The following is a 57,671-nucleotide window of genomic DNA, read 5'->3' as shown; positions in this document are numbered from 1 at the left end:
GTTTAACTAACTGTGGAACCAGTTCCGTTGCTTTGCCCTGTAGCACTTGGTCAAAATGACTATGTACTTCACTGACTTCTAAATTAACCTCAATGGACTCTGCCCCACTACTTTTGGCTTCCTCTACAAAGCCCGCAGCAGGGTAAACTGTGCCAGATGTACCAATGGCAATAAACAGGTCTGCTTCTGAAAGAGCATGATAGATTTTATCTAAGCCTATCGGCATTTCACCAAACCACACTATATGTGGACGCAAAGGTGATGGATACTGACAACAGGTACACAGGTCATCACTGTTTAAATCCTTTAGCCACTGAATCAGCTGATTAGAGCTAGGACAGCGTGCTTTTAGTAATTCACCGTGCATATGCAATACGTTTTTTGAACCTGCTTGCTCATGTAAATTATCAATGTTTTGTGTCACTAATAGAAACTCACCCTCAAATTTTTGCTCTAATTCTACTAAGGCATGGTGAGCAGCATTTGGTAGGTTGATACCTGAACAAAATTGCTTGCGGCGTTGATTATAAAAATCTAACACTAACTCTGGGTTGCGCTTATACCCTTCTGGTGTTGCTACATCTTCCAGTTTATATCTTTCCCATAATCCATCTTTAGTACGAAAAGTATCTATGCCCGACTCTGCAGAAATACCCGCTCCAGTTAATACCACAATTCTTTTATATTTACTCAAATCTTCGGTCCTAATTGTTTATGGGGGGTCAAAGCACATAAAGTAAGCACTCATATCACAGCACATTGTAATCTGAACAGCGTGACAAATGTGTGTCTGAACTCATGTAATATCATTCATACTAACTAGGCTAGGCAAATTTTAGGCAAAAAAAAAGCCGCAGAGCGACTTTTTCTAGATAGCTTAATGGCTAATCCTAGATTGATAACTAATGGCGAAAACGCTGATTAATTATTTGTTAGGTTTATCTGATAAGCTAGTTTCCACTAACTCTTTCAGTTTCTGACCCGCTTTAAAGGTAACAACTCTTCGAGCTTCAATCGGGATATCTTCTCCCGTTTTAGGGTTACGACCTGGTCGCTCGCCTTTGTCTTTTAGCTCAAAACCACCAAAGCCAGAAATTTTAACTGGCGAACCAGATTCAAGCGTTGATTTAATTTCTTCAAAGAAAGATTCTACAAACTCTTTTGCTTCTCGTTTGCTTAATCCAATTTCTTCCGATAAGTGTGCTGCTATTTCAGCTTTTGTCAGTGCCATAAATTAATCTCTCAAAGATGCATTAAACTCCGTAGAAACCGCTTCAACAATAGAACTAACGCTATCAGCAATCTCTTGTTCTTCCAAGGTACGTGAAGAGTCTTGTAATATTAAGCCTATTGCTAAGCTCTTTTTACCTTCTTCAACGCCTTGTCCTTGGTATACGTCAAACAAGTTTATGCTAACTAGCTCGGAACCGCCAATTTTTTCTATAAATTTTAGGACCTTACCTGCATTTACTTGCTCATCTACCACAAAAGCGAGATCTCGACTGTTCGCTGGGAACTTAGAAATATCACCCGCTTGAGGTAGCTGTCTAGTTAATATACTATCAACTTCTATTTCAAAAACAATAGCTTGCCCATTTAATGCAAAAGGTTTCTTCAAACTTGGGTGCAAACTACCAATATAACCCACATTTACACCGTTACGGTAGATACCTGCAGATTGACCTGGGTGCAATGCACTGTGTTTTTCAGCTTTAAACTCAAAACTAGCATCATCAACGGTTAAATCTAACACAGCTTCTAAATCTGCTTTAAGATCAAAGAAGTCTGCAGCACGAGTTTCCAGTGACCAATGTTCATCACTGACGTTACCAATAATCACACCTGATAACATTGCTTGTTGACGAATACCGTTTTCAGCTTGCTCATCTTTAATGAAACGTAAACCCGTTTCAAATAAACGAACGCGGTTTTGCTGACGTTTTTGGTTTTTAGAGACACTTTCTAATAGACCTGTCCATAAGCTAACACGCATTGCCGACATATCTTTAGAAATTGGGTGCGGTAAAATAAGCGCATCCGCTTCTGGGTGCAATTTAAGTTGCTTGTCTGGGTCAACAAAGCTGTAAGTGATCGCTTCTTGGTATTCACGGTTCACTAACACATCACGGATTTTAGATAATTTCAAACGTGATTCATTGTGAGCAGGCATAGTTAATGCAGCTTGTGGCGCAATATTTGGAATGTTGTTGTAACCAAATACACGTGCCACTTCTTCGATTAGGTCTTCTTCAATCTCCATATCAAAACGATAGCTTGGCGCGACTGCAGACCAACCTTCAGCAGTTTCAGTCACTTCACAACCTAACTGAGTCAAGATTTGCTGAACACGCTCTGCATCAATTGAAATACCGATTAAACGATCTAATTTACTACGACGTAATTCAATAGTTGCTTGTTTTGGTAAATTTGCTTCACTTACAGCCTCTGTGATTGGGCCAACTTGACCACCACAAATTTCAACTAATAACTGTGTTGCACGCTCCATCGCAGTGATTTGTAACAGTGGGTCAACGCCACGTTCATAACGATGAGAAGCATCTGTATGTAGACCGTAACTACGTGCTCGACCAGCGATCGCTAACGGAGCAAAGAAAGCGCTTTCTAAGAAGATATCTGTTGAACCTTCTTGTACACCAGAATCTTGACCGCCAAAAATACCCGCCATCGCTAACGCTTTTGATTGGTCTGCAATCACTAATGTATCTGTATTTAATTTAACTTCTTTACCGTCTAGTAATATCAGTTCTTCGTCTTGATTAGCTAGGCGCACTTCAATGCCACCTTCTAATTTAGATAAATCAAAAGCATGCATTGGATGACCTAACTCTAGTAATACATACTGAGTAATATCAACCACAGCATCAACACTGCGCACACCACAACGACGTAGTTTTTCAACCATCCATAATGGCGTTGTTGCATTTTGATTAATGCCTTTAATTACACGACCAAGGTAACGAGGGCAAGCTTCTGGTGCTTGTAAGTTGATAGCCACTTGGTCATCAATTGATACAGCTACGTTTTCCCAAGTTGGTTGGGTTGCTTCAATGCTATTTAACACTGCTACTTCACGCGCAAGACCGGCAATACCTAAACAATCAGCACGGTTTGCTGTTAAATCTACATCAATAATCACATCATCTAACTGTAAGTATTCACGAACACATTGGCCAATTGGCGCGTCTAAAGGTAGTTCAATGATACCTTCAGCACTTTCTGCCATGCCTAATTCAGACTCACTACACAACATACCAAAAGATGGCTGGCCACGTAGTTTGGCTTTTTTAATTTTAAAGTCACCCGGTAAAACAGCACCGACAACAGCCACGGCTACTTTTAGACCTAAACGACAGTTTTTAGCACCACAAACAATATCGATTAACTCTTCTTCACCGATATTGATTTTAGTCACTTGTAATTTGTCAGCATCAGGGTGTTGACCACATTCAACCACTTCACCAACTAATACTTTAGTAAACTCACCAGCAACAGGATCAACGTCGTCGACTTCAAGACCTGCCATAGTGATTTGATGTGTTAATTCATCACGTGTAATTTCTGGGTTAACCCACTCGCGTAACCAAGCTTCACTAAATTTCATTATTATTAACCCTTATTTGAATTGCTTGAGGAAACGAAGATCGTTTTCGAAGAATGAACGTAAATCATTAACGTTGTAACGTAGCATTGTTAAACGCTCAATACCCATACCGAAGGCAAAACCAGAGTATTTCTCAGGATCAACACCCATTGATTTTAATACGCTTGGGTGAACCATGCCGCAACCTAGTACTTCTAACCAACCGTTTTTACCTTTCACATCTACTTCCGCAGAAGGTTCTGTGAATGGGAAGTAGGATGGACGGAAACGAATCTCTAAATCTTCTTCGAAGAAGTTGTGTAAGAAGTCATGCAGAATACCTTTAAGCTGTGTAAAGCTTACGTTTTCTGCAATCATCAAGCCTTCAACTTGGTGGAACATTGGTGTATGTGTTTGGTCGTAATCATTACGGTAAACACGTCCAGGAGAGATAATACGTACTGGTGGCTTCTGTGCTTCCATAGTACGGATTTGCACACCTGAAGTTTGTGTACGAAGTACTAAATCAGGGTTGAAGTAGAAAGTATCGTGATCAGCACGTGCTGGGTGATGCGGTGGAATGTTTAATGCGTCAAAGTTATGGTAACCATCTTCAACTTCAGGACCATCTTTTACTTCAAAACCTAACTCACTAAAGAACTCAACGATACGATCAGTGGTACGAGTTACAGGGTGAACGTTACCTTGCTTAGTACCACGACCAGGTAGTGTTACGTCAATCGTTTCTGAGGCTAGTTTGGCATTTAAAATTGCCTCTTCCATGCCTTTTTTACGTTCAACTAATACCGCTTGAATCGCTTGTTTTGCCTTATTAATTAATTGACCTGCAGCTGGTTTCTCAGCAGGTGGTAATTTACCTAAGCCTTTCATTTGCTCAGTCATTAGGCCTTTTTTACCCAGATACTGTAAACGAATCTCTTCTAATTCATTAGTATCTGCGGCGTTTTCGATCTGTTGTTGCGCGTTCGCAACGATTTCATCTAGATGCTGCATTCAATTTACTCTACTTTATACAAGTGATAAAAAATATGGCTGTAATTTTACGCAGATCAAATAGATATGGCTAGTGCTGTGGTGTGTTTGCGGTAGATAAAAGGCTGGAAATGCATAATTATTTTGTGCATTTCCAGTGCCTAATAGGATGAGTGGTTCATGCACCTTATAAGACGGTCCAACTTTGCGAGGCTATAAGTGTGTCTTGAGAAAAAATTTGCCCAGTGAATTTATCACCTTGGTTAATTTTACCCACGCCTTTTGGTGTGCCTGTCATTAAAATATCGTGTTTTTCAAAGGACATAAACTCATTCACTGCCGTAACTATCTCAGCAGGTTTGTAGATCATCAATTGATAATTAGCCTGTTGAATCACTTGGTCATTAATGAATAACACTAAACTTAATGAATCTACTGGCTGCTCAAAACTGACAAACTCTGAAAATACCGCAGAGGCATCAAAGGCTTTAGCACGCTCCCAAGGTAAAGATTTACTTTTAAGCACACTTTGAACTTCTCGTTTGGTTAAGTCTAAACCAATGCCAACACCAACAAACTGGTTATTATCCATCAAGAAGGAGATTTCTGCTTCATAGTGAATCGCCTCCACGGCATGCGTTTTAATCTCAGTGCTGATCGCAGAGTTCGGTTTTACAAAAATCACCGGCTCAGTAGGCACTTCATTATTCAATTCAGCAATATGCTCAACATAATTACGGCCAATACAGACTACTTTTGAAGGGCTAATAGGTTGTCCATCGAATAACACTGTTTGCATGAAAACTCCTAGATTATTATCGGCTAATTAACGTTTTGCGTTTTTAAATAAGGTGAAGTAATTATTAGTGGTTGCTGCAGCTAGCTCTTCGAATGAAACGCCTTTTAAATCAGCAACAAACTCGGCTACGTTGTAGGTGTAAGCTGGTTCATTTTCCTCACCACGATGTGGTACAGGCGCTAAATAAGGTGAGTCAGTTTCTACTAATAATCGGTCTAGCGGTACAGCTTTAATCACTTCCTGTAACTCTTTAGCATTTTTGAAGGTAACAATACCAGACACTGAAATATAAAAGCCCATTTGCATCGCTTCCTGTGCCATCTCAATAGACTCTGTAAAGCAATGTAAAATACCTCCGACTTGTTCAGCACCCTCTTCTCGAAGAATATCTAAGGTATCTTCACGTGCACCACGAGTGTGAATAATCAGAGGTTTGTTAAGTTTTTTCGCCACGCGGATCTGCTTACGAAAAGCATCTATTTGCCACTCTTTAGTTTCTGGTGAGTAGAAGTAATCTAACCCTGTTTCACCAATGGCAATCACTTTTTCTGCACTTGCATATTCAAGCAATAAATCTTCATTCATCACCGCTTCTTTATACAAAGGATGCACACCACAGGTACTTGACACTTGATCGTAAGGTTTGATCATTTCAGCCATCGCAGGGTAATCTTCTAACGTAACACAAACGCTGAGTAGATGATTAATCCCTTTTGCTTGTGCCTTTTCAATCACATCGGCAATACCCGTGTGCTTTTTGGTGTAATCTAATCGGTCAAGGTGACAGTGAGAATCAACTAACATAGTGTGTTTCCTTAAATTCGTTCTTTATTTTAATCAACAAAGCGCTGATCAATAACTCTTTCTTTAATGCATTGTGCTCGGTTAATAAGCTGCGTGTTTTTAATATCTCTTGGCTTAACACACGCAAACTTTTAAAACTTAACTGTGCTTGCCAAAGTTGTAACTGTGGTAATGCAAAATAATAGATAGCATCTTGATTTAGTTGTTCAGTATTTAACTTCAACTTATGAATATCATGTAATAGATGAAAAAGCAGTAATAAATTTTGCTCTGCATCATTGGCTAATAACCGTGAAAAGCTAAATAACTGCTGTGGTTGATACAACATATTAAAGACACCTTCCACACATTGGCGACGTGTATCTAAACTTGCATCTTGTTGTAATGCCTTTAAATGGTTTAATAACGCTAATGGGCTATTTTGAAACCAACGTAACACGCCTAGGTCACTCACTTGATAACCCAATTCATATAACCAGTTAATTAAGGTTTGATCATCAGGGCTATGCAAATGAGTTTGCTGCAATCGGCTTAATAACGTTGGCATTAATTGATGATGGGTTCTTGCAAGCAAAATCAGATAGCTATCACCTTGCGGCTCTTCTAATGTTTTTAATAGGGCATTAGCCGCAGCCTCAGTAAGCTGCTCAGCACCTTTAATCAACACCACTTTATTGTTACCTAGCTGTGGGCGTTCATTAAGTTTTTCAGTCAATAAACGAACTTGGTCAATACCAATGGACTTATTTTTTTCAGCCACTAAAAAATGATAATCAAGATGATTATGTACGCTAAATAGTTTGCAAGAGTGACATTCAAAACAAGCATCATCATGCTGTTTGTTTGTACATAGCAAATATTGCGCTAACTGTTGCGCTAACTTGTATTTACCAATACCAGCACTGCCGGTAAACAATAAACCGTGGGCAAAACGTCCCTGCTGATAAGTCTGTTGCAGCTGCTGATAAAAAGGCGTTAACCAAGGCGTTGAAACCTGTTCAAAACTTGATTCAGCCATATCCGATGGAGTTTGCGTATTAGCCATTTATAAACTCGCTAACCAAATATCAAGTTGTCGGTGAATGGATTCCTTGACTTGATCAAAGCCCTGACTTGCATCGATACACACAGCATTTTTATCTTGCTCAGTAAGCTGCTGGAATACAGCGCGAGAACGGTTAAAGAAATCGATAGCTAACCGCTCAATACGATCTAACTCGCCACGGCCTCTTGCTCGGCTTAACCCAAGTTCCGGTTCAATATCTAAAAACAATGTAAAATCTGCTGTGAAATCACCTAACGCCACTTGCTTAATATCATTAATGAGTTGTAAATCGATACCACGACCACCACCTTGATACGCTAATGAAGACCAGTTATGACGGTCACCAATGACCACTTTATCCGCTGCTAAGGCGGGTTTAATTTTATGCTCAACTAGTTGTACGCGCGCCGCATACATGATTAATAACTCTGCTTTGTCATCCAGTTGCTCATCTGCCACATCCATTTTTACTATCTCGCGCATTTTCTCTGCGAGAGTAGTACCACCGGGTTCGCGGGTTAATTCGATATTTTGTTCAATAACACCTTGTAGTGCTAACCAATCTTGGATGTATTGAATGGCAGTGCTTTTACCTGCACCTTCTAATCCTTCAATAACAATAAATTTACCCGCTAGTTTTTGTATTGCTGACATTTTATTTTCCTCGGATATATTTATTAACGGCGTTGTTATGCTCTCTTAAATTTTTAGAGAAGTAAGAGGTACCATCACCTTTGCTGACAAAATACAGATACTTGGTGTCTGCAGGATGCAAAGCCGCATACAGGGCTTCTTCACTCGGCATTGCAATGGGTGTTGGTGGTAAACCGGTTATTGTATAAGTATTGTAAGGCGTTTTCTCTCTTAAATCTTTACTACGAATGCGCCCATCATAACGCTCTCCCATGCCATAAATAACCGTAGGATCCGTCTGTAAACGCATGCCTATTTTTAATCGGTTAACAAATACCGAGGCGATTTTATCTCTGTCGTTGGCTAAACCACTCTCTTTCTCGATGATTGACGCCATAATCAAAGCTTCATAAGGGGTTTTATAGGGAAGGTTTTTGTCTCTTTCAGCCCATAATTTCTCAACGATTACCTGTTGATGTAAGTACGCTTTTTTAATAATAGTAAAGGCACTCATATCAGCAGAGTAGTGATAGGTTTCAGGAAAGAGTAACCCTTCTAATTTAGATGAAGTACTGCCTAACTTAGCTAAAATCGCTTGTTCATCTTCTAAAATAGGTTTAATTCTTTCTGCTTTACTTAACGTTTTCAGCCAATCTTTATAGGTACTGCCTTCTACAAAGGTGACTTTAAACTGATAACCTCGTCCGCTGTTCAAAATGGTTAATATTTGCTGTAAAGATGCTGCTTCAGGTAGTTGGTAAGTACCTGATTTAAGATGTGTTAATTCGGGATGTAACTTAGCGACCACTTTCCACCAACGGTCTGAGTCTAATAAACCTTGCTCCATTAATTGTGGTGCTAATTGTGAAAAATAACTGCCATCTGCTAAGGTAAATAGCTGTGTTTCCGCAACACGTGGTGTATTTAAATAACTATCCACTTGCTGTTTTGCCCAACCAATCACACCTATTAGGATAACTATTAATAAGGCTGCTACTACACCTATTTTCTTGATCATAAAAACTAACTTCCTTGCTTAAGCAATGTTTGTAATTCTGTCACAGGCTTTAATTGCTCTGCTGAATAGTGTTTGTCTTGATATTGTTTGACCGCAACAACGCCCATAAGTGCATTGGTTAAACACAGGCAGGTTGCTTGGTTAATGTCTGCTAAGGTGATCTCTCTTTCAACGACTTTGATAGTTGCTAACTGTAGAATCCGCGCTCTCATTACCCCTGCGACACCACTATAATTAAGTATCGGAGTGATCCACTGCCCTGCTAAGTAAATAAACACATTAGCGCTACATGCTTCGACAACATGACCAAACTCATCACAGACTAAACCTTCTACGGCCTTTAATTTAAGTAACTCTTGTTTAATTAAAACTTGCTCTAAACGCGCTAATGATTTTAAGCCAGCAAGTTGTTTATTGCGCCCTAATTGGCTCTGACATTGCACAATCGCAATCCCATTTTTCTGCCAATCAAGGTATTGCTCAGGAAAAGCCGACAAGCTGATAACCCGCACTGTTTGTTCACAACCAGCAGCACTATAACCTCGACCACCACTGCCTCTGGTAAGCATCACTTTTAATACATGATGAGCATGTTCCGCCACTAATTGTGCAGTGTTGAATACTTCAGTTTGTAACAAGTCCCAATCCACCTCGGGAAAAAATAAACGTGCTGCGCCATCTTTAAGTCGTTGTAAATGCAATGACCAATCAATGAGTTCACCGTGTTCGATCTTGATGGTAGAAAATAATCCATCACCATAGGCTAAACCACGATCAGTTGCATCAATGCTTTGACTGACAATACCGTTAATTAACATGAAGTTACTCATCCAGTGTAAAGTTGAATAAAAGATTATACGCATAATCCTTTATTCACTAAATAGATGATTAGAAATAATAGCAATCATGCTAGATAGCAAAGCATTATTGATGCCTTCCAGTGATTAGTATAAACATGCTTACGAGCACAATTTTTGGACATAAAAAAACCCGAACTTACGTATCGGGTTTTTAAAAATCAACCACAAAAAATGGCTGATTATTAGTAATAGTACTAGATACGTTTAAAGATCAACGTACCGTTAGTGCCACCAAAACCAAATGAGTTTGATAATGCGTATTCAATATTCGAAGGTCGCGCTTTACCGTCTGTTACATAATCTAAATCACAACCTTCACTTGGGTTTTTAAGGTTAATTGTTGGTGGAGCAACTTGGTCTTTCAGTGCTAATACACTGAAGATAGCTTCGATTGCACCAGCAGCACCTAATAGGTGGCCAGTCATTGATTTAGTTGAGCTCATCATCACTGAATTTGCTGCTTCACCCCAAATGCTTTTCACTGCTTGTGTTTCAGCGATATCACCTGCAGGTGTAGACGTACCATGTGCATTGATATACTGAATATCAGCAGCCTCGATACCTGCATCACGGATAGCATTTTTCATTGATAATGCTGCACCTGCACCACTTTCTGGTGGTGACGTCATGTGGTAAGCATCGCCACTCATACCAAAACCAACCATTTCAGCGTAAATTTTTGCGCCACGTGCTTTAGCATGTTCATATTCTTCAATAATTAATACACCCGCACCATCACCTAGTACAAAACCGTCACGCGACTCATCCCATGGACGACTTGCAGTTTCTGGTGAATCGTTACGTGTAGAAAGTGCACGTGCAGCACCAAAGCCACCCATACCCATTTCAGTTGACGCTTTTTCTGCACCACCTACAAACATCACATCCGCATCACCATGTTGGATCATACGAGCGCCTAAACCGATGCTGTGTGTACCTGTAGTACAAGCAGTCGTTACGGCGATGTTTGGACCTTTTAGGCCTTTGTTAATTGAAACATGGCCAGAAATCATATTGATGATAGTTGCTGGTACAAAGAAAGGACTGATTTTGCGTGGTCCTGATTTGTTATAGTTATCTTTGTTTTGTTCGATGATACCTAAACCACCAATACCAGAACCGATTGCAACACCGATTCGCTCTGCATTTTCTTCTGTAATTTCTAAGCCAGAATCTTGTAATGCTTGTTCAGAAGCAGCTACACCGTATTGGATAAATAGATCCATTTTACGTGCTTCTTTCTTTGGCATGTACTCTTCGACGTTAAAGTCTTTAACTAAACCAGCGAATTTAGTAGAAAACTTTTCAGTATCAAAGTGTTCAATATTTGAAATACCACTTTGACCAGATTGAATAGCCTGCCATGATTGCTCAACCGTATTACCTACTGGTGAGATGATCCCTAAACCGGTTACTACAACGCGACGCTTTGACACTAGACTCTCCTAAAATAAAGCTATAAAAATAATAACTAAAAATTTTTTATACCAATGTATATTAAATCCATGTTGATAATATGACACAGAGAAAAAAATGGCTTAATTTGTGAGGTAAGTTAATGTAATCATGTCTCTTTTACAAACTTACAACAAAAGTAACTCATTTTTACCAGGTATATAGAACACGGGATTTTTACGATTGGTGTTTTAAAACACTTAGCTATTATTTACGATTAATTTATTAATGTTTAAATAGACAAAAGGCGGTCACAAGACCGCCTTTAGAGATTTCTGCACTTATAGTGAGAAATTAGCCGTTGTTAACAACGTAATCAATCGCAGATTGAACAGTAGTGATTTTCTCTGCTTCGTCATCTGGGATCTCTGTATCAAATTCTTCTTCTAGAGCCATTACAAGCTCAACTGTGTCTAGTGAATCAGCACCAAGATCGTCAACGAAAGAAGCTTCGTTTTTAACTTCGTCTAGTTGAACACCTAATTGCTCAACGATGATGTTCTTTACGCGTTCTTCGATATTGCTCATTTTTTATCTTCCTATGTAATTACGCATTTGCGTTAAGTTGCGGTAGTTTATTCTATCGCGTTTAATATTCAAGTATTCTATCACTGGTTAGACCAGTATTTTAAGATTTTAATCAATAAATTAATAGAATATCTATCTTTTTGAGTTAATTGCTTATTTGCTCAACAAAGTTAGGCAAAAAATTAAACCATGTACATGCCACCATTAACGTGAATTGTTTCACCATTAATGTATGCCGCACCTTCAGAGGCTAAAAATACAACAGTCGCAGCAATCTCTTTTGGATCACCTAAACGGCCAGCAGGTACGTTTGCTAAAGTAGCAGCACGTTGCTCTTCATTTAGTGCTTTAGTCATATCTGTTTCAATGAAACCTGGGGCTACTGTGTTAACAGTAATGCCACGGCTTGCAACTTCACGTGCTAATGATTTAGTAAAACCAATTACACCAGCTTTAGCTGCGGCGTAGTTAGCTTGACCAGCATTACCCATTGTACCAACTACAGAACCTACATTAATAATGCGACCAGCACGCTTTTTCATCATTGGACGAAGTGCAGCTTTACTCAATTTAAAGATAGGCGTTAAGTTAGTACCAATGATGTCATCCCACTCTGCATCTTTCATACGCATCAATAGGTTGTCACGTGTGATACCTGCGTTATTCACTAACACATCCACACTACCAAACTCTTTCTTAATGTCAGCAAATAATGCTTCAATAGACTCAGTTTCTGTGACGTTTAAGACAAAACCTTTACCTGCATCACCTAAGTATTCACTGATTGCAGCTGCGCCACTTTCACTTGTTGCAGTACCTAATACAGTTGCACCTAGTGCTACAAAACTTTCAGCAATTGCTCGGCCGATACCACGGCTTGCACCTGTTACTAAAACAACTTGATCTTGCATACTCATTATTATTCTCCTTTAACAGCAGCTAATGCAGCCGCTAAACTTGCTGTGTCATTAATTGCTTGTGCAGTAAAGCTCTTGTCAATACGACGAACTAAACCACTTAATACTTTACCTGGACCAGCTTCAACTTGTAAGTTGATACCTTGTTCAGCCATTTTAACAACGATATCTGTCCAACGAACTGGGCAATATAGTTGACGCACTAGCGCATCTTTAATCTTGTCTGCATCAGTTTCAATTGCTACATCAACATTATTAATCACTGAAACACTTGGTGTATTAAAAGTGATCTCTTGTAATGCAACGGCTAACTTATCTGCTGCAGGTTTCATTAATGCACAATGTGAAGGCACTGATACTGGTAATGGCAATGCACGTTTAGCGCCTGCTTCTTTACATAACGCACCAGCACGTTCCACGGCATCTTTGTTACCCGCGATAACCACTTGACCTGGTGAGTTGAAGTTTACTGGAGAAACCACTTCACCTTGCGCAGCTTGTTCACAAGCCGCTTTAATTTCTGCATCACCTAGACCAATAATGGCGAACATTGCGCCAACACCAGCAGGTACGGCTTGTTGCATTAACTGACCGCGTAGCTCAACCAATTTAATTGCATCTTTAAAGTCAATGACACCCGCACACACTAGTGCAGAGTATTCACCTAAGCTGTGTCCAGCAATCGTTGTTGGTTTTTCACCACCCACTTCAGCCCAAACACGCCAAATAGCAACAGAAGCTGCTAATAAAGCAGGTTGTGTTTTATCCGTTTGGTTTAATGATTCAACAGGTCCATCTTGGCATAACGCCCAAAGGTCGTAACCTAATACATCACTTGCTTCTTTGAATGTTTCAGCAACAACTGGGTAAGTTGCAGATAAATCAGCTAACATACCTAAGCTTTGTGAACCTTGGCCAGGAAAGGCAAATGTAAAGTTTGTCATGTTTAATTCCTAATATTTATTCTTACGATCTCATCACTGTATCGCTTGTCTATATAATTACTTTAAAGGGGCCAGTTGTTACATCACAACTAATGCACTTCCCCAAGTAAAACCACCACCAAATGCTTCTAATAGCACTAATTGGCCTGGTTTAATTTTTCCACTTCTTACCCCTTCGTCTAAGGCAAGTGGTACTGAAGCAGCTGACGTATTGCCATGTTTATCAAGTGTTAAAATCACTTGTTCCATAGACATACCTAATTTTTTAGCCGTTGCAGCAATAATTCGTTGATTGGCTTGATGAGGTACTAGCCAGTCTAATTTGTCTTTTTCAATGTTGTTAGCAGCTAAGGTATCCACTACCACTTGGCTTAATTTTTTCACCGCGACTTTAAACACTTCATTACCTGCCATTGATAGGTATGAGTTGGTTAATGTCTGACTGTTACCACGTTCAACATTTGGTAATTTTAGTAAATCACCAAAGCGACCATCGGCATTAATATGAGTAGATAAAATACCCGCCTCTTCAGTTGCTGTTAATACCACGGCACCAGCACCGTCACCGAACAAAATGATAGTACTACGATCTTCAGGATCACAAGTTGCTGCTAACGCATCTGCGCCAATCACTAACACATTTTTAGCACTGCCTGATTTAATAAAGTTATCAGCCACACTTAATGCATAAGTGAAACCAGCACATGCGGCTGATACGTCAAATGCAGGAATATCATAAATACCCAATAGATTCTGAACTTCACAAGCAGCAGAGGGGAAAGCATTATGATTACTTGTTGTAGCAACAACAATTAAATCTAAATCACTTGCAACTAAACCAGCAGCTTGTAAAGCTTGCTCGCCAGCTTTTGTGCCCATAAACGCGATCGTTTCTTGTTCACTTGCAATACGACGTTCTTTAATGCCAGTGCGTACCGTGATCCATTCATCACTAGTATCAACCATCTTCTCTAAATCTTGATTGGTGCGTACTGCTGTTGGTAAATAACTACCCGTACCTATAATTTTGCTATTCATTTAATAAACAATCTCGCTCTGCTAAGACAGATGCTAACCTTTCACTAATACTGGTTGGTATCTGCCATTGAATTTCTTTGATGGCTTGTTCTATTGCGCAACTAAATGCAGCAATATTTGCACTGCCGTGACTTTTGACCACTATGCCACGTAACCCGATCAAACTGGCACCATTATACAGATCTGGATGTAAATGTTTTAATTGGTTTTTTATCAATGGATTTAATAACTTACCAAGCAAACGACTATACCAGGTTGCATCCATGGCTTTTTTTAATTGTGCTATAAAAACGCGTCCCATCCCTTCATAGCTTTTTAATGCAATATTGCCACTAAATCCATCAGTTACGACAACATCCGCAGGGCTATCAAACAGCTCATTTGCTTCAATAAAGCCAATATAATTAATATAGTTAGTTTCATTAAGCAAAGTTGCACAATGTTTGATTTCATTGCTCCCTTTATTACTTTCTCGTCCTACATTTAATAGGGAAACAGAGGGAGAACTCACCTGTTCAACCTTTTCGCAAAGCACACTTCCCATTAATGCAAAGTTAAATAAAGTATCACAACCACACTGTAAATTTGCCCCTAAATCCATCAAATAACTGTGACCACCACGATTATTCGGTAATGCAGAGACCAAAGCAGGTCGTGAAATTCCCTCAAGCGTTTTTAACACATGCTTAGATAACAACATTAATGCGCCGGTATTTCCCGCACTAACACATGCATCGGCCTCACCATCAGCGACTAATTGCAGTGCAATTAACATTGATGAAGGCACACGATGACGTAACACTGAAACAGGATCATCTTCCATCGATATGGTTTCAGGTGCATGCACTAATTTAACGCGAGCGTGATCAAGTAAATGATATTTTTGTAAAAGGGGATTTATTTGCTGCTTATCACCGACAATAATGATGAATAAGTTGGTATGAAGTTGTAGGGATTGATAACTTGCAGGTAAAGAAATATGGGGGCCAAAATCACCCCCCATGGCATCAAGCGCAATAGTAAAGTTACGCAAAGTAATAACTTACTTTTCGATTACTTTTTTGCCTTTGTAGAAGCCGTCAGCAGTAACGTGATGACGACGGTGAGTTTCACCAGAAGTGCTGTCAACAGTTAAAGTAGGTGCACTTAGTGCATCATGTGAACGACGCATACCGCGTTTTGAAGGAGTCTTACGACTTTTTTGTACTGCCATTTTAAAAATTCCTGCTTGTTACTTGAGCTTTAGCTGAGCTAGAGCATCAAATGGGTTAGGACGTTCTTGTTCTTCTTCAATTTCGCCAAAGCTACTTTCGTAGTCACTGTAATGACAATCCTCAATTGCATGCATTGCAATCTGCGGAAGTGTTAATAACAGTTCGTCTTCAACTATTTGATGAAGATTTACCTCCCCATTTTCATCGTAATAAATGGGTTCATAAACGTCTGGTAAATTATTTTCCTGCTCTTCATTCAGAACAGGACAATACGTAAATTCAGCTTCACATTGATAAATCATAGGCTCATTGCACCGTTGACAAGTGAGTTCTACTGCGACGCTTGCTTTCCCATGAAATATTCTCAGCCTTTGCTGATCCACTTCAAAAGAAAAATGAACGTCGATATCAGAGTGAATACTGTTTGTTGATTCTCTTAATCTGCTTAATAAAGACTTTTCTAGGCTAGCATCTAGCACTAATCTATTATTAGCAGCGCGAACAGAATCAACGCTAATCGGTAGTTTAACCTTTTGCATGGTCGCGAATAATATAGATAGAGTTCAATATAGTCAAAGAAAAACCGCTATTTTTATTAAGTTTTTACTCAACTATCGCTTTATTCTTTCACAGTCCTTAAAATAAACTTATTTTTATACTTAACTAGGATTCAATATGCCACAAAAGCTAGTATTAGCATCAACTTCGCCGTTTCGCAAACAACTATTAGAAAAGCTACATGTAGAGTTTTCCACAGCTAACCCACAGGTTAACGAAGATGAATTGCCAGGTGAAACCGCTATTCAATTAGTAGAAAGACTGGCAATTGCTAAAGCACAAGCTGTCACAGCTGACTTTAGCGATGCATTAATCATTGGCTCTGACCAAGTCTGCCTAAATAATGGCAAGATTTTAGGTAAACCAGGCAATTTTGACAATGCCTTTAAACAATTAAAAGCAGCCAGTGGTCAACATGTTACCTTCTATACAGGTTTAGCCTTAGTGAACAGTGCAACGGGAGAAGTACAGTCTTTAGTTGAAGCTTATGATGTTTACTTCCGTGAACTATCGGATCAAATGATTACCAACTACCTAAACAAAGAAGAGCCTTATAATTGCGCAGGTAGTTTTAAAAGCGAAGGTTTTGGCATTAGCTTATTTAGTCGTTTTGAAGGTAAAGACCCAAATAGTTTAATTGGCCTACCACTTATTTCTCTTATTGAAATGTTGGATAAAGAAGGATTTTCAGTTCTTTAATCACAGCTATAGAAACGAAAATAGGGAAGTAAGATCACTTCCCTATTTATGTTTTAGTTGGTTTAATCCATTAACATAGAATCAACCTCATTATCCTGTTTCACTTCCACTTTGCCATTCATGAAAAGAGTCACCTGATTTTATTATGGATTTAACCACATACATGTTTTTATCTGCTTTATGAATCAAACTATCCGGTGAACAAAATTCACTTGGACCAGTCTGCGCATAACCAATACTCATGGACAGCTTATTCAAATTAGTATGTGCCTGCTCAGCTAACCTGACACCAAAGGTTTGTCGTACTTGCTCATGTACACAGTTCGGGAAAACAATACAAAATTCATCACCACCGTAACGAAAAGCGTGGTCTTCAACCCTGGTTAAATCTTTAATTGCCTGAGCAACCGCCAATAAAATTTCATTGCCCTTTTGATGCCCTTGTTTATCATTAATCTGTTTAAAGTCATTAATATCAATATACACTAAGGTAACTGGGTACGAGTGTCGTTGGGCAATTTTTAATGTATCGGCTAAGGTATCATTCAGCGCTTTTACATTAAGCAACCCAGTTAATGGATCTTTCCTAGCTTGCTCTTTTAAATAATTAAACACATATTCTCTTTTAGACTCGTAGACATATACCATTGACCAGATAGCCGCGAGTGTAAAACCTGCATTGCCCATTACAATCCAATGCATTTCATGGTTGTTAACCCAGACCATTTTTCCTAACACAAACAGCCCACCACTAACACTAACCAAGGTGATCATGGAACCCGCTTTAATGCCTAATAAAAGATAAGATAAAATAGGGAAAATAAATAACCAGGAAAATAGTCCAGCTTTAAAGGTAGTGATCATAATGCCGTAGATCACCAGAAAGTAAAACGTACACAAATAGATAAATGACCATCGTTGCAAGTATTGCGTACGTTTGGCAATTAAAAAAATCGCACACCAAAAAGCCCCAACAATCGCTTCAATCACAGCAAAAAGTTGAAAACCTGCAATCCAATTATTCACGGCAAAAAAGCTTACTGCAAAAATAGTAACTGCTAATAAAACGCGCAATGTAGTGCGACGATATCCATATTCTTCATTATCAACCATTAACTTTCCATTTTTAAGATTGTTTTATTCTTTAACTATTCAATGATTATTGTTTAGTTTGAGAATTTTTCCTGTTGTTCCCACTTTTAATATTGGAAAAACAATGTCAAAACACTTCACTTTGATAAGCGACTTACTTTATTTCCGTATAAAGTAAGCCTTAGCATTCTAAAACATGTGGTTAATTAGTAATAGTCATTTATCCAGTAGCGATAAGTTGCTCATGTAATTTAGATACCTGATCACGTAATTGCGCAGCTTTTTCAAACTCTAAATCCTTGGCAAAAGCAAACATCTGTTTTTCTAATTTCGCTATCTCTTTCAAGATGTCTTGTTCTGAACGAACCATACTATCTGCAGCATAAAGCGCATCTGTTTCAGCCACTTTATTCAACGGAGTGATAGTTGATTTTGGTTGAGGATTTTGCCCTAGTTGCATCACATCTGTTACCGACTTCGATAAACCTTTTGGTGAGATACCATTGTCTTTATTAAAGTTATCCTGGAGTTCTCTTCTATCTTCAGTGGTTTTAATCGCTTTTTTCATTGAATCAGTGATGCGATCTGCATATAAAATGGCTTTACCTTCCAGGTTACGTGCTGCGCGTCCCATGGTTTGGATCAATGAACGCTCAGAACGTAAAAAACCTTCTTTGTCCGCATCAAGTATCGCCACTAAAGAGACTTCGGGAATATCTAACCCTTCTCGTAGTAAGTTAATACCGATCAACACATCGAACACACCTAAACGTAAGTCACGAATAATCTCTACACGTTCCACCGTATCCACATCAGAATGTAAATAACGTACTTTAATGCCGTGCTCATTAAGGTATTCCGTTAAATCTTCTGCCATACGTTTGGTCAATGTAGTGACTAATACTCTCTCACTTTTAGGGATACGAATATTGATCTCTGATAACAGATCATCAACCTGAGAACTCACTGGTCGCACTTCGATAATCGGGTCTAATAACCCAGTAGGCCGTATCACCTGTCTGATAATATCTCCCTGTGATTTATCTATTTCATAATCGCTAGGGGTTGCCGACACATAAATAGTTTGTGGAGCCAGCTTTTCAAATTCTTCGAATTTAAGAGGACGGTTGTCTAAGGCAGAGGGTAATCGGAACCCATAATTGACCAAGTTTTCTTTACGTGAACGGTCACCTTTATACATAGCGCCAATTTGCGGCACGGTAACATGGCTTTCATCGAGTATTAACAAACCATCGTTAGGTAAGTAATCAAATAAGGTTGGTGGCGCTTCACCCTGCCCTCTACTGGACAGGTAACGAGAATAGTTTTCGATGCCTGAGCAATACCCTAGTTCATTCATCATCTCTAGGTCGTATAGAGTACGTTGTGAAATACGTTGTTCTTCTATTAATTTATTTTCTGCTAGAAACTCTTTTTTACGCTCCTGTAACTCTTCCTTAATCCCTTCAATGGCATTAAGGATCTGCTCTCTTGGTGTTACATAGTGCGTTTTAGGAAAAATGGTGGTGCGCGATAGCTTTTCTAATTGTTGCCCGGTTAAAGGGTCAAACACACTGATACTTTCCACTTCATCATCAAATAGTTCAATACGTATTGCTTGCTTTTCAGAGTCAGCAGGGAAAATATCGACCACTTCACCTCTGACTCTAAAGGTACCACGGCTTAATTCTGTTTCATTTCGAGTGTATTGAATATCCACTAAGCGCTGTAAGATATCTCGGCTTGAGATGATTTCGCCAACACTGATGTGTAGCATCATTTGTAAATAGGATTGCGGGTCTCCCAAACCATAAATGGCGGACACAGACGCAACTAACACTACATCTTTACGTTCTAATAAGGCTTTAGTAGCCGATAAACGCATCTGCTCAATATGTGCATTAACCGCCGCATCTTTCTCTATAAAAGAGTCAGAGCTTGGGACGTAGGCTTCAGGTTGGTAATAGTCATAATAGGAAACAAAATATTCCACAGCATTATGTGGAAAAAAGGCTTTCATTTCTCCGTATAATTGAGCCGCTAAGGTTTTATTCGGCGCAAGAATCAAAGTTGGCTTATTTAACTGAGCGATAGTATTAGCTAATGTGAATGTTTTACCCGAGCCTGTTACCCCTAATAAAGTTTGATAAGCTAACCCTGACTCTATCCCTTCAACTAGTTGCTCTATTGCCTGTGGTTGGTCCCCTGCTGGAGCAAATGGACACACTAATTCAAATGACTTACTCATAAACCCTCATTACAACCTATTACTTATCCTTTAATCTTATCATTAGTCATTAATAAGCGAGTGATCCTTTGTTAATAAAAATCAATAAATTTACTTCTTAAAAACAAAAACAGCTAAAAACACAAGATATGTTAAATTTTTTACTCGAAACTTGTATTTCAATTAACAAAATTACGACAAAATAGCTCACTTCACCACAATAGAATTATCGAAAGTTATTTACTAGCCAACAAATACCGCATTAAAAGCGGGTCGTTTGGCAAAATAGGCTGTACAGTAAACAAACAATATAAATTCCTTAAACAGAATTTTTGTCAATAAAAATAAATAAAAATATTTTTAAATAATACACACATAGCTATTGACACAAGAATAAAAAAGAGAGCCCCCTAGGTGAATAACTTAAGCGATGAAAAAACCACTTGACGATTGTAACCAATTGATAATAAACAGTTATTTTTTGCGGTTAAAAATAACCCTATTTAACCTAAAGCAAGGTGTAGCAAGGGCTTCAGACACTTCTCATTGATCTTCCCACAGAGTTATCCACAGAAAAAGTGGATAACCGTCTCTAGCCTAGAGTTAATCAGTGTTACAGAAAGATTAAGGTTATATGACGAAGATCTCACAATAAAAAAAATAGGCTAACCAGGTCAAATTTTATGCAAAATGTTTTTAATAAAGCTAATGCCTATTTGACATCACAAAGCCTTAAATCCCTGCTCATAAGAGGTAAAACTAAGCTAATCGATTAAACATAAGCGAAATAAAATCATCACAGCTCAAAATTACACCTAGCAATGGAATCAGTAATAATAAATTCGCTTATTTCGTTAACAGGTTTGCTATGATGTTGTTTTACTCACCCAGCCAGGAACTAAAAATGTTGAAAACAAGTTTCAAAGGACTTTTACTCAGTGCCAGCATACTCACTTTGTTAGGCTGTACCGCGACCCCGAGTTATACGAACATCACCCCACAACTACAACTTGAAAGTAATAGACAAGCATTTACTAACCAACAACCTTGGAAAATTGACAGTCAAGACTTGCGCATCGCTCGATATGTAATTGAAATATCCAGCGGAGACGGAGTTGCCACCTTAATCAATGAGCAACAATCTTTACGTCTATTAGTTGAAAAAAGCTTAACTCAAGCTTGGACGGATAATAACTTAAAGCTAGATAACAATAGTGATTACCAGGTCGATATTAAGTTAGTGAAAGCTTTAGCTAAGGTGAGTGAATCGACGCTAAGTTACGATGCATCATCACAAATGATTGTAGATGTGGCACTGAGTCATCAGGGTAAACATTTTCACAAAATTTTCCGCTCTACTAAACAATGGGATGGGGCTTTTGCTAATCAAGTAAACAATATAACTGAGCAACTTAATAAGCAATTATCGCTACTATTAAAACAGATCGTCGAAGATCAAGAGTTAAATAGTCAGCTGCAGCAATTTTAATCGCCACTTTTAATCTAACCAAGGAACTTAAATGAAAATTTTTAGTGCATTACTCTTATTAATCCTAAGCCATAGCGCATTCGCAGCTAACCCAACGATATTAATTGATACTAATAAAGGACAAATAACCCTAGAGTTATACCCTGAACAAGCACCGACTACAGTTGCTAATTTTTTGAAGTATATCGAAAGAGATCAATTTAAAGATACCGTATTTCACCGAGTCATTAACGGTTTTATGATCCAAGGTGGTGGTTTTTTAAGTTCAGGTCAACGTGCAGATATCCTTTCACCAATTACTAATGAATCAACTAATGGTTTAAGTAATGAAAGAGGTACGATTGCCATGGCACGTACTAATTCACCTCACTCCGCTTCTCGTCAATTTTTCATTAACCAGAAAGACAATAGTTTTTTAGATGCTAAAGGTAGCCAGTGGGGTTATGCCGTATTTGGTAAGGTTACTCAGGGTTTAGATGTGGTGGATAGCATTGCTAAGGTAGCCACTAACTCACAGGATAAGCCGTTGCAAGCAGTCATCATCAACAGTATTGAACTACAAAAGTAATCAACACCAATGATTAATCAAAAAATGCGACTTAATGGTCGCATTTTTTATTTTAAGTACTTTAAATTAAGTGACTACTTATGTTTTGGTAAAGTAACATTCACTTCCAATACAGATAACTCATCTTCTTCTTTGTCACTGAATTCACATTTCACATCATCTGTTGAAATATCCATGTATTTACGGATAACAGCAACTAGCTCTTTTTGTAATTCAGGCATGTAAGATGGTACATCAAAACTAGAGTGCTCATGAGCAACAATAATCTGCAAGCGATCTTTTGCTAATTTAGCCGTACCTTTTTTTGGTTTGTCCTTAATAAAGTATTGTAATAATCCCATTTTATCCCCCAAATATACGACTTAAAAAGCCTTTCTTTTCGACTGTTACAAAACGTAAGTCGCGCTTTTCTCCTAGTAACCTATCCACTGCGTCTTGGTATGCTTTACCCGCATCGCAATCTTGATTTAGAATCACTGGTTCACCTAAGTTAGATGCGCTTAATACATCCTGAGACTCAGGAATAACACCGAGTAAATCAATGCCTAATAAGTCATCGATATCTTCAATACTTAACATCTCTTCACGCTCTACACGCTCAGGTGCATAACGCGTGATCAGTAGATGTACCTTAACCGGTTCCATCTGCTTTTCTGAACGGTAAGATTTACTTGATAACATGCCAGTAATACGATCAGAATCTCGCACAGAAGAAACTTCTGGATTAGTTGTAACAACAGCTTCATCGGCAAAATACAATGCCATCATCGCACCTTGTTCAATACCCGCTGGTGAATCACAAATAATATAATCGAACCCATCTGCTTTTAATGCTTCGATAACTTCAGCCACACCTTCTTTGCTTAACGCATCTTTATTACGCGTTTGAGAGGCCGGTAAAATGTATAAGGTTTCAACACGCTTATCTTTTACTAATGCTTGCTGTAAGTTAGCTTCGCCATTAATCACATTAATCAAATCGTAAACAACACGTCGTTCACAGCCCATGATTAAATCTAGGTTTCGTAAACCAATATCGAAGTCAATAATAACCGTTTTAGCGCCTGTTTTCGCTAATCCTGTACCAATAGCGGCACTACTTGTTGTTTTACCAACACCGCCTTTACCAGATGTGACAACAATTACCTTTGCCATATAACTTTCCTTTGAATTTTAAATTTTATTTAAACTTGAAAAGACCAAATTTTGATCCTTTAAAGAAACAGAGCAAGAGGTAGACCACATATCCTCTGGTAATGTTTCACTTAATTTATAAACACCCGCAATTGATACTAATTCAGGCTCTAATACAGTACAAAAGATAGCTGCACTCGTGTTGCCCATAGCACCTGCTAATGCCTTACCTCTTAATGTTCCATATACATGAATGTTACCATCAGCAATAACTTCTGCGCCGGCGCCCACATCGCCGTTAATGACTAAATCACACTCTTTTGCATATATTTGCTGGCCAGAGCGAACTCGACCAACGTGCACTTTTGTTTTTACTTCGCAGACAACATATTCAGGGTCGCCAGACGCAGTGTCAGTGCTTGTTTTAATCTCTTCTTTTGGTTGATCAGATTGTTCAACATTTTTATCTGATGCTGGTGCTTTCACCATTTGTCTTTTTGAACCATGCAATACAGCAATTGATTCTGCTATTGCTTGCTCTTTTTGTTGTTCTGACAGCGTTCCAGTTATACCAGCTAAAATGAAACCATGCTCTGCAACTGTACGCTTTAATTGAGAAAAATCGATATTTAATGAAGATTCTTCTATACTTACCACCATCGGAGTATTAGCAAAAAACTCGGGAGCCATTAGTCGTTTTTTATTTAACTCTTCAGCTAATGCTGAAAGTGATTCACTCTCGAGATTGACGACCAACAAGGTAAAATTCAACGATTTTAACGTCATAATTGTCCTTTCTAATTAAATCTTTCTGTTTTGACATAAAATTCAGTCAATTTCTATAAAAAATAAATGCTTATGCATGTTATAGTTTGCGCCAACATTAGGCAAGTAAAGGGCTCGATTAGTATTATGTTATGTGCTGTATATAAAAGTATCCGTAAACCGCAAACCTATCTTTTTGTTGCAAAACGAGATGACTTTTCTCGCGTTCCGACGCCTTTGCTAGAACAATTTGGTCCACCGAAATTAGTCTCGGTATTAAATATTACCGACTCCACTAAAATGGCGATGGCTGACGCATCAAAAGTGATCTCTGAAGTGACACAAGCAGGTTTTTATTTACAGCTTCCACCGCCACCGGTAGATTACTTAAAAGAACATAAAAAACGTAAACAACAGCAATTGGAATCTGATTCATGAAAGTAAAAAATGTATTACTTAACCACCTCCATCGCTCAATAAAAAGTATCTCGGCGATCACTTTATGTTGTTTTTCTATGACAGGCTATGCAGCCACTGAGCGTGACATTTCATTTACCCAGTATGTTGACACCTTAAAACAAGAAGCGACTGAGTTAGGTATCGACCCAACTACCGTTGAAAATGCTTTTCAAAAAGCAGAATTTTTGCAGCGCAGTGTCTCCTCGGATAAGCAGCAACCAGAATTCAAAATGACCTTAGATACTTACATTCCGCGAGCGGTACCGGAGTGGAAAGTAAAACAGGCCCGTGAAGCTTATAAAAAGCATTACAAACTATTGCATAAGATTGGTGATGAATACGGCGTTCAACCTAGTTTTATTGTTGCGCTTTGGGGCATTGAAACTAATTTTGGACGTTTAACTGGACGCCATTACGTGATCTCTTCATTAGCAACCATGGCTTATGAAGGTCGTCGTGAAGCTTTATTTAAGAAGCAACTCTTTGCTGCGTTAACTATTTTAGAGCAAGGCCATATTAGCCAAGACAAATTTATTGGTTCATGGGCGGGAGCAATGGGGCAAGTGCAATTTATGCCAACCTCATATTTAAACTATGCAGTTGATTATGATGGTGATGGCAAAAAAGATATCTGGAATACCCCCGCAGATGTGTTTGCCTCTGCCGCTAATTACCTAAAAACAGAAGGATGGGATAGCCGTCATATTTGGGGACGTCAAGTGACTATCCCTGACGATTTTGATACTAACCTAGCGGGCATTAAACAACAGAAATCGTTAGCAGAATGGCAAGCATTAGGTGTGCGCCGTTATGAAGGCCAAGATCTGCCTAATGTTGATTTGCAAGCTTCGATTGTTATCCCAGATGATAAAAATGGCCGAGTGTACCTCGCTTACAATAACTATAAAGTACTGATGCATTGGAATCGTTCTTATTACTTTGCAACCGCGGTAACCTATCTTTCAGAACGTATTATGTCACCGCAAATTGTCGTTGAGTAAGGAAAAGTAAATGGACAAATTTTGGGAAACCAAGACACTGGCACAAATGTCACAATCGGAGTGGGAATCACTATGTGATGGTTGTGGTAAATGTTGTCTTAATAAGATAATTGATGATGAGACAGAGGACTTACATTTTACCAATGTAGCTTGTCATCTTTTACACACCAAAACATGCCGCTGTAAAAAATATGAGAAACGTTTAAAAATTGTGCCTGAATGCGTGAAAGTATCCTTAGACGATATTGAACAATTTCATTGGCTACCAGCCAGTTGTGCTTATAAATTATTAATCGAAGATAAATCTTTACCAGAATGGCATCCACTATTAACAGGCAGTCAATCTGCAATGCATAAAGGTGGCCATTCAGTACGTGGCAAAATAGTCTCAGAAACACAGGTTCACCCCGACAACCTAGAAGATCATATTGCGATTTGGCCAGCAGAGTAATCGAATACAAGACAGAGGATGATATGACAGATATTACTTTTTACCACAATCCACGTTGCTCTAAAAGCCGTGAAACATTAGCGTTAGTAGATAATGAACAACACCAAGTAGAGATAATTAAATACTTAACAACACCACCTTCAGTGGAGACGATTGCACAGCTAATTAAGCAGTTAGGATTTGATTCAGCACGTCAATTAATGCGTACTAAAGAAACCTTATATAAAGAGTTAAACTTAGCATCCGAGCAAGATGAAGCAGCACTAATTGCAGCGATGCAGGCTAACCCAAAATTAATTGAGCGCCCAATTGTAGTTGCTAATGGCAAAGCAGCCATTGGTCGTCCACCTGAATCAGTCTTAACTATTTTATAATCAACTATTAGATAAAAAATACCGATGATAGAAGCTAATATCATCGGTATTTAATTGTTCAGTTAACGGCGAGCGCCTTTCTATACCCCCTCTATAAACGTAACACCTCTTTGACAAAAGGGATGGTTAGCTTACGCTTGGCTTCTAAAGAAGCATTATCTAATTGGTCTAATGTATTTAATAGCATACACATTTCACGTGATAAACGATTCAATAAAAAGCGCCCCACATCAATGGGTAATCGCATCCCTTTTAATTGAGCACGTAGCTGCAGCGCCCCTAATTTCTCTTCATCATTTAATGGCTGCAAATGGTGACAAGCACCCCACTCTAACCGTGACACTAAGTCCACTAATTCAATACCAATCTGCTTAGGTAAATCACTGGCAGAGATCACTAAGTTAGCACCAGGTGCACGATTATCTTTGTTATCTAACCAACGATTATAAAAATCAAACAGTGCTTTTTCCCACAGTTTATTACCCGCAATGGCATCAACGTTATCTATGCACACTAGGGTAATATTTTCCATATTTTCAAAAATATCTAGGGTCATACTACGATGATGGTGAAGAGGGATGTAAGCAACAGTTTCGCCTATTTCATCTACTTCTGAACACAAGGCATGTAATAGGTGTGAGCGACCACTTCCCGATTCACCCCACATATATAAGATAGGTTCCCCTATCCCAACTACATTATTTTTAAGTAAGGTTAATAGTTCTGCATTTTGGCCTGGATAAAAACTTGCAAAGGTTTCATCATCAGGAAACTTTAACGCCAATAAAGGGTATTGAAATCTTAATTCATCTTGAGGCATTAAATACTCTACTGTCGCCAAATATAATAAAAAGGAGCACTGGTCATTAAATCTCGTTGTAATTTAGGTTGTGCATTCAACGCATTTTCCAAACTCGTAACACTGCCCCTTAATGTCACTAATAGTTCTGCTTTTGTATCACTTAAACTGACTATTTCAAAGCTCTCAACAGCATTTAAGTTATTTAGTATATTACTTAAAGCCATTAATTCAGCGAGAGAGTCTACATTGTTAATATTAACCGCTTGTGTAGAACGTGCACCGTTATTTTCTAAAATGGCAAACTGCCGTGCATAATAGTCAGCAATATCTCCCATCATTTCCCCGGTTACATCGGATTTTTCACCCTTACTGGTTTGTTTGATCACGACTTGGCTTTGTTTGTTCTGCGCATTATATTTAACGAGTTCCCACTTCAATTGCCACTGGCCACCTGCGCGGTTTAAATTAGCTAATACAAAGTATTCCGCATCATATCGAGTAGACGCCTCTGCCACGGTTTGATAAAAGCGTCCGCTTACATCAGATACAGACACCGCTAAAGAATCGTCAAGGTCAATCAAAGGAAAACTGGCTGTAATACCACGATCAAGTTGAGCTTGTTCTAAGCCAATGGTTAACGAGTTATCTTGATGACTATTAACCATATTATCGGAAGTCAGTTGTCTATTTTCATTCACTAACCAAATTAGAGGGTTAGGACGAGTTTCTCCCCAGATAGGCTGTTGCATTGAGATCAAAGCTTGATTAATGCGTTGTTTATCGAATAAAGCCGAGTAGTAACGCTCACCTTCAATATTTTGATAACCAAACTGTGAGAGGATTGAAGGAATGTCTTTTGCTAGTAATTTAGTGCCATCTAGATCAGTCACACTTTTATTACCGGATACTTTGACTAAGACTTGTTGTAAAGCCTGTTCTCGTAATTGATCCTCACTGTTGCCTTCAGCAACAACTAAGCCTTGATAAGCACTGATTTGTGGTAACGCAATACTGTGTGCTGAAAACAACACACTCACCACTAACAAAAAAGTAATCAACACATTATTTTTCATTTACTTATACAACCATACAATTTTTAATATAAAGAGATCATAAGCAGATCTTCTACTAATGCAAGTATCATGCATTAAATATATAAACGTTTGACTATTTAACCTGCTTTTTAATGAGTTACGAGATTAAATCAAAAAAGTTTAGATAAAACGGACAATTCTTTTCAGAAATAATTCGACCCCTGTCATATAGATGTTAAAATACGCGCAATTTTTTACCTTCTAAACTTTTAAAGCGATATTCGCTTTTAACTTCTATCTGTGGGGAAACCAAGTGAGCAACCAAAAAACCTCTTTAAGCTACAAAGACGCTGGTGTTGATATTGACGCGGGAACAGCATTAGTTGAACGTATTAAAGGTGTAGCTAAAAGCACTAAACGTCCAGAAGTAATGGGTGGACTAGGTGGTTTTGGCGCATTATGTCAACTACCAACGGGTTACAAAGAGCCGCTATTAGTTGCTGGTACTGATGGTGTTGGTACTAAGTTACGTCTAGCTATCGACCTTAAAAAACACGATACAGTAGGTATCGATTTGGTTGCTATGTGTGTAAACGACTTAATCGTACAAGGTGCTGAACCACTATTCTTCTTAGACTACTACGCAACAGGTAAGCTAGATGTTGATGTTGCTGCTGACGTAGTAACGGGTATCGGTGAAGGTTGTCTATTATCTAACTGTTCATTAATCGGTGGTGAAACTGCTGAAATGCCAGGCATGTACGAAGGTGATGATTACGATATCGCTGGTTTCTGTGTTGGTGTTGTTGAGAAATCTGAAGTAATTGACGGTACTAAAGTAGCCGCTGGTGATGCATTAATCGCTGTTGCTTCAAGTGGCCCACACTCAAATGGTTACTCTTTAGTACGTAAGATTTTAGAAGTATCTCAAGCTGATACAAATGCACCATTTGGTGATTCAACGTTAGGTGAAACATTATTAACACCAACAAAAATCTACGTTAAATCAACATTAGAATTAATCAAGAACTGCCCTGTTCATGCTATTTCTCATATTACTGGCGGTGGTTTCTGGGAAAATATTCCTCGTGTATTACCAGCAGGTAGCAAAGCGGTTGTTGATGGAAAAAGCTGGGAATGGCCTGCTATTTTCGATTGGTTACAAGAAAATGGTAATGTTGAAACAGAAGAGATGTACCGTACCTTTAACTGTGGTGTTGGCTTAATGATTGTTGTACCTGCAGCAGAAAAAGAGAAAGCTGTTGAGATCTTAAATGCACAGGGTGAAAACGCTTGGGTATTAGGTCACATCGAAGATGCTGCTGAAGGTGAATCTCAAGTAGAGATTAAATAATCAGATGAGCATTAAAAAAGTCGTTGTACTTATCTCTGGTAGTGGCAGTAATTTACAAGCACTAATGGATAAATTACACCAACAACAGATAAATGAACAACAAGTTGAAGTGGTTGCTGTGATCAGCAATAAAGCAGATGCCTACGGTTTACAACGTGCAACTGATGCTAATATTCCTGCTATTTTAGTAGAGAGTAAAGGCATTGCTTCACGTGAAGAGTATGATGCTTTATTAGCCGCTGAACTTGATAAATTGCAACCTGATCTTATTTTGTTAGCTGGGTTTATGCGCATTTTAACACCGGACTTTGTTAATAAGTACCAAGGTAAAATGCTTAACATTCACCCATCTTTATTACCAAAATACCCGGGTGTAAATACACATCAGCGTGCAATAGATGCAGGTGATAAAGAGCATGGCGCCACAGTACATTTTGTGACACCAGAGTTAGACAGTGGACCAACTATACTGCAAGCTAAAGTGCCTATCTTCGCTGAAGATGCCGCACAAGACTTGGCGGAACGTGTGTTAACACAGGAACACCAAATCTACGCACTAGCTGCATCTTGGTTTATTAATGAGCGTTTAACCATGCAAGGGCAACATGCCTTTTTAGATGGTAAACAACTCACTGAGTTTGGTTACGCTGCTGATTAACCTGCACATCTATTTTGCATAATAAAAAACCGAAGCTTGCTTCGGTTTTTTCATCTACTCATTTAAAAGCAATTACAAAATTAACCACTGGTACAGCACAGGCATAATCAAGGCCGATAAAATGGCGCACAGTATCAAAGCGATCGATGAAAATGCGCCAGATTCTTCATTCTCTTCTAACACTTTTGCCGTGCCTAACGCATGTGATGCACAGCCGATGGCGACACCTACTGCTTGTGGGTCTTTCACTTTAGTTAAGCGTAAAAAAGGCAAACCAATACTAGCCCCAATGATGCCAGCAAAAATAACCATGGCAGCGGTTAGCGATACAATTCCTTGTAAATTTTTACTTATCTCCATGGCAATTGGCGTGGTCACGGATTGCCCAGCAAAAGAAGCGGCAGTCAGCGCATCGGCACCGAGCAAAGGCATCACATAAAAAGCACAAAAGAAGGCAACAAATACCGATAGTAAACAGCTTAATAAAATATATTTAAGGCGTGCTTTAATCACCTTTAACTGTAAATACAATGGTACAGCTAAGGCAACAATCGCAGGCTCTAATAAAGCAGTGATCACTCCCGTGCCCTGTTGATAATCTTGATAAGGGATAGCGAATAACAACAAGATTGCAATTAAGCTGAAGATAGTTACTAATACTGGATTAAATAATGGATTAGGCGCCATGCTGTATAATTTTTTAGCTAAGAAAAAAAACAGCAATGTCAGTGGCGTGGCAATATAAATAAACATTATTGCTTCTCCTTAATCAGCCATTGATAACAATGCCCAACCATAAATAAGGTCAGTAAGGTGGTGAAAAACAATGAAAAGACAATCACTAACCAATGGGATGCAATCAACTCAAAATAGTTAATTAACCCCACACCTACTGGAATAAACAGAAGTGCTAAATACTTTAACACCAAGTTACCCGTAAACTCTATCCAACTAAGCTTGATAACCCCTAGGGATAAAGCAACAAACAGCATTAACATACCTAAAATAGAAGAAGGAAATGTGCTTTCAAAATAACTCACAATCAACTTAGCAATGGCTAGAAACAAAAAAATAATCAATAAACCAGAAACCAGCTGCAAACTGTTTTTAACGAACAATGCGAACTTCTGTCTAGGTGTAATAGGCATCTCAAGCTTAGTTTGATGCGATGACGATTGAGGCTGTGGCTCTTGTGGTGGTAAAGACTCTTTCATGATATCAATTCAACTAGATTAAATGAGCTGTTACTATATCAAGTTACATCCTCAGTGTTCAAAACAATTATCAATAAGTATCTAATATGACTATACAATTACAAAATTTCATCACCGAAAGCCGCAATCAAGCGAGTACTGATATTGATATTGTGTCTACAGAAGCCATGTTAAACATCATCAATAACGAAGATAAAAAAGTCGCACTCGCCGTTGAAGCTATCTTGCCTAAGATTGCACAAGCAGTTGATCTTATTCATAACGCTTTTAGCAAGAGTGGACGTTTAATCTATTGTGGTGCAGGTACCTCTGGGCGTCTCGGTATATTAGATGCCAGTGAATGCCCCCCCACTTTTGGCAGTCCAGCAGAACAAGTTATTGGTTTAATTGCTGGTGGACAACAAGCTATTTTAAAAGCAGTTGAGAATGCGGAAGATAATCAACAAGCAGGCCAACAAGACTTAATGGATATTCAGTTAACAGCCCAGGATATATTGGTCGGTATCGCTGCAAGCGGACGAACGCCCTACGTGATTGGTGCCATGCGGTATGCACAACAACTCGGTTGTAAAGTGATCAGTTTAACCTGTAATGACAACAGCAAAATGGCTGACATTGCAGATCTTCCACTAGCAGTCATAGTGGGTCCAGAAGTAGTCACTGGCTCATCAAGGTTAAAAGCCGGCACCGCCCAGAAAATGGTGCTAAATATGTTAAGTACTGGCGCTATGATCAAAAGTGGTAAAGTCTTTGGTAACCTAATGGTAGATGTACAAGCAACCAATGCCAAGCTTATCGAACGACAAAAAAAGATCATTATGGAAGCCACGGACTGTAGCAGGGAAACCGCTGAATTAGCCTTGCAAGAATCAGGTCATCACTGTAAAACAGCGATTGTTATGGTCTTAACTGGGGTTGATGCACAACAAGCTAAAAACAGCTTACAACAGCACCAAGGTTTTATTCGTCAATGTATTTAGTCTGATCGGTATAATAATTTAACAATGCATAAAAAAATGCCGCTCACACAGTGAACGGCATTAGTAAAAGTTAATCACTAAAAGTTAGCTAAAGATTACTCTTCGTAAAGGTTGTCGTAAACGTAGTTTGTCGCTTCGATGTAACCAGGGACACTACCACAGTCAAAACGTTTACCTTTAAATTTGTAGGCTAATACACAACCACGTTTAGCTTGCTCTAATAACGCATCGGTAATTTGGATTTCGCCACCTTTACCTGGTTTAGTGTCTTTAATAATATCAAAGATATCAGGTGTTAAGATATAACGACCAATAACCGCTAGGTTACTAGGCTCAGTACCTGGAGCTGGTTTTTCAACCATATCATCAACACGATAAATATCATCACGGATCATTGACCCTTTAATAACACCGTATTTATAAATCTCTTCTTTTGGTACTTCTTGTACAGCAACAATTGAACAACGGAACTGCTCGTATAAGGCAGCCATCTGTTTCAGTACACCATCACCATCAGGGTTAATACATAAATCATCCGCTAAAACAACAGCAAAAGGTTGGTCGCCAATCAGCTCTTGACCGATTAAGATAGCGTGACCTAAGCCTTTCATTTGACGTTGGCGGATAAAAGAGAAACGCGCATTATCCATAATCTTACGGATATCTTTTAACTTCTCTTCTTTTGGTGTGCCGCTAATTTCATTTTCTAACTCGTAATTATGATCAAAATGATCGGCAATTGAATGCTTACCGCGACCAACTACGATCCCCATACCTGTCATGCCTGCTTCAAGTGCCTCATCAACACCAAATTCGATTAACGGTTTGTTAACCAATGGCATCATCTCTTTTGGCATAGATTTAGTCGCAGGCAGAAAACGCGTTCCGTATCCAGCAGCTGGAAATAAACATTTTTTAATCATAATCCCTCACCTAGTTAATACATTTATTTGACATAGATCTACTTTATCATTGTTTTAAAAATAAAACACCTAATCATAATCTATTGTTTTTTAACTTCTTGTTCGAGTTACACGGCGTCTTTCGCCAGCTTTACGATGTTGATTATGTTTTTTAACTGCACGACGAATTCGAGCCTGTGGGTTAGATACTTTGTTAGTATCAACACGCACTTTGGTTTCTGTCTCACGTGGCATATCAACCATTTTACGTAAATAGTTAACTTCTTTAAGCGTCAGTTCTTGCCAACCGCCCTGTGGTAATTGATTATTTAAAATAATGTTACCGTAACGAACACGCATCAAACGGCTCACTTGAAGGCCTTGGCTTTCCCATAAACGACGTACTTCACGCGTACGACCTTCCGTTAATACTACGTGGAACCAACGGTTAATACCTTCACCACCGTGCTCTTTAATATCTAAGAACTTAGCTTCGCCATCTTCAAGTTGTACGCCGGTACGTAAACGATTCAAAATAGCTTCCGTCACATCACCAAATACACGTACTGCGTATTCACGTTCAACCTGTTGGCTTGGGTGCATCATTTTATTAGCGAATTCACCGTCAGTTGTAAATAACAACAGACCAGAGGTATTAATATCTAAACGACCAATAGAGATCCAACGAGCACCTTTTAACTGAGGTAAACGATCAAATACCGTTTTACGGCCTTCTTCATCGCTACGTGTACACACTTCACCTTCTGGTTTGTTGTACGCTAAAATACGACAAACAACACTTTCTGCCGCTTGGTATTTAACAACGTGTCCGTCTACACGGATCACTTGCTCCTGTGTAACACGCTCGCCTAACTCAACAATTTTACCGTCTAGGCTTACACGCCCTTCAGATATGACTGTTTCCATTTTACGACGAGAACCTAATCCCGCACGTGCTAATACTTTTTGTAATTTTTCGCTCATGTTACTTTCCTTTGGGTAATTCACATTATGCCAACTGTCTTTCTCTATTTAGCAAAACTGAATAGAGAGACAAGATTGTTTCTGTTTTGTTTAAATTAATTGTTACTGGAACGGACTTAAATCGCCCGTGCCTTCTCTTACTATCACCACATCATCTTCAGATAAATCAATCACAGTGGTTGGTGATTCACCTAAATAACCACCGTTAATGATCAAATCAACTTGATGCTCTAATTGATCACGAATATCTTCTGGGTCAAACTCAGTACTTGTGTTGCCTGGTAGAATCAAACTCGTGGTCATTAGTGGTGTTTCTAACTCTTCTAACAAAGATAACGCGATTACGTTATCTGGAATACGTATACCAATAGTACGTTTACTTGGGTTCATTAAACGTTTTGGTAAATCTTTAGTGGATTTAAAAATAAAGGTATACGCACCTGGTGTATTGTTTTTCAGCATGCGATACGCACTATTATCAACACGGGCATACACTGCAATTTCAGCTAAATCTTTACACACTAAAGTGAAGTTATGCTTTTTATCTATTTTTCTGATTTGGCACATGCGCTCTAACGCGCGTTTATCATCAAGTGCACAACCTAATGCATAACCGGAATCGGTTGGAAAAATGATCACACCACCTTTGTTAACTATTTCAGCCGCTTGCTTCATTAGTCGTTTTTGTGGGTTTTCTGGGTGCACATAAAAAAACTGACTCATATTGTTCTATAGCCTTTTATCAATATCATTATAAGTATAACTAGCGCGATTAAGCGCTAATCTCTGCACTATGATTAAGATCCCAATTATGCCAAATTGGCTGACAAATTTCAGGTAAAAATAGACTTTTTCCTAAATCACGCCAACGACCAACAAAGTGGAAATCACTGCCTTGAGAGGCTAATAAGTCATACTCTTGACTCCACATGCCTAATTGTAAACGCATTTGTGGCGATTGTTGTCCAATGGCCACTTCCATGGCATCACCACCAGCGGCTTTAAAAGCAACAAATAATTTTCTTAACCATTTATTGGATAATCGGTAAGCATCTGGATGTGCTAATACCGCTTGTCCACCAGCAGCATGAATCGCCGCTATCGCATCTGCTAAATCGACCCAATCGTGAGGCACATAACCTGTATTACCACGACTTAAGTATTTATCGAATACTTTAGGAAAAGTCGGTGCAACGCCAATATCAACAAGATAACGTGCAAAATGCGCTCGAGTAATTGCGCCATCGCCAGCTAACGCTTTTGCGCCTTCATAAACGTTGTCGATATTTGCTTTGGCTAAACGTCGTCCCATTTCAATGGCACGCTGCTCACGCTTCTCTTTTTGTACTTCAATCAATGCCAATAACGCGGGATGTGTTGGGTCAATATTTAACCCCACCACATGAATCTCATGATTAAGCCAATTACTGGTGACTTCGATACCATTAATCAATTGTAATTTTAACTGATGATCTTGAATATATTGTGACGCTTCAGCTAACCCATCAATGGTGTCATGATCGGTAATGGCTAAAAAATGAACTTGTCTGTTTTCAGCACGTTGCACTAATTCGCTAGGGGTAAGTTGTCCATCTGAAGCTTTAGTATGCGAGTGAAGATCAATTAACATGAATATCCTAAAAATAACCTTGACATTAGAAGCAGAATGCAAAAAAATAACTCCTAATTAATACGGGACGCATAATATATGATTTTTAATACAATTACTCTTAAAGATTCTTGGTGGCACTCATTCTCATAAGCGAGCAATGAGGTTTTTGTATATTTAATTTCCCAGAAAAACCTATTTAGAAGCTCGCATATTGCGGGCTTTTTTCATATTTGGAACACACAAAAGTAAAACAGGTAAATCATGATCATTTTAAACAGCGCCCTTAATTGGCGATGGCAAATAAAAATCAGCTAAACACTCTATTTGCAATCACTAATTTTTAAGGACTTAAATATGAACACGCACCACCCAATCGGCACATTAAAAACGATCGAAGCACCTTGTCACTACATCCAAGATTCATTGGGACTCTTTCAAAAAATCAGCGCAAACAGTCATCATCATCTACTTTTTGATTCTGCAGAGATTGAAAGTAAAGCACACTTAAAAAGCTTAATTTTAGTTGATGCTTGTTTGAAGATTACTTGCCAAGGTTTAACGGTTACCTTGGATGCGTTAACTGATAATGGTAAAGATCTACTTACTTTCATCACTCCCAAGTTTTCCACGCAACTAATCACAGCACAACGCCCAAGCCAGTTACAACTTACCTTTCCACAATCAGATACTAGCGGCGATGAAGATCAACGTTTAAAATCAGCATCTCCAATGGACGCTATTCGTTGTATCGTAGAGCGAATTAAAAAGGTCTCAACTCATCCAGAAGCGTTATTCTTAGGCGGTGTATTTGCCTATGACTTCATCGCAACCTTTGAACAATTATTAGCAGTGCCTGATGGAGAGAACACTACACCTGATTACTTGTTCTATGTGGCAGAGACATTAATGTTACATGATCATCAAACTCAACAAGGTGAAGTGCTAGGCAGTGTATTTGGTGGTTTATATTCAGATGAAAGTGAAGCGCGCATTGCACAGCGTATCGAACAATTACAAGGCTTCTGTACAGACTTTATTGCACCTGTAAATCAACAAGTCAGTATTGATGCGACTGTTAAAGTCGATATCAGTGATGAAGAGTACTGTGATATTGTTGAAGAGTTAAAAACCAATATTGTTAAAGGTGATATCTTCCAAGTGGTTCCTTCTCGTAGTTTTTCATTACCGTGTCCTGACCCAATTTCAGCTTATCAAAAACTAAAAGAAACTAACCCAAGTCCCTATATGTTCTACTTAAAAGACAGTGACTTTGTATTATTTGGTGCATCCCCGGAAAGTGCCATCAAATACACACAAAGCTCAGGTGATGTAGAGATTTACCCAATTGCAGGCACACGTCGTCGTGGTTTCAATGCAGATGGATCTATTAATAAAGATTTAGATGGTCGTTTAGAGTTAGAGCTGCGTCTTGATAAAAAAGAAACATCTGAGCATTTGATGCTAGTTGATTTAGCTCGTAATGACGTGGCACGTATTAGCCAGCCAGGTACTCGCCATGTTGCTGACTTATTACAAGTTGACCGTTACAGTCATGTAATGCACTTAGTATCACGAGTGGTGGGTAAATTACGCGAAGATTTAGACGCATTACACGCATACCAAGCTTGTATGAATATGGGCACTTTAGTTGGCGCACCAAAGATCAGTGCATCAAATCTAGTACGCAAAGTAGAGAAAAAACGACGTGGTAGTTACGGCGGTGCTGTTGGTTATATTAACGGTAATGGCGACATGGATAGCTGTATTGTTATCCGATCTGCATTTGTTAAAGATGGCGTAGCTCATGCTCAAGCTGGCGCAGGTGTGGTTTATGACTCAGTACCACAATTAGAAGCCGATGAAACGCGCAGTAAAGCTGCAGCAGTACTTAATGCAGTGGCACTTGCCCATGGCACCACACTTAAAGCAGTGACAGCCAATGCCACTAAGCAAGGAGAATAAACCATGACTTCTACTAATAATAAAGCCACCTTATTCTTTCTTGATAACTTTGACTCGTTTACTTACAACCTAGTAGACCAATTTAAATCATCGGGTTACCCAGTGAAAATCTACCGTAATAACCAAAGCGCAGCGCAAATTAAAGCACATATTGATGCCTGTGAAGGTGAAGTGGTATTAATATTATCGCCTGGTCCAGGTACACCTAGTGCTGCGGGTTGTATGATTGAACTTATCGGTTTATGCAAAGGTAAAGTACCTATCCTAGGAATTTGCCTAGGACACCAAGCGCTAATTGAACAATATGGTGGTGTAGTAGGACAAGCAGATGAAATCCAACATGGTAAATCATCATTAATTAACCACTGTGCAGATAAAATGTTTGCAGGTTTATCCTTGCCTCTGTCTGTAGCACGTTACCACTCGTTAGTGGGCACGACTGTGCCAGACACACTAGAAACGGTAGCAGATTATAACGAGATGTGTATGGCTATCTATCACGCCCAAGATAAGGTGATCGGTTTTCAATTCCACCCTGAATCTATTTTGACCTGTGAAGGTGCACAACTGTTAGAGAACAGCCTTAATTTATTGACTGAAGCGGAGAATGTTTAAATGAGCGAATATGATGTATACCCGACCTTAGAGCAGTTATATCAAGGTCAAACTCTCTCTGAATCACAAAGCCAAGCTTTTTTTGAACAAGTGGTGTTAGGCGAAATAGACCCGATTGTACTGTCTTCAGTATTAACTGCGCTTAAGATTAAAGGTGAAACACCTGCTGAAATCACTGGTGCAGCTAGAGCCTTGTTAGCACAAGCAAAAGCATTTCCTCGTCCTGATTACCCCTTTACCGATATTGTTGGTACTGGTGGCGATGGACTAGGTACTATCAATATTTCAACGGCGAGTGCATTTGTAGCGGCGGCTTGTGGTGTTAAGGTTTGTAAACATGGTAGCCGAAGTGTGTCTAGTAAGTCTGGTTCATCAGATTTATTAGCGGCTTTTGGGGTGAACTTAGATATGTCACCTGAAACGGCACGTCAATGTTTAGATGATTTAAACGTCTGCTTTATTTTTGCGCCTAGCTACCATGCAGGAATGCGTTTTGCCGCGCCAGTACGTGGCGCATTAAAAACCCGCTCTATCTTCAATGTACTAGGCCCACTTATTAACCCAGCACGTCCTGACTTTGAATTAATGGGTGTGTATGCACCAGAGTTATTAGTGCCCATTGCCAAAGTGCACCAACAATTAGGCATGAAACGTGTGATGGTGGTTTACGGTAGTGGCTTAGATGAGGTGGCATTACACGGCTCAACGCAAGTAGCTGAGCTACACAATGGTGAAATAATCGAATATACATTAACACCAGAAGATTTTGGTGTTGAACAGCACCCTGTGGAAAGTATCTTCGGTGGTACACCAGAAGAAAATAAACAAATTATAGAACAAATTTTACAAGGTAAAGGCACTGCTGCTCAGCAATCTGCTGTGGCAATTAATGTATCTGCATTATTAGTATTAAACGGTAAAGCAGATAACTTTAAACAAGGCACTGAAATGGCGCTTAGCAGCATGCAATCAGGCCAACCTTTAACACTATTAAAACAACTTGCGGAGCAAAGTAATGCTTAATGACCAAAGTTTACAAGATACAATTTTAGGCAAGATTGTTGATGACAAATTAATCTGGGTTGAACAACGTAAACAACAACAACCTTTGATTAGCTTCAAAGATCAATTAGTAGAAAGTGATCGTCACTTCTATCAAGCTCTGGACCAAGAAGACAGTGTGTTTATTCTTGAGTGTAAAAAAGCCTCTCCTTCTAAGGGATTAATTCGTGAAGAGTTCGATTTAGACTTAATTGCAAGCACTTACAAAAACTATGCATCAGCGATTTCGGTATTAACCGATGAAAAGTATTTCCAAGGTGACTTTGAGTACATTAATACTGTGCGCTCTCAAGTGACTCAACCAATTATCTGTAAAGACTTTATCGTTGATCCTTACCAAATCTACCTAGCACGTCACTCTCAAGCCGATGCTATTCTGTTAATGCTATCGGTTTTAGATGACGATGCTTACCAAGCTTATCGTAATACTGCACACAGCTTAAATATGGGTGTATTGACTGAAGTCAGTAATGAGCATGAGTTAGTACGCGCTATTGCCCTAGGCGCTAAAGTGATTGGTATTAACAATCGAGATTTACGTGATCTGAGCATTGACCTAAATCGTACTAAAGAGTTGGCAGCTAAGATCCCACAGGATCGTATCGTCATTTCTGAATCGGGGATTTACAACCACCAGCAGGTAAAAGAGCTAAGCGCTTATGCCAATGGTTTCTTGGTTGGCAGTTCAATTATGTCTCAGGCTAATATTGACCTTGCTTGTCGTAAACTGATCCTTGGTGAAAACAAAGTGTGTGGGTTAACCCATGCCCGTGATGCAGCTGATGTCCATAAAGCAGGTGCAGTGTACGGCGGATTAATTTTTGTCGAAAAATCACCACGTTTTGTGGAGTTAGAACAAGCACGTTTAGTGATGTTAGGCGCGCCACTTGCTTATGTCGGTGTATTCCAAAATGAGCAAGTTGAACTAGTCGCTTACACAGCTAAAAGCTTAGGCCTAAGTGCAGTACAATTGCATGGTGATGAATCACCTAAATACATTAAAGAGTTACTAGCAGTCTTACCTAAAAACTGTGAGGTCTGGAAAGCCCATGGCATTATCGACAGCTTACCTGAGTTTGAAAAATACAACGTGAGCAAGCACATCTTAGATACACGTGTTGGCGAGCAAAGTGGTGGCACAGGACAACGCTTTGATTGGACGCTACTTGATCAACAAGATTGCGATAAAAATAGCATTATTCTGGCCGGTGGTCTTAATCCAGAAAACGCACAACAAGCTGCATTAATAGGCTGTGCAGGATTAGATTTCAACTCAGGTGTTGAATCTGCTCCAGGCAAAAAAGACGCTGAAAAATTAAACCGTAGCTTCTCTGAAATTCGTCGATACATGACGCGATAGATGATGTTGGCATTTAACAACATTAAACCGATTAAAAGGTAATAAAAAAATGGAAACATTAAACGCTTATTTTGGTGACTTTGGTGGCATGTATGTGCCGCAAATATTAGTCCCTGCATTAAAACAACTTGAAGCTGAATTTTTAAAAGCACAGCAAGATGAATCATTTCAAGAAGAGTTTAAAGAATTACTCACAGAATATGCTGGTCGCCCTACTCCACTGACGCTATGTCGTAATTTAACTAAGGGTAAAAAAACCAAGTTATACCTAAAACGTGAAGATCTATTACACGGTGGAGCACACAAAACTAACCAAGTATTAGGCCAAGCTCTGTTAGCAAAACGTATGGGTAAAACTGAGATCATTGCAGAAACAGGTGCGGGTCAACACGGTGTAGCAACCGCACTTGCTTGTGCATTGCTTGGTTTAAAATGCCGAGTTTATATGGGTGCGGTAGACTGTGAACGTCAAAAACCGAACATGTTTAGAATGCGCCTAATGGGAGCAGAAGTCATTCCAGTGACCTCAGGCTCTTCAACGTTAAAAGATGCTTGTAATGAAGCCCTACGTGATTGGGCTGGAAGCTACGAAACTGCACATTACCTGTTAGGTACAGCAGCAGGACCACACCCCTTCCCGACCATTGTTCGTGAATACCAAAAAGTGATTGGTGAAGAAGCGAAAAAACAATGTCTACGTAAAGAAGGTATTTTACCGGATAAAGTAATCGCTTGTGTGGGTGGTGGCTCTAATGCTATCGGTATTTTTGCTGACTTTATTGACGATGAAAATGTACAACTGATTGGTGTTGAACCAGGCGGTCACGGTATTGAAACTGGCGAGCATGGTTGCCCTATTGCTTGTGGTACAGACGGTATCTTCTTTGGTATGAAATCATTGATGATGCAAGATGGCTATGGTCAAATTCAAGAGTCTTACTCAATTTCTGCTGGCTTAGATTTCCCATCTGTAGGCCCACAACATGCACACTTAGCAAAAATTGGTCGTGCAGAATATGTAAATGCCACCGATGATGAAGCGTTACTTGCCTTTAAAGCATTAGCAGAACAGGAAGGCATTATCCCTGCTTTGGAATCATCACACGCCTTAGCACACGCACTAAAAATTATTGAGCAAGATGATAAAGAACAAGTCATTATTGTGAATTTATCAGGACGTGGTGATAAAGATATCTTCACCGTGGCAGACATATTTGAAAAGAGAGGCATGATCTAATGACAGATAATCTTCAGTCACAGCGATACGCTAAATTATTCGACAAACTAGAGAAAGCTAACCAAGGTGCCTTTGTCCCATTTGTAACAGTGGGTGACCCTGACCGCGAACAGTCTTTAAATATTATTGATACGCTAGTGAAAGCAGGCGCAGATGCACTTGAATTAGGTATTCCATTTTCAGATCCAGTTGCCGATGGAGTGGTGATTCAAGATGCTTCGATCCGCGCACTAGAATCTGGTACAACACCGCAAGTTTGCTTTGAAATCATCAAAGAGATTCGTGCAAAACACCCTGATACACCGATCGGTTTATTGTTATATGTTAACCTTGTTTACCGCAATGGCATCGAATCTTTCTACCAAGAGTGTAAAGCTGCAGGTGTTGATTCAATTCTGATTGCCGATGTACCTTTACATGAAAGCGCACCTTACCGTGCAGCAGCAGACAAAGTAGGTTTACAACAAATCTTTATTGCACCACCTAATGGCGATAAAGCGACACTTAAACAGGTTGCTGAATATGGTCAAGGTTACACTTATCTATTAAGCCGTGCCGGTGTCACTGGAGCTGATGCAAAAGCAGGTATGCCCGTTGAACATATGCTGGGAACATTAGGCGAGCATAATGCCCCACCATCACTGTTAGGGTTTGGTATTTCTCAACCTGAGCAGGTAGCTGATGCAATCAAATCAGGTGCAGCCGGTGCTATTTCTGGCTCTGCTGTCGTTAAAGTGATTGAGCGTAATCTCGGTAACCCTGATAAGATGCAATCGGAAATGGCTGAGTTTATCAGCGCCATGAAAGCTGCAACATTAAAATAAGCCATATAAAGAGAGTGTCATGAAACAATTTTTTGAATTTATACCGTTAATCATCTTTTTTATTGTTTATAAAATGGTTGATATCTACGCAGCAACTGGCTCGTTAATTATTACCACGGGTTTGTTGTTGGCTTACAACTACTTTAAGCATGGTAAAGTAGAAAAAATGCATCTGATCACTTTCTTAATGGTCTTAGTCTTTGGTTCCTTGACCTTAGTATTACATAACGACCTGTTTATTAAGTGGAAAGTAACCGCTGTTTATGCGCTGTTTGCCATTGCTCTGATCGCTAGCCAATATATCTTTAAAAAGCCGATCATCAAACAGATGTTAGGTAAAGAGATCACCCTACCAGAAAACGTCTGGGCAACATTAAACCTCGCTTGGGCCGTATTCTTTATAATACTTGGCCTACTCAATATCTATGTGGCTTTTTACATGGCAGAAGATGTTTGGGTTAACTTCAAAGTATTTGGGCTATTAGGCGCAACGATTGTGTTTACCCTATTAAGCGGTGTTTATATTTATAAGTACTTGCCTAAAGATGAAGAGAAAACCAAAGACCCATTAGATGCAGATAATGAATAAGCCTCAATAGCACTAATCTAACGCATCAATATCAATAAAATCCAATACAGCAATGTATTGGATTTTCATTAACACCACCTTGCACTTCCTATCAAGTTCTATTCAATCATTCTGTGACAGAACAATTATTATGCATATTTCAACGTGAACAACTAATACCCATTAAAAAAATAAGCCTATTAAGATTAAAACGCTAAATTAAGCGCTTTTTTCAGAGTTTTATTCTGAAAGAAATGCAAATACAAACATTAATAATGGATATTAACGATTATGATGTGATTACTAATGGATGATTATTTTTGGAATAGCGATGAAAGTATTAATTTTAGGTTCAGGTGTGATAGGTGTAACAAGTGCGTGGTACTTAGCTAAATCTGGCCATGATGTAACAGTGGTTGATAGACAAGCTACCGTAGCAAATGAAACCAGTTTTGCTAATGCGGGTCAAATTTCACCTGGGTATTCTGCACCTTGGGCTGCACCAGGTATTCCAATCAAAGCAATGAAATGGTTAATGCAAGAGCTTGCGCCTTTAAAAATCAATTTTAAAGATCTTGATACAGAAACCATGTTGTGGATGACCAAGATGGTTGCCAACTGTAATAATGCTGATTACCAAATCAATAAAGCACGCATGATGCGCGTAGCTGAATATAGCCGCGATTGTTTACGTGATATTCGTCGTGAAATTAATATCCAATACGACCACAGAACACAGGGTACTCTACAAGTATTCCGTACAGATAGCCAAGTACAAAGCGCTAAGAAAGATATCAAAGTGCTTACTGAGTGTGGAGTTGACCATACGGTATTAAGCGCTGATGATTGTCTGGGTTATGAACCTGCACTTAAACACACCATTAATAAAATTGTTGGTGGTCTGCACTTACCTAATGACGAAACAGGTGATTGTCACCAGTTTGTAACTGAGCTTGCTAAAGATTGTGAAAGAATGGGTGTGAAATTTATGATGGACACCAACATTCAAAAACTTAACAAGCAAGGTGGTGAGATTGTTAGTGTATCAACAGATAAAGGCGAACTAACGGCAGACTCATACCTAATGGCGTTAGGGTCATACTCTACCCATATGCTAGCGAATATCGATATCAAAGTACCGGTTTACCCAATTAAAGGCTACTCACTAACCTTGCCTATCGAAGATTATTCTGCTGCTCCTGAGTCGACAGTAATGGATGAAACCTATAAAGTAGCGATCACTCGTTTAGGTGACCGTATTCGAGTGGGTGGTACAGCCGAAATTAGCTCTTACAACTTAGCTTTATTAGAAAAGCGTCGCAAGAATATCGAATTCTCTATAGCAGATTTATTCCCTCATGCAGCAGACTTATCAAAAGCAGAATTCTGGACTGGTTTACGACCAATGACACCGGATGGCACACCTATTCTGGGTAAAACCAAGATCGATAACTTATTTCTCAATACTGGCCACGGTACATTAGGTTGGACCATGTCTTTAGGCTCAGCAAAATTTGTTAGCGATGTTATGAATGATAAACAACCGGAAATTGATGACTCTGGTTTATCAATTGACCGTTACGCAAAATAGGACTCAAGATGGCTAGATCTGCAACGGCAGTTATTAAATTAAGTGCAATTAGACAAAACTATTTATACGCAAAATCATTAGCTGCCCCAGCAAAAGCAATTGCAACAATTAAAGCAAATGCATATGGACATGGCGCGATTCAAGTGGCTAATGAATTAAGTGATGTAGCAGATGCGTTTGCTGTCGCCTGTATTGAAGAGGCGATAGAATTACGAGACGCAGGCATTAAACAACCTATCTTATTATTAGAGGGTTTCTTTACTGCCGATGAATTAGCTTACATTAGTGAGTTTAATTTATGGTGTGTTGTACACAGTCAATATCAATTGGATGCCATACAAGCGGGTGAGTTTGAGAAGCCTATTAATGTGTGGTTAAAAATGGATACTGGCATGCATCGCTTAGGTTTTTTACCTAACCAATATGCAGGCGCTTGGCAGCAACTTGAAAAGATGCCACAGGTAAATAATATCACCCATATTACGCACTTTTCATCTGCCGATGATTTAAGCTCAATACGTACAGAACAACAAACAGCGCTATTTTTAGAGACAATTGGAGCGTTACCTGGCGATATTAGTATTGCTAACTCTTCTGCTGTATTAAGCAAAGCGATGCCAGATCGAGTGCAGTGGGTACGCCCTGGTATTATGCTATACGGTGCGTCACCTATCGATAACCCAGAGATTGCAAAATCATTAGCACCAGCGATGACTTTTAAAGCTAAAGTCATTTCTGAACGTATTATCGAAGCCGGCGAATGTGTTGGCTACAACGCACTTTGGAAAGCTGAAAAACCAAGTAAAATTGGCACAGTGTCTATTGGTTATGCTGATGGTTACCCAAGACATGCAGGTACAGGCACACCGGTTTTAGTCAATGGTAAAAAGAGTCAATTACTAGGACGTGTTGCCATGGATATGATCATGATTGATCTGTCTATGTTTGATGACCAGGACTGTATTGGATTTGAAGTAGAGTTTTGGGGTGACAATATCCCTGTTAATGAGATTGCACAGTGTGCTGATACCATTGGTTATACTTTACTTTGTGGTATTTCACGCCGTGTAAACAAACTGTACATTAAGCAATCTTAACACTGACGATATTAAACTAGCAGTGTGATTGATAAAACTAAAAGACCTAGTAGTTTAGCTACTAGGTCTTTTTTATAGTCATTATTTTTTATACCAATGATACTAAGCTGCTATCTCATCCATGCTGTCTTGAAAATTCTCAGCAATCTCCACAAACTTCTCTTCTATTTCTAAAAAAGCGACAACCACTGCTGGGTCAAAATGCGTGCCTTGCCCCTCAACAATAATACCCTTGGCTTTATCATGTGAAAAAGCCGGTTTATAAACACGTTGACTAATCAAAGCATCATAAACATCAGCTAATGCCATTAATCGACCAGATAAGGGAATATCTTCACCAGCCAATAGATTAGGGTAACCAGATCCATCCCACTTCTCATGATGTGACAGCGCTATCTCTTTTGCCACTTCTAAGAACGAACTTGTACCTAATTGTTTCTCTGCAATAGACAAGGCATCAGCACCGATTTGCGCATGCCCTTTCATGATCACAAACTCATCATCGGTCAATTTACCTGGCTTAAGTAAAATATTATCGGGAATACCTACTTTGCCGACATCGTGTAATGGCGCAGACTTATATAACAGATCAATATAGGTTGGTGTTAATAACGCTTTATATTTAGGAGATAAACTTAACTGCTCGGCTAACACTTTGACATACTCTTGGGTACGTAAAATATGTGCACCGGTTTCATTGTCACGCGATTCTGCTAACGCAGATAAACTGACAATGGCCACATCACGTGTGGTTTGCACTTCGTTTTGTGAAACTTGTAAACTATCTAACATGGTATTAGTCAATGATGCAGTGGAACCAAACTCGTCAAAACTGAATATAGGTAAGCGTGTATCAAACCGCCCTTCACTGACCTTAGTTAAGGCTCTCTCTTGGCTTATTAATACGCCTTTAATGACTTTAGCCCATAAGCGCATCACAGCAATTGCATAACCCATCACAACCGCAGCAATAAACAGCAACTCCTTAATCACACTAATTTGTCCTGAACCGTCAGCCAATAAAGCCGGGTTGTGCTTTAACCAGAAGATATCCTTCACTGCAACCATTGTCAGCGCACCCGTTAAAATAACTAATAAAAATACCACTAGAGCAATCATCTGATTAACTAATGAAGTACGCGCCCCTGATAATTGATAGCTAAAGTCACCCTTTTCTTGCATTACTTGCATCTGCGTTAACTTAGCAGAAAGTTGTAAAATACAACCAGTAAAAAAGCCGAATAAAGCCATTCCAAATAATACTTTTAGATTACTGTCTAAACCAAAGTCATAAAAAGTATTGTAAACAAGTGCTAAGGGGATACTGGCAATAAAAAAGCACCCTGTATCTAATTTAATTTGCTGATTACTTTTACTTAAATGATGACCGGCTAATAAAAAGTGACGTAACAGAAATAAACTGGTAAACGTCAGGGCAACATGCACAAATATCTCAGTGAAGGTTAAAGTTGCTAAAAAAGGACAAACCTTACCGCCGTAACTACCAAATAAGATGGCAGCAAGCGCATATAACTTAAGTGTTAATGGCGCATTATAGTGAGTGTTATTCATTGAATTCCCTTTCTGTTTTCCATCTAACGCAGGTTTAATAAGTATCAATTAATGAGTATAGACATAAACAAAAAATCTACCTCTTTTGTACTATATACAGCCTAAATAAAAAACACCAAGCAAATGCATCTCAAAATAATGCCAATTTCAAAGACAAATCAAGATTAGAGCGGGGAGTAAATAGGAAGTGTTAAAGGTGACTAGCAAACACAAAAAAGGTTATCCGAAGATAACCTTAATCGTAGTACGAACTAAATATGAGTATTTAGTTTGAATGTAACATGCTGTTTAGTTCAACAGCACTTTTGTTTGCTAGACATTCAATTTGACCAGTAATAGAGTTACGACGGAATAATAGATCGTCTTTATTAGCTAGATCACGTGCTTTAACAAAACCAGCATCGTTACCTTCGTTGTCTAACATTTTAACTTTAGATCCCGCAGTCACGTATAAACCAGATTCGATAGTACAACGGTTACCTAGTGGGAAACCTAAACCAGCATTCGCACCTAATAAGCTGTTTTCGCCAATCGCAACAACCATTTTACCACCACCAGATAGAGTACCCATGATTGAAGCACCACCGCCAATATCACTACCTTCACCTACCATAACGCCAGCAGAGATACGACCTTCAACCATGCTTACACCTGAAGTACCAGCGTTGAAGTTGATGAAACCTTCGTGCATTACCGTTGTACCTTCACCTACGTGTGCACCTAAACGAACGCGCGAAGTATCTGCGATACGCACACCAGCAGGCACAACGTAATCAACCATTTTAGGGAATTTATCAACACAATCTACAGTGATAGTCTTACCTTTAAGACGTGCTTCAATTTGACGGTCTTTTAATTCTGGAAGGTCGATAGCACCTTTGTTTGTCCATGCAATGTTATGCAGTAGACCAAAGATACCGTCTAATACAACACCGTGTGGTTTAACTAAACGATGAGAGATAAGTTGTAGTTTTAAGTAACCTTCTGCAACGCTTTGTGGTGCTTCATCTGTTGCTAAAATAACTAATACTAACGTTTGTTTTGATTTAGCAGCTGCAACAGCAAAATCTGCATTATCAGTATCGTTTTCACCATTAAATGCCGCAGCTAATTGCTCTGCAATTGAGCGCTCGATTTCAATAACTTGGTTGCCACCTTGGTAACCAACGATAGCAGCAATCGTTGCCACTAGGTCTTCATTTGGGTTTAAAATTGGATTTGGGAAAAACGCTTCAATGATTTTTTGATCGCGGTTTTTAGTAGCAGTACCAAATGCAAGAGAGAAAGTAGACATGATTTAAGCTCCGATTTAAAAGTCTATTAGAAATAATAAGGTGCTAATAATAGAGAAGCCACGCAGTAGATGCAAAACTAAAATGCCTATTTAGCTTAAAAGGAAACAAAAAGGTAATAGCAAACAACAGATCCTAGGGTTTTAAATTTTAGATACAGGTTTGGTACGTCTAAATAGTGTTGATATCAAGCACTTTAAGAGTGTTAACAAACCTTCTAAGATAAGCATTAACCCAATAGCGACAGTGACACCAACAACAATAGCCTGCTGATTAAGCACAATATTCGCCTGATAGGTTTGCCAGGTTTGTTTAGTGATCGGAGAGTTAATTTGTTGTGCTAAATGTGCTAAACGGTGCCAGAGAGGTTGTTGTAATTCATCGATTTGTATTTGTAAATTTTGTACACGTAGATAACTGGCTTCAATCACTTTCGCTTCATCACGAAATACATTTTCATCACTGTTTTGATGTTGTTCAATAAGCGCTGTTAAGTCACCTTCAAAATATAAATCAGCCAATGCTTGAAACTGAGCTAATTGCGATTGAGCTTCTGCAAAGTGGCCTTGAAGGCGTGTTTCATATTGGTGTAAAAAACTCGGTAACTGTAAGCCAACCAGCAAACTTAAGGTAAAAACCAATTGCAAACTATAGCGTTTAATTACCGAGTACATGGGTTATTTCAAACCAGATTTATTGCAATGCACAGTTATTTAAAACCACGGCTAGTACGCAATACTTCGTAGGCTTTTTGAATATCTTGCGCTTTCTCTTTTGCAAGCTCCATCATCTCTTCAGGTAGCCCTTTTGATGCTAATTTATCTGGATGGTTTTGACTCATCAATTTACGGTAAGCTCGTTTCACTTCTTTATCCGTTGCACTGCTTTCCACACCTAATACTTTGTATGCGTCGGCTTCTGAATCGGCTTTGTTGTACTGTTGACCGCCTTGACTGCCGCGGTGGAAGTGTTGCTGACCTTGAATCATTTGAATCAGTCTATCTAACTCAAAGCGAGAGAACCCTAAGGTTTCTGCGATGGTGTATAAAATAGCTTGTTCATTTTGGTCAATTTCACCATCTGAACACGCCACTTGTACTTGAATCGCCAAAAACATCTGCAATACATTACGCTCGCCATGCAAACCACGTTTAAATAATTGTAGTCTGTCCACCAAGGCAAAATCAGCGTCCTTACCAGCAGTAAAAGCAGCTTGTGCTTGTGAACGCGCTTCACCGTGTAAATTCATTTGATCCATGTAAGCATTGGCTACTTGGATATCAGTTTGTGTTACCTGCCCTTTCGATTTTGCTACGTGCCCCATCACTGAGAAAGCCGTTTCAAAGAACAATTTTTGTTTTTCTGCGCTATTTCCGCGGCCGCCTAAAATACCATCTTGCATATTAAAGTTACGTCCCACAGCAACATCAAAACGATGGCCTAACCAGACACCTAAGATCAGTCCTAAAAAATGCCCGAACATAAATCCAAAAAGACCACCTAATAATTTGCCCCATATGCGCATAACTAATAATTACCTATAAATTAAGAAAAAATTCAATCTGTTTATTATTTTGACTAAGTCTGAAACGATTTGCCAATTATTTGTACTAAATAACAAAAATACACGCGTATTAATCAATCAAAGATTGGAGCAAGCATCAGTTTACTCTATTATATACGCCATATTATTGTTTCTGCTTAGCGTTTGTTAATACTTCTAAGCACTTGTTGTGAGTTATCCATGTTAAAACTACTACCTTTATTGTTTATAATCTCCCCCATTGCAAGTGCTGTTGCACAGGAACTTGATAATAGTGAATTAAATAACGACATAAATAATACAGATAATGCATCGGAAAGTTCAGAAAATACAGACCTGACGGATCAAGCACTTTTCTTTCAGCAATGTTATCAGCAGGTACCTCGTATTACTGCGCGCAGCAGTGAACTGGATAGAAACCAAATTCCAGTGAGCGTTGATGCGGATTCATTAAGAGGTCTAGACGGCGAGATTATATATCAAGGTGACGTTAACCTAGTACAAGGCGATAAAAGTCTCAATACTGATAAATTAATTTTTAATCGCAATACTTCACAAGCAAATGCCATTGGTAATGCCCGTTATGTAGACGGTCAAATTACCCTGCTTGCTGACCAAATCGACACCAATTTCAAAACCAACGAATCGTCAATATTCCAAACTGAGTTCCAATTTCATGGTCAAGGTGGCCGTGGCAGTGCCGACCAGGTACATGACAATGGTCAAGGCTTTTACGAACTAAAGTCCTCCAATTACACCGCTTGTCCTCCTAACGACATCACTTGGAGTCTGGATGCGTCTACTTTGTATATTGATCAAGAGGAAGATATGGGCACAGCGTGGAATGCCGTACTTAGAATTAAAGATGTGCCGGTATTTTATTTTCCCTACATCAGTTATCCATTATCGGATACGCGTAAGACCGGTATTTTATTCCCAACCTATGAGTATTCATCGGTTAATGGTTTAACTTACAAACAACCTATTTACATCAATATTGCACCTAACCAAGATGCCACCCTTACACCGACTTATATGCAAAATCGTGGTACCTTAATTGCAGCTGAATATCGTTACCTCTTTGGTATCGGCTCTGGTACGGCTCAGGTTGAATACCTAGCTGATGACCGTATTCGTCAAGATGATGATGGTGAAGATATTGGTGACCGTTACTTAGTGCATCTTGATCATAGGGTAAATTTTGGTCAAAACTGGAGCTTTGATGCCGACTATAACAAGGTAAGTGACGAGTATTACTTCAGTGATATCAGTACTGACTATGGTACACGAAGTGATAATCAGTTATTACAAACAGCCAAACTAGACTATACAAAAACTGATTGGAACACAGAATTAGAAGTCCGAAACTTCCAAGTTTTAGAAAGCGATGACGATGATGATACATCGCATGTGGTATTACCTAAGTTCGCATTCTCTGCTTATAAGCCATTAAATTGGAAGAGCTTACAGTTTAACTGGTACTCTGAAGTAACTCGTTTCGATCACGATGACAATGATGTTTATACCGGTACGCGTGTACATGTTGAGCCTAAAATATCTTTGCCACTATATTACGACTCATTGTTTGTTAACACCGAGTTGAAGTATATGTTGAGTTATTATGAGCAAGACCTAGACAATGCCACTAAATATGATTGGTATGACGACCTAGAAGAAACAGAGGTTCGTAACTTACCCTCTTTCAAAATTAACTCAGGTATCAATTTAGAGCGAGATTTAACCTGGTTTGGTGATGATTACCGTCAAACCTTAGTGCCGCAATTACAGTATTTGTACGTGCCTTATCAAGACCAATCAGGCATTGGTTTATACGACACCACGGCCCTACAACAAGATTACTACGGTTTATTCCGTGATAACCGTTATTCAGGTTATGACCGCATTGCTGAAGCAGACCAATTAACCTTTGGTCTTTCGACCAGTTTCTTAGATGCACAAGGCAGAGAAAAACTGCATTTTGCTATTGGTCAGAACTATTACTTATCTCAATCTCGTACTGTGTTACCAACTGATGACGACGATGATGACACTGAGTACAACAAGTCATCAATCGTATCAGAGTTAGATGTTAACTTTGACAATGATTACTTCTATCATGCTGGTATTGAATGGAACAGTGATAGTAACTTCATTCGTCGCGCTAACACTACCTTTGAAAAGCGTTGGAATGGTGATAACTATGTACAACTGAGTTATCGTTATTACAAAGATGATCAAGATGCTGATTGGGATGAAATTGTTAACCAAGTCGGCACCAAAATGAACTGGGCTATTGATACCCAGTGGTCAACCTTTGCAAGTTATTATTACAATGTAGATTACAACAATAGCTTTGAAAGTATTATTGGCTTGAAATACCAATCATGTTGTTGGGCAATTGGTTTAACTTACGATCAACATTTACTCTCTTATTATGGTGACGAAAACAGTTACGATGATGATCTTGAAACAGAAAGAAGTATCAGTTTAACATTAGAGTTAAAAGGTTTAGGTGGTGTTGGCACTTCTGGTACTGACGATGGTCTATTCGACTATGGCCGTCCATTTTATTTAAAGTAATAGGTAAAAAATGAATTTATCAAAACGAATTTTAAGTGCACTTATCGTAGTGACAACATTATCGCCATTCGCGAATGCAGCAGAAGTAGAAGTCGATAAAATTGAAGCAGTCGTCAACAAAGAATTAATACTCAGCAGCGACATGACCAGTATGAAACGTGACTTGATTAAGCGTTATCAAGAGAGTGGTCAAAGCTTACCTGATGTAGAAAACCTAGATAAACAAGTATTAGATAAACTAATCAGTGACCGCCTACAGCTGCAAATTGCAGAGCGTATCGGTTTACGTATTAATGATGCGCAGGTTGACCAAACGATTGCTGAAATCGCAAAAAACCAAGGCACTGATGTGGCAGGTCTTCGCGCAGATTTAGCGGCGTCTGGCATTAACTACAAACAATTTGTGAGTAATATTCGTGATGAACTGACCATCAATGAGGTGCGTCAAATACAAGTGCGTCGTCGTATCAGCATCTCTGACCAAGAAGTAGAGCAAGTGATTAACCGTATTAACCAAGCAGGTGATGCACAAACTGAGCTTCGTTTTGCACATATTTTATTAAAAGTAGCTGAAGACGCTTCTCCAGAAGCTAAACAAGCAGCCGATGAGAAAGCTGAAAAATTAGCGACACAAATTAAAAATGGTGCTGATATCCAAGCTCTGGCGAAGGCTAATTCAGAAGGTCCAAAAGCACAAGAAGGTGGTGATTGGGGTTGGAGAAAGCTAGACGATATGCCAAGCCTTTTTGTTGAAGAGTTATCTGAAAACAATACTAAAGGACAAGTCGTTGGACCATTCCATACACGCTTAGGTGTTCATATTATTCAAATATTGGACAAAAAAGGCGGTCAAAATGTGATGACTGAAGAGGTTAAGTCTCGTCATATTTTAATTAAACCAAGCATTATTTTAAGCGAAGAGAAAACTCAAGCTTTATTAGCAAACTTACGCCAACAGATTTTAGATGGCAGCAAAACCTTCGAAGAGTTAGCTAAACAATACTCACAAGACCCAAGTTCAGCAGTACGTGGTGGTGATTTAGGTTGGGCAGATCCAAACGTTTATGTACCAGAATTCCGCGACATTGCACAATCACAAGCAATTGGTGAAATTAGCCAACCGTTCCAAACAACACATGGCTGGCATATTCTACAAGTATTAGACAAGCGTGAATCTGATACCACTGAAAGTGCCACCAAGCAAAAAGCGTATAACTTAATTTATCGACAACGCTTCCCAGCTGAAGCATACGCTTGGTTAAATGAATTACGCCAAGAGGCTTACATTAAAATCGTTAACCCTGACTACATCATCGAGGAATAAATATGCTACCTCGTATCGTAGTAACCGCTGGTGAACCTGGCGGCATTGGCCCAGATTTAATTTTACAACTTGCTGACCAAGTATGGCCGGTGGAGTTAGTCATTTGCGCTGATTTAAACGTACTAAAATCGCGTGCGGCACTGCTTAATAAACAGATTAACTTTGTTGAGTATCGAGCAGATGGTCAACAAGCAACACCCGCTGTCGGGCAGCTAACTGTTGCACATATTGCAGCACCAGCAACTGTTGTAGCAGGTGAATTAAACGTAGAAAATGGCGCCTATGTACTAGAAACATTACGCTTTGCTAGCCAAGGTTGTTTATCTGGTGAATTTGCTGCAGTTGTCACTGCACCTGTTCATAAAGGCATTATTAATGATGCAGGCGTTGTATTCAGCGGTCATACTGAATTTTTTGCTGAACAAGCAGAAGTAGACTTAGTGGTAATGATGTTAGCTACAACTGGCTTACGCGTTGCACTTGCAACCACTCACCTGCCTTTATCAGCGGTGCCAGCAGCTATTACCGAACCATTGCTCGATAATATTATCAGCATCTTAAACGCAGAGTTAAAGAACAAATACGCAATACAAAACCCTACCATCTATGTCTGTGGATTAAACCCACACGCCGGAGAAGGTGGGCATATGGGAAGAGAAGAGATTGAAGTTATTGAACCCGCTTTAGATAATATTAGGGCAAAAGGCATTAATTTAGTGGGTCCACTTCCCGCTGACACTCTCTTTCAAGAAAAATACTTACAACATGCAGACGCTGTATTAGCGATGTACCATGACCAAGGGTTACCGGTACTTAAGTACAAAGGTTTTGGTCAATCAGTGAATATCACACTGGGCCTACCTTTCATCCGTACATCGGTTGATCACGGCACCGCATTAGATTTAGCAGGAACAGGAAAAGCCGACTCAGGTAGTTTAATATGTGCAGTCAATGAAGCAATTACCATGGTCCAAAGTAACATCAACAAGGTTAACTAAAAAATGAATGATAAAACCCACCTAGGCCATACTGCCCGTAAACGTTTTGGACAAAACTTTTTACACGATGATTACATCATCGACTCAATCGTTGCGGCTATTGCACCACAGGCAGACGACAATATCGTAGAGATTGGCCCAGGTTTAGGCGCATTAACAGAGCCAGTTGCGCGTAAAGTAGATTGCTTAAACGTAGTCGAATTAGACCGTGATTTAGCAGCACGTTTAGAAGAACACCCAACCCTGCGCGATAAGTTAAAAATCACTCAAGCCGATGCGATGCGTTTCGACTTTGGTCAACTTGTGCAAGGTGATAAGCAACTGCGTGTATTTGGTAACTTACCTTACAACATATCTACCCCATTAATGTTCCACCTATTTGAGTTTGCAGACAAAATTTCAGACATGCACTTCATGCTACAAAAAGAAGTGGTTAACCGTTTATGTGCAGGCCCTGACTGTAAAGCTTATGGCCGTTTAAGTGTGATGGCTCAATATTACTGTAATGTCATTCCAGTACTAGAAGTACCACCAACAGCCTTTAAACCAGCGCCTAAAGTGGATTCTGCCGTAGTACGTTTAGAGCCTTACGATACACCACCGTTTATTGCAAAAAGCATCAAGGTATTAAACCAAGTCTGCTCAATGGCCTTTAACCAACGTCGTAAAACAGTGCGTAATGGTTGGCGTGAAATCTTAACGGCAGAAGAGTTAATCAGTTTAGATATTAACATCGGTAGTCGCGCAGAAAACATCTCTGTAGAAGAGTATGTGCGTGTGGCTAACTATGTTTTTGACCGTCAACAAGATTAACTCTTTATGGCAACTTATATAGTCGGTGATATTCAGGGCTGTTATGACGAATTACGTCAATTACTGGCCCTCGCTGAGTTTGATACTCAACAGGATGAACTATGGGTCACTGGTGATTTAGTGGCACGTGGCCCTAAATCATTACAAACCTTACGCTATATAAAGAAAATAGGTGCAAAAGTGATCCTAGGTAATCACGATTTGCACTTATTAGCTACTGCTTTAGGTATTCACTCTTTTAAAGATAAAGATAAAACGGCGGCAATTTTACAAGCAGATGATGGCCAAGAGTTACTCGATTGGTTACGCATGCAGCCTTTGTTATTACAACACCCTGAGTATAAGTTTATTATGGTTCACGCCGGTATATTACCTGCTTGGAGTATTAAAAAAGCGAAAAAGCTCGCGAAAGAAGTAGAAGCACAACTACACAGTAAACATTACAAAACCATGCTAAAGGACATGTACGGTAACCACCCTACTCGCTGGAATAATGATTTACAGGGTGTAGAGAGAATGCGTTTTATTATTAATGTGTTCACGCGGATGCGTTACTGTACTATTGATGGTGAATTAGAGTTCCACAACAAACGCTCGCCGAGTGAAGTGCAAGACGAACAATTAAAACCTTGGTTTGATATTACGCCTCGTAAACATAAAAAACCGATTCTATTTGGTCATTGGGCAGCTTTATTAGGGCAAACCGAGCAACCAGACATTTATCCGCTAGATACTGGGTGTGTGTGGGGAAATAGTTTATCTATGATACGCTGGCAAGATAAAAAGATGTTCTCTCTATCCTGCCCTGCGTATTGTTAAGGCTATTTAATTTAAACCTAGTCTAACTTTTCTTAACTTATACCAATTGTATTAAATAACTGATCTAAATTTTGCGCCGGAAAAATGGCTTAGTTTGAGGCGTAAGTTGATGTAAATGGTTGTTCCCTATACGAAACTTACAACGAAAAAATAAGTTGTTTTAACAAGTAAAATAGATCAGTTACTTACTATGATTGGTATTATTAAC

At 39.1% G+C, this 57,671-nt stretch carries 59 protein-coding genes (1 of these 59 running past the window's edge); 24 read left to right on the top strand and 35 right to left on the bottom strand.

Features of this window, described 5'->3' with window-relative positions; all coding sequences use genetic code 11:
- The 18 genes from cobB to yceD all read right to left on the bottom strand — a co-directional run.
- Nucleotides 1-694 carry the 5' portion of a Sir2 family NAD+-dependent deacetylase gene (gene cobB, locus DS885_RS17410; protein ID WP_113820661.1) on the bottom strand. The gene continues 14 nt to the left of window position 1, outside the view, so the window shows 694 of its 708 coding nt (coding positions 1-694); its start codon is at nucleotides 692-694; its stop codon lies off the left edge, out of view.
- A 231-nt stretch (nucleotides 695-925) separates the two neighbouring features.
- Nucleotides 926-1,231 (bottom strand): integration host factor subunit alpha, encoded by a 306-nt coding sequence (locus DS885_RS17405; RefSeq protein WP_113820660.1) that lies wholly within the window; start codon nucleotides 1,229-1,231, stop codon nucleotides 926-928.
- 3 nt (nucleotides 1,232-1,234) lie between these two features.
- On the bottom strand, nucleotides 1,235-3,622 hold the full coding sequence (gene pheT / locus DS885_RS17400) for a phenylalanine--tRNA ligase subunit beta (protein WP_113820659.1): 2,388 nt from the start codon (nucleotides 3,620-3,622) through the stop codon (nucleotides 1,235-1,237).
- A 12-nt stretch (nucleotides 3,623-3,634) separates the two neighbouring features.
- Entirely contained in the window at nucleotides 3,635-4,615 is a 981-nt protein-coding gene (pheS, locus tag DS885_RS17395; RefSeq protein ID WP_113820658.1) for a phenylalanine--tRNA ligase subunit alpha, read from the bottom strand.
- 166 nt (nucleotides 4,616-4,781) lie between these two features.
- The gene (locus DS885_RS17390) at nucleotides 4,782-5,393 is read right to left on the bottom strand and encodes a fumarylacetoacetate hydrolase family protein (RefSeq protein ID WP_113820657.1); all 612 of its coding nucleotides are present in this window, start codon (nucleotides 5,391-5,393) and stop codon (nucleotides 4,782-4,784) included.
- A gap of 27 nt (nucleotides 5,394-5,420) precedes the next feature.
- Nucleotides 5,421-6,197: a TatD family hydrolase gene (locus DS885_RS17385; RefSeq protein ID WP_113820656.1), complete on the bottom strand. Its 777-nt coding sequence runs from the start codon at nucleotides 6,195-6,197 to the stop codon at nucleotides 5,421-5,423.
- Nucleotides 6,187-7,242, bottom strand: a complete 1,056-nt coding sequence (gene holB, locus DS885_RS17380; RefSeq protein WP_258546946.1) for a DNA polymerase III subunit delta' — start codon at nucleotides 7,240-7,242, stop codon at nucleotides 6,187-6,189. The genes DS885_RS17385 and holB overlap by 11 nt, the downstream gene beginning before the upstream one ends.
- Nucleotides 7,243-7,896, bottom strand: coding sequence for a dTMP kinase (gene tmk / locus DS885_RS17375; protein ID WP_113820655.1), 654 nt, complete (start codon nucleotides 7,894-7,896; stop codon nucleotides 7,243-7,245).
- Nucleotide 7,897: 1 nt separating this feature from the next.
- Nucleotides 7,898-8,893, bottom strand: coding sequence for an endolytic transglycosylase MltG (gene mltG / locus DS885_RS17370; protein WP_113820654.1), 996 nt, complete (start codon nucleotides 8,891-8,893; stop codon nucleotides 7,898-7,900).
- A gap of 5 nt (nucleotides 8,894-8,898) precedes the next feature.
- Nucleotides 8,899-9,711 (bottom strand): aminodeoxychorismate lyase, encoded by an 813-nt coding sequence (gene pabC, locus DS885_RS17365; RefSeq protein ID WP_113820670.1) that lies wholly within the window; start codon nucleotides 9,709-9,711, stop codon nucleotides 8,899-8,901.
- A gap of 236 nt (nucleotides 9,712-9,947) precedes the next feature.
- Entirely contained in the window at nucleotides 9,948-11,189 is a 1,242-nt protein-coding gene (fabF, locus tag DS885_RS17360) for a beta-ketoacyl-ACP synthase II (protein WP_113820653.1), read from the bottom strand.
- Between the two features lie 313 nt (nucleotides 11,190-11,502).
- Entirely contained in the window at nucleotides 11,503-11,736 is a 234-nt protein-coding gene (acpP, locus tag DS885_RS17355) for an acyl carrier protein (protein ID WP_025562459.1), read from the bottom strand.
- 182 nt (nucleotides 11,737-11,918) lie between these two features.
- Nucleotides 11,919-12,653, bottom strand: coding sequence for a 3-oxoacyl-ACP reductase FabG (fabG, locus tag DS885_RS17350; protein WP_220149731.1), 735 nt, complete (start codon nucleotides 12,651-12,653; stop codon nucleotides 11,919-11,921).
- 2 nt (nucleotides 12,654-12,655) lie between these two features.
- The gene (gene fabD, locus DS885_RS17345; RefSeq protein ID WP_113820651.1) at nucleotides 12,656-13,597 is read right to left on the bottom strand and encodes an ACP S-malonyltransferase; all 942 of its coding nucleotides are present in this window, start codon (nucleotides 13,595-13,597) and stop codon (nucleotides 12,656-12,658) included.
- Between the two features lie 78 nt (nucleotides 13,598-13,675).
- Nucleotides 13,676-14,635 carry a beta-ketoacyl-ACP synthase III gene (locus tag DS885_RS17340; RefSeq protein WP_113820650.1) on the bottom strand — a complete coding sequence of 320 codons (960 nt, stop codon included), beginning with the start codon at nucleotides 14,633-14,635 and terminating at the stop codon, nucleotides 13,676-13,678.
- The gene (gene plsX / locus DS885_RS17335; protein ID WP_113820649.1) at nucleotides 14,628-15,668 is read right to left on the bottom strand and encodes a phosphate acyltransferase PlsX; all 1,041 of its coding nucleotides are present in this window, start codon (nucleotides 15,666-15,668) and stop codon (nucleotides 14,628-14,630) included. The genes DS885_RS17340 and plsX overlap by 8 nt, the downstream gene beginning before the upstream one ends.
- Nucleotides 15,669-15,677: 9 nt before the next feature.
- Nucleotides 15,678-15,848 (bottom strand): 50S ribosomal protein L32, encoded by a 171-nt coding sequence (gene rpmF / locus DS885_RS17330; RefSeq protein WP_025562454.1) that lies wholly within the window; start codon nucleotides 15,846-15,848, stop codon nucleotides 15,678-15,680.
- A gap of 18 nt (nucleotides 15,849-15,866) precedes the next feature.
- Nucleotides 15,867-16,388 (bottom strand): 23S rRNA accumulation protein YceD, encoded by a 522-nt coding sequence (gene yceD / locus DS885_RS17325; protein ID WP_113820648.1) that lies wholly within the window; start codon nucleotides 16,386-16,388, stop codon nucleotides 15,867-15,869.
- A 136-nt stretch (nucleotides 16,389-16,524) separates the two neighbouring features.
- On the opposite strand from yceD, the gene DS885_RS17320 reads away from it, so the two are divergent.
- Nucleotides 16,525-17,106, top strand: coding sequence for a Maf family protein (locus DS885_RS17320; protein WP_113820647.1), 582 nt, complete (start codon nucleotides 16,525-16,527; stop codon nucleotides 17,104-17,106).
- A 90-nt stretch (nucleotides 17,107-17,196) separates the two neighbouring features.
- Here the strand turns inward: DS885_RS17320 and DS885_RS17315 are convergent, their stop codons facing one another.
- Together DS885_RS17315 and uvrB are read right to left on the bottom strand one after the other, a co-directional pair.
- Nucleotides 17,197-18,219: a GGDEF domain-containing protein gene (locus tag DS885_RS17315; RefSeq protein WP_113820646.1), complete on the bottom strand. Its 1,023-nt coding sequence runs from the start codon at nucleotides 18,217-18,219 to the stop codon at nucleotides 17,197-17,199.
- Between the two features lie 199 nt (nucleotides 18,220-18,418).
- A complete protein-coding gene (gene uvrB / locus DS885_RS17310; RefSeq protein ID WP_113820645.1) occupies nucleotides 18,419-20,446 on the bottom strand; it encodes an excinuclease ABC subunit UvrB in 2,028 nt (675 codons plus the stop codon).
- An 883-nt stretch (nucleotides 20,447-21,329) separates the two neighbouring features.
- Between uvrB and DS885_RS17305 the strand changes: the two genes are divergently transcribed.
- Together DS885_RS17305 and DS885_RS17300 are read left to right on the top strand one after the other, a co-directional pair.
- Complete coding sequence (locus DS885_RS17305; RefSeq protein WP_181817793.1) at nucleotides 21,330-21,914, top strand: YajG family lipoprotein; 585 nt, start codon at nucleotides 21,330-21,332, stop codon at nucleotides 21,912-21,914.
- Between the two features lie 31 nt (nucleotides 21,915-21,945).
- Nucleotides 21,946-22,482: a peptidylprolyl isomerase gene (locus tag DS885_RS17300; RefSeq protein WP_113820643.1), complete on the top strand. Its 537-nt coding sequence runs from the start codon at nucleotides 21,946-21,948 to the stop codon at nucleotides 22,480-22,482.
- 74 nt (nucleotides 22,483-22,556) lie between these two features.
- Here the strand turns inward: DS885_RS17300 and minE are convergent, their stop codons facing one another.
- From minE to minC, 3 genes are read right to left on the bottom strand one after another with little or no spacing between them, the layout of a single operon-like run.
- Nucleotides 22,557-22,823 (bottom strand): cell division topological specificity factor MinE, encoded by a 267-nt coding sequence (gene minE / locus DS885_RS17295; protein WP_113820642.1) that lies wholly within the window; start codon nucleotides 22,821-22,823, stop codon nucleotides 22,557-22,559.
- 1 nt (nucleotide 22,824) lies between these two features.
- A complete protein-coding gene (gene minD / locus DS885_RS17290) occupies nucleotides 22,825-23,637 on the bottom strand; it encodes a septum site-determining protein MinD (protein ID WP_113820641.1) in 813 nt (270 codons plus the stop codon).
- Nucleotides 23,638-23,655: 18 nt separating this feature from the next.
- Nucleotides 23,656-24,402 carry a septum site-determining protein MinC gene (minC, locus tag DS885_RS17285; protein ID WP_113820640.1) on the bottom strand — a complete coding sequence of 249 codons (747 nt, stop codon included), beginning with the start codon at nucleotides 24,400-24,402 and terminating at the stop codon, nucleotides 23,656-23,658.
- Nucleotides 24,403-24,528: 126 nt separating this feature from the next.
- Between minC and DS885_RS17280 the strand changes: the two genes are divergently transcribed.
- The 4 genes from DS885_RS17280 (at nucleotide 24,529) to arsC (ending at nucleotide 26,666) form a co-directional block, all read left to right on the top strand.
- Nucleotides 24,529-24,819 carry a YcgL domain-containing protein gene (locus DS885_RS17280; protein WP_113820639.1) on the top strand — a complete coding sequence of 97 codons (291 nt, stop codon included), beginning with the start codon at nucleotides 24,529-24,531 and terminating at the stop codon, nucleotides 24,817-24,819.
- Nucleotides 24,820-24,896: 77 nt separating this feature from the next.
- On the top strand, nucleotides 24,897-25,841 hold the full coding sequence (locus tag DS885_RS17275; protein ID WP_113820669.1) for a lytic murein transglycosylase: 945 nt from the start codon (nucleotides 24,897-24,899) through the stop codon (nucleotides 25,839-25,841).
- 10 nt (nucleotides 25,842-25,851) lie between these two features.
- Nucleotides 25,852-26,292: a YcgN family cysteine cluster protein gene (locus tag DS885_RS17270; protein WP_113820638.1), complete on the top strand. Its 441-nt coding sequence runs from the start codon at nucleotides 25,852-25,854 to the stop codon at nucleotides 26,290-26,292.
- Nucleotides 26,293-26,315: 23 nt separating this feature from the next.
- Nucleotides 26,316-26,666 carry an arsenate reductase (glutaredoxin) gene (arsC, locus tag DS885_RS17265; RefSeq protein WP_113820637.1) on the top strand — a complete coding sequence of 117 codons (351 nt, stop codon included), beginning with the start codon at nucleotides 26,316-26,318 and terminating at the stop codon, nucleotides 26,664-26,666.
- Nucleotides 26,667-26,757: 91 nt separating this feature from the next.
- On the opposite strand, the gene hda is transcribed toward arsC, so the two are convergent.
- A complete protein-coding gene (hda, locus tag DS885_RS17260) occupies nucleotides 26,758-27,486 on the bottom strand; it encodes a DnaA inactivator Hda (RefSeq protein ID WP_113820636.1) in 729 nt (242 codons plus the stop codon).
- A gap of 8 nt (nucleotides 27,487-27,494) precedes the next feature.
- Nucleotides 27,495-28,541, bottom strand: a complete 1,047-nt coding sequence (locus DS885_RS17255; RefSeq protein WP_113820635.1) for a DUF2066 domain-containing protein — start codon at nucleotides 28,539-28,541, stop codon at nucleotides 27,495-27,497.
- Between the two features lie 274 nt (nucleotides 28,542-28,815).
- On the opposite strand from DS885_RS17255, the gene purM reads away from it, so the two are divergent.
- Complete coding sequence (gene purM / locus DS885_RS17250) at nucleotides 28,816-29,856, top strand: phosphoribosylformylglycinamidine cyclo-ligase (RefSeq protein ID WP_113820634.1); 1,041 nt, start codon at nucleotides 28,816-28,818, stop codon at nucleotides 29,854-29,856.
- Nucleotides 29,857-29,860: 4 nt separating this feature from the next.
- A complete protein-coding gene (gene purN, locus DS885_RS17245) occupies nucleotides 29,861-30,514 on the top strand; it encodes a phosphoribosylglycinamide formyltransferase (RefSeq protein ID WP_220149730.1) in 654 nt (217 codons plus the stop codon).
- 72 nt (nucleotides 30,515-30,586) lie between these two features.
- On the opposite strand, the gene DS885_RS17240 is transcribed toward purN, so the two are convergent.
- Nucleotides 30,587-31,267 carry an LrgB family protein gene (locus tag DS885_RS17240; protein ID WP_113820633.1) on the bottom strand — a complete coding sequence of 227 codons (681 nt, stop codon included), beginning with the start codon at nucleotides 31,265-31,267 and terminating at the stop codon, nucleotides 30,587-30,589.
- A complete protein-coding gene (locus DS885_RS17235) occupies nucleotides 31,267-31,728 on the bottom strand; it encodes a CidA/LrgA family protein (protein ID WP_113820632.1) in 462 nt (153 codons plus the stop codon). Before DS885_RS17235 ends, DS885_RS17240 begins: the two co-directional genes overlap by 1 nt.
- Before the next feature lie 86 nt (nucleotides 31,729-31,814).
- On the opposite strand from DS885_RS17235, the gene murQ reads away from it, so the two are divergent.
- Nucleotides 31,815-32,708 (top strand): N-acetylmuramic acid 6-phosphate etherase, encoded by an 894-nt coding sequence (murQ, locus tag DS885_RS17230; protein ID WP_113820631.1) that lies wholly within the window; start codon nucleotides 31,815-31,817, stop codon nucleotides 32,706-32,708.
- A 95-nt stretch (nucleotides 32,709-32,803) separates the two neighbouring features.
- Here murQ and galU read toward each other — a convergent pair whose 3' ends face one another.
- From galU to rnm, 4 genes are all read right to left on the bottom strand, one after another.
- The gene (gene galU / locus DS885_RS17225) at nucleotides 32,804-33,631 is read right to left on the bottom strand and encodes a UTP--glucose-1-phosphate uridylyltransferase GalU (protein WP_113820630.1); all 828 of its coding nucleotides are present in this window, start codon (nucleotides 33,629-33,631) and stop codon (nucleotides 32,804-32,806) included.
- Between the two features lie 90 nt (nucleotides 33,632-33,721).
- On the bottom strand, nucleotides 33,722-34,594 hold the full coding sequence (gene rluB / locus DS885_RS17220; RefSeq protein ID WP_113820629.1) for a 23S rRNA pseudouridine(2605) synthase RluB: 873 nt from the start codon (nucleotides 34,592-34,594) through the stop codon (nucleotides 33,722-33,724).
- Nucleotides 34,595-34,696: 102 nt separating this feature from the next.
- Complete coding sequence (locus tag DS885_RS17215) at nucleotides 34,697-35,317, bottom strand: L-threonylcarbamoyladenylate synthase (protein WP_113820628.1); 621 nt, start codon at nucleotides 35,315-35,317, stop codon at nucleotides 34,697-34,699.
- Between the two features lie 49 nt (nucleotides 35,318-35,366).
- Nucleotides 35,367-36,224, bottom strand: a complete 858-nt coding sequence (gene rnm / locus DS885_RS17210) for an RNase RNM (protein WP_113820627.1) — start codon at nucleotides 36,222-36,224, stop codon at nucleotides 35,367-35,369.
- Nucleotides 36,225-36,560: 336 nt separating this feature from the next.
- On the opposite strand from rnm, the gene DS885_RS17205 reads away from it, so the two are divergent.
- The 9 genes from DS885_RS17205 (at nucleotide 36,561) to alr (ending at nucleotide 46,522) form a co-directional block, all read left to right on the top strand.
- Nucleotides 36,561-38,168 (top strand): anthranilate synthase component 1, encoded by a 1,608-nt coding sequence (locus tag DS885_RS17205; protein WP_113820626.1) that lies wholly within the window; start codon nucleotides 36,561-36,563, stop codon nucleotides 38,166-38,168.
- Between the two features lie 3 nt (nucleotides 38,169-38,171).
- Nucleotides 38,172-38,783 carry an aminodeoxychorismate/anthranilate synthase component II gene (locus DS885_RS17200; protein WP_113820625.1) on the top strand — a complete coding sequence of 204 codons (612 nt, stop codon included), beginning with the start codon at nucleotides 38,172-38,174 and terminating at the stop codon, nucleotides 38,781-38,783.
- On the top strand, nucleotides 38,784-39,806 hold the full coding sequence (trpD, locus tag DS885_RS17195; RefSeq protein ID WP_113820624.1) for an anthranilate phosphoribosyltransferase: 1,023 nt from the start codon (nucleotides 38,784-38,786) through the stop codon (nucleotides 39,804-39,806).
- Nucleotides 39,799-41,205, top strand: coding sequence for a bifunctional indole-3-glycerol-phosphate synthase TrpC/phosphoribosylanthranilate isomerase TrpF (trpCF, locus tag DS885_RS17190; RefSeq protein WP_113820623.1), 1,407 nt, complete (start codon nucleotides 39,799-39,801; stop codon nucleotides 41,203-41,205). The genes trpD and trpCF overlap by 8 nt, the downstream gene beginning before the upstream one ends.
- A 49-nt stretch (nucleotides 41,206-41,254) precedes the next feature.
- Entirely contained in the window at nucleotides 41,255-42,442 is a 1,188-nt protein-coding gene (gene trpB, locus DS885_RS17185) for a tryptophan synthase subunit beta (protein WP_113820622.1), read from the top strand.
- Nucleotides 42,442-43,266 (top strand): tryptophan synthase subunit alpha, encoded by an 825-nt coding sequence (gene trpA, locus DS885_RS17180; protein WP_113820621.1) that lies wholly within the window; start codon nucleotides 42,442-42,444, stop codon nucleotides 43,264-43,266. The genes trpB and trpA overlap by 1 nt, the downstream gene beginning before the upstream one ends.
- A 19-nt stretch (nucleotides 43,267-43,285) precedes the next feature.
- The gene (locus DS885_RS17175; RefSeq protein WP_113820620.1) at nucleotides 43,286-43,855 is read left to right on the top strand and encodes a septation protein A; all 570 of its coding nucleotides are present in this window, start codon (nucleotides 43,286-43,288) and stop codon (nucleotides 43,853-43,855) included.
- A gap of 310 nt (nucleotides 43,856-44,165) precedes the next feature.
- A complete protein-coding gene (locus DS885_RS17170) occupies nucleotides 44,166-45,425 on the top strand; it encodes a D-amino acid dehydrogenase (protein ID WP_113820619.1) in 1,260 nt (419 codons plus the stop codon).
- Between the two features lie 8 nt (nucleotides 45,426-45,433).
- Nucleotides 45,434-46,522 (top strand): alanine racemase, encoded by a 1,089-nt coding sequence (alr, locus tag DS885_RS17165; protein ID WP_113820618.1) that lies wholly within the window; start codon nucleotides 45,434-45,436, stop codon nucleotides 46,520-46,522.
- A 102-nt stretch (nucleotides 46,523-46,624) separates the two neighbouring features.
- On the opposite strand, the gene DS885_RS17160 is transcribed toward alr, so the two are convergent.
- From DS885_RS17160 to djlA, 4 genes are all read right to left on the bottom strand, one after another.
- A complete protein-coding gene (locus DS885_RS17160; protein WP_113820617.1) occupies nucleotides 46,625-48,094 on the bottom strand; it encodes an HD-GYP domain-containing protein in 1,470 nt (489 codons plus the stop codon).
- Between the two features lie 265 nt (nucleotides 48,095-48,359).
- On the bottom strand, nucleotides 48,360-49,388 hold the full coding sequence (dapD, locus tag DS885_RS17155) for a 2,3,4,5-tetrahydropyridine-2,6-dicarboxylate N-succinyltransferase (protein WP_113820616.1): 1,029 nt from the start codon (nucleotides 49,386-49,388) through the stop codon (nucleotides 48,360-48,362).
- Nucleotides 49,389-49,529: 141 nt separating this feature from the next.
- Nucleotides 49,530-50,060, bottom strand: coding sequence for a DUF2937 family protein (locus DS885_RS17150; RefSeq protein WP_113820615.1), 531 nt, complete (start codon nucleotides 50,058-50,060; stop codon nucleotides 49,530-49,532).
- A 35-nt stretch (nucleotides 50,061-50,095) separates the two neighbouring features.
- The gene (gene djlA / locus DS885_RS17145; RefSeq protein WP_113820614.1) at nucleotides 50,096-50,911 is read right to left on the bottom strand and encodes a co-chaperone DjlA; all 816 of its coding nucleotides are present in this window, start codon (nucleotides 50,909-50,911) and stop codon (nucleotides 50,096-50,098) included.
- Nucleotides 50,912-51,130: 219 nt separating this feature from the next.
- Here djlA and lptD point away from each other — a divergent pair, with 219 nt between their 5' ends.
- From lptD to DS885_RS17120, 5 genes are read left to right on the top strand one after another with little or no spacing between them, the layout of a single operon-like run.
- Nucleotides 51,131-53,509 carry an LPS assembly protein LptD gene (lptD, locus tag DS885_RS17140; RefSeq protein WP_113820613.1) on the top strand — a complete coding sequence of 793 codons (2,379 nt, stop codon included), beginning with the start codon at nucleotides 51,131-51,133 and terminating at the stop codon, nucleotides 53,507-53,509.
- A 10-nt stretch (nucleotides 53,510-53,519) separates the two neighbouring features.
- On the top strand, nucleotides 53,520-54,833 hold the full coding sequence (gene surA / locus DS885_RS17135; RefSeq protein WP_113820612.1) for a peptidylprolyl isomerase SurA: 1,314 nt from the start codon (nucleotides 53,520-53,522) through the stop codon (nucleotides 54,831-54,833).
- A 2-nt stretch (nucleotides 54,834-54,835) separates the two neighbouring features.
- Nucleotides 54,836-55,831, top strand: a complete 996-nt coding sequence (gene pdxA / locus DS885_RS17130) for a 4-hydroxythreonine-4-phosphate dehydrogenase PdxA (protein ID WP_113820611.1) — start codon at nucleotides 54,836-54,838, stop codon at nucleotides 55,829-55,831.
- Between the two features lie 3 nt (nucleotides 55,832-55,834).
- Entirely contained in the window at nucleotides 55,835-56,644 is an 810-nt protein-coding gene (gene rsmA, locus DS885_RS17125; RefSeq protein WP_113820610.1) for a 16S rRNA (adenine(1518)-N(6)/adenine(1519)-N(6))-dimethyltransferase RsmA, read from the top strand.
- Nucleotides 56,645-56,650: 6 nt separating this feature from the next.
- Nucleotides 56,651-57,463 carry a symmetrical bis(5'-nucleosyl)-tetraphosphatase gene (locus DS885_RS17120; protein ID WP_113820609.1) on the top strand — a complete coding sequence of 271 codons (813 nt, stop codon included), beginning with the start codon at nucleotides 56,651-56,653 and terminating at the stop codon, nucleotides 57,461-57,463.
- Nucleotides 57,464-57,671: the final 208 nt, after the last annotated feature.

The sequence above is a fragment of the Psychromonas sp. B3M02 genome, assembly GCF_003318165.1.
Taxonomy (GTDB): Bacteria; Pseudomonadota; Gammaproteobacteria; order Enterobacterales; family Psychromonadaceae; genus Psychromonas.
Note: the sequence above shows the minus strand (reverse complement) of the source record. Positions and strands in the feature narration are given on the sequence as shown.

Excerpts from the sequence above, each read along its gene's own strand:
- DS885_RS17405 (WP_113820660.1), bottom strand. The coding sequence starts at position 1,231 with ATGGCACTGACAAAAGCTGAAATAGCAGCACACTTATCGGAAGAAATT.
- pheT (WP_113820659.1), bottom strand. The coding sequence starts at position 3,622 with ATGAAATTTAGTGAAGCTTGGTTACGCGAGTGGGTTAACCCAGAAATT.
- pheS (WP_113820658.1), bottom strand. The coding sequence starts at position 4,615 with ATGCAGCATCTAGATGAAATCGTTGCGAACGCGCAACAACAGATCGAA.
- DS885_RS17390 (WP_113820657.1), bottom strand. The coding sequence starts at position 5,393 with ATGCAAACAGTGTTATTCGATGGACAACCTATTAGCCCTTCAAAAGTA.
- DS885_RS17385 (WP_113820656.1), bottom strand. The coding sequence starts at position 6,197 with ATGTTAGTTGATTCTCACTGTCACCTTGACCGATTAGATTACACCAAA.
- holB (WP_258546946.1), bottom strand. The coding sequence starts at position 7,242 with ATGGCTAATACGCAAACTCCATCGGATATGGCTGAATCAAGTTTTGAA.
- tmk (WP_113820655.1), bottom strand. The coding sequence starts at position 7,896 with ATGTCAGCAATACAAAAACTAGCGGGTAAATTTATTGTTATTGAAGGA.
- mltG (WP_113820654.1), bottom strand. The coding sequence starts at position 8,893 with ATGATCAAGAAAATAGGTGTAGTAGCAGCCTTATTAATAGTTATCCTA.
- pabC (WP_113820670.1), bottom strand. The coding sequence starts at position 9,711 with ATGTTAATTAACGGTATTGTCAGTCAAAGCATTGATGCAACTGATCGT.
- acpP (WP_025562459.1), bottom strand. The coding sequence starts at position 11,736 with ATGAGCAATATCGAAGAACGCGTAAAGAACATCATCGTTGAGCAATTA.
- fabG (WP_220149731.1), bottom strand. The coding sequence starts at position 12,653 with ATGAGTATGCAAGATCAAGTTGTTTTAGTAACAGGTGCAAGCCGTGGT.
- fabD (WP_113820651.1), bottom strand. The coding sequence starts at position 13,597 with ATGACAAACTTTACATTTGCCTTTCCTGGCCAAGGTTCACAAAGCTTA.
- DS885_RS17340 (WP_113820650.1), bottom strand. The coding sequence starts at position 14,635 with ATGAATAGCAAAATTATAGGTACGGGTAGTTATTTACCAACAGCAGTA.
- rpmF (WP_025562454.1), bottom strand. The coding sequence starts at position 15,848 with ATGGCAGTACAAAAAAGTCGTAAGACTCCTTCAAAACGCGGTATGCGT.
- yceD (WP_113820648.1), bottom strand. The coding sequence starts at position 16,388 with ATGCAAAAGGTTAAACTACCGATTAGCGTTGATTCTGTTCGCGCTGCT.
- DS885_RS17320 (WP_113820647.1), top strand. The coding sequence starts at position 16,525 with ATGCCACAAAAGCTAGTATTAGCATCAACTTCGCCGTTTCGCAAACAA.
- DS885_RS17315 (WP_113820646.1), bottom strand. The coding sequence starts at position 18,219 with ATGGTTGATAATGAAGAATATGGATATCGTCGCACTACATTGCGCGTT.
- uvrB (WP_113820645.1), bottom strand. The coding sequence starts at position 20,446 with ATGAGTAAGTCATTTGAATTAGTGTGTCCATTTGCTCCAGCAGGGGAC.
- DS885_RS17305 (WP_181817793.1), top strand. The coding sequence starts at position 21,330 with ATGTTGAAAACAAGTTTCAAAGGACTTTTACTCAGTGCCAGCATACTC.
- DS885_RS17300 (WP_113820643.1), top strand. The coding sequence starts at position 21,946 with ATGAAAATTTTTAGTGCATTACTCTTATTAATCCTAAGCCATAGCGCA.
- minE (WP_113820642.1), bottom strand. The coding sequence starts at position 22,823 with ATGGGATTATTACAATACTTTATTAAGGACAAACCAAAAAAAGGTACG.
- minD (WP_113820641.1), bottom strand. The coding sequence starts at position 23,637 with ATGGCAAAGGTAATTGTTGTCACATCTGGTAAAGGCGGTGTTGGTAAA.
- minC (WP_113820640.1), bottom strand. The coding sequence starts at position 24,402 with ATGACGTTAAAATCGTTGAATTTTACCTTGTTGGTCGTCAATCTCGAG.
- DS885_RS17280 (WP_113820639.1), top strand. The coding sequence starts at position 24,529 with ATGTTATGTGCTGTATATAAAAGTATCCGTAAACCGCAAACCTATCTT.
- DS885_RS17275 (WP_113820669.1), top strand. The coding sequence starts at position 24,897 with ATGACAGGCTATGCAGCCACTGAGCGTGACATTTCATTTACCCAGTAT.
- DS885_RS17270 (WP_113820638.1), top strand. The coding sequence starts at position 25,852 with ATGGACAAATTTTGGGAAACCAAGACACTGGCACAAATGTCACAATCG.
- arsC (WP_113820637.1), top strand. The coding sequence starts at position 26,316 with ATGACAGATATTACTTTTTACCACAATCCACGTTGCTCTAAAAGCCGT.
- hda (WP_113820636.1), bottom strand. The coding sequence starts at position 27,486 with ATGCCTCAAGATGAATTAAGATTTCAATACCCTTTATTGGCGTTAAAG.
- DS885_RS17255 (WP_113820635.1), bottom strand. The coding sequence starts at position 28,541 with ATGAAAAATAATGTGTTGATTACTTTTTTGTTAGTGGTGAGTGTGTTG.
- purN (WP_220149730.1), top strand. The coding sequence starts at position 29,861 with ATGAGCATTAAAAAAGTCGTTGTACTTATCTCTGGTAGTGGCAGTAAT.
- DS885_RS17240 (WP_113820633.1), bottom strand. The coding sequence starts at position 31,267 with ATGTTTATTTATATTGCCACGCCACTGACATTGCTGTTTTTTTTCTTA.
- DS885_RS17235 (WP_113820632.1), bottom strand. The coding sequence starts at position 31,728 with ATGAAAGAGTCTTTACCACCACAAGAGCCACAGCCTCAATCGTCATCG.
- murQ (WP_113820631.1), top strand. The coding sequence starts at position 31,815 with ATGACTATACAATTACAAAATTTCATCACCGAAAGCCGCAATCAAGCG.
- galU (WP_113820630.1), bottom strand. The coding sequence starts at position 33,631 with ATGATTAAAAAATGTTTATTTCCAGCTGCTGGATACGGAACGCGTTTT.
- rluB (WP_113820629.1), bottom strand. The coding sequence starts at position 34,594 with ATGAGCGAAAAATTACAAAAAGTATTAGCACGTGCGGGATTAGGTTCT.
- DS885_RS17215 (WP_113820628.1), bottom strand. The coding sequence starts at position 35,317 with ATGAGTCAGTTTTTTTATGTGCACCCAGAAAACCCACAAAAACGACTA.
- rnm (WP_113820627.1), bottom strand. The coding sequence starts at position 36,224 with ATGTTAATTGATCTTCACTCGCATACTAAAGCTTCAGATGGACAACTT.
- DS885_RS17205 (WP_113820626.1), top strand. The coding sequence starts at position 36,561 with ATGAACACGCACCACCCAATCGGCACATTAAAAACGATCGAAGCACCT.
- DS885_RS17200 (WP_113820625.1), top strand. The coding sequence starts at position 38,172 with ATGACTTCTACTAATAATAAAGCCACCTTATTCTTTCTTGATAACTTT.
- trpD (WP_113820624.1), top strand. The coding sequence starts at position 38,784 with ATGAGCGAATATGATGTATACCCGACCTTAGAGCAGTTATATCAAGGT.
- trpCF (WP_113820623.1), top strand. The coding sequence starts at position 39,799 with ATGCTTAATGACCAAAGTTTACAAGATACAATTTTAGGCAAGATTGTT.
- trpB (WP_113820622.1), top strand. The coding sequence starts at position 41,255 with ATGGAAACATTAAACGCTTATTTTGGTGACTTTGGTGGCATGTATGTG.
- trpA (WP_113820621.1), top strand. The coding sequence starts at position 42,442 with ATGACAGATAATCTTCAGTCACAGCGATACGCTAAATTATTCGACAAA.
- DS885_RS17175 (WP_113820620.1), top strand. The coding sequence starts at position 43,286 with ATGAAACAATTTTTTGAATTTATACCGTTAATCATCTTTTTTATTGTT.
- DS885_RS17170 (WP_113820619.1), top strand. The coding sequence starts at position 44,166 with ATGAAAGTATTAATTTTAGGTTCAGGTGTGATAGGTGTAACAAGTGCG.
- alr (WP_113820618.1), top strand. The coding sequence starts at position 45,434 with ATGGCTAGATCTGCAACGGCAGTTATTAAATTAAGTGCAATTAGACAA.
- DS885_RS17160 (WP_113820617.1), bottom strand. The coding sequence starts at position 48,094 with ATGAATAACACTCACTATAATGCGCCATTAACACTTAAGTTATATGCG.
- dapD (WP_113820616.1), bottom strand. The coding sequence starts at position 49,388 with ATGTCTACTTTCTCTCTTGCATTTGGTACTGCTACTAAAAACCGCGAT.
- DS885_RS17150 (WP_113820615.1), bottom strand. The coding sequence starts at position 50,060 with ATGTACTCGGTAATTAAACGCTATAGTTTGCAATTGGTTTTTACCTTA.
- djlA (WP_113820614.1), bottom strand. The coding sequence starts at position 50,911 with ATGCGCATATGGGGCAAATTATTAGGTGGTCTTTTTGGATTTATGTTC.
- lptD (WP_113820613.1), top strand. The coding sequence starts at position 51,131 with ATGTTAAAACTACTACCTTTATTGTTTATAATCTCCCCCATTGCAAGT.
- surA (WP_113820612.1), top strand. The coding sequence starts at position 53,520 with ATGAATTTATCAAAACGAATTTTAAGTGCACTTATCGTAGTGACAACA.
- pdxA (WP_113820611.1), top strand. The coding sequence starts at position 54,836 with ATGCTACCTCGTATCGTAGTAACCGCTGGTGAACCTGGCGGCATTGGC.
- rsmA (WP_113820610.1), top strand. The coding sequence starts at position 55,835 with ATGAATGATAAAACCCACCTAGGCCATACTGCCCGTAAACGTTTTGGA.
- DS885_RS17120 (WP_113820609.1), top strand. The coding sequence starts at position 56,651 with ATGGCAACTTATATAGTCGGTGATATTCAGGGCTGTTATGACGAATTA.